Below are 57,671 nucleotides of genomic sequence, written 5' to 3'. Positions count from 1 at the left end.
CGGCCATGAACAGCTTGCGGGCGCCGAGCCGGTCCCCGACCCGGCCGCCGACGATCAGGAAGCCGGCGAAGAACACGGAGTAGGCGCTGACGACCCACTGCATGGCGCTGCCGGACAGCGTCAGGTCGGAGCCGATGTCGGGCAGGGCGACGAAGATGACGGAGAAGTCGAGCGCGATGAGGAACTGGGCCGCGGAGAGGGTGATGAGGCCGCCGACGGGGCTGCGGGACGCCGTCGGCGCGGAGGGTGGGGTCGGAAGAGTCATGGTGGGGTGACCGCCTGGTTCTCTGGTCGTCCTGGACGGGGGTGGGTGGGGCTGCTGTGTTCGGTGAAGCAGCTGGGTCTCAAGTGCGAGGGCGAGGGCGAGTGCAGGTCAGGAAGGGGCCGGGGCCGGAGCCGGGGTGCGGCCGAGCGCCCTTTCCAGCGCGCCGACCGTGTCCGCCACCAGCCCCGCGCCCGCCTGCGTCAACTGCGCCGCCGTGGCGACCCCGTAGGAGACGCCGATGGCGTCCATGCCGGCCGCCGTCGCCATCCGCATGTCGTCCACGGCGTCGCCGACGACCACGCACCGCTCCGGTGCCACGCCGACCGACCGGGCCGCGAGCAGCGCCAGGTCGGGATGGGGCTTGCCGCGCGGGGCCATGCCGTGGCACACGATGGCGTCGAACTCCTCGACGAGACCGGCGGGCCGCAGGAGTTCCAGCGCGCTGTCCCTGATCTTGCTGGTGCAGATCGCGGTCCTCACGCCGTCGTCCCGCAGCCGGCGCAGCAGCTCCGGCACCCCGGGGAAGACCAGGCCGGCGGCCCCGGGCACGACCTCCGCACGGAACCGCTCCCGGAACCGGGCGACCGCGCCGGTCACCTCCGGGTGCTCCTCGGTCAGCCCCGTGAGCTCGGCGAAGACCGCCGTGAGCGGCTTGCCGACGGTGGCGCGCACCCGCTCCGCCGGGACGTCCGGACGGCCCGTGCCCTCCAGCACCCGGTGCAGCACGCCGGCGATGGCCCCCGGAGTGTCCAGCAGCGTGCCGTCGAGATCGAACAGGACGGCGGCGGGCCGCTCGTACGCCGTCATGAGCGCGCCCCGGCGTGCCCGGCGACCTCGGCGGCGAGCTGGAGGGCGAACTCCCCGGCGACAGTCGCGGTGGACAGCAGCACGGACCGGTTGGCGGCCGAGGTGCGTCCCTGGGTCGCCCGGGCTATCGCCTTCAGCAGGTACGGCGTGATCGCGGGACCGGTGACCCCGGCGGCCCGCGCCTGGGCGGTGGCGTCCGCGAGGGCGTCCTCGATGTCGGCGGACGGGATGCCGTCCTCGTCCCGGATCGGATGGGTGACCAGGGCCGCCGTGTCGTTCCCGGCCCGCCAGTGGGCGAGGGTGACGGCGGCGATCTCCCGCAGGTCGTCGAGCCGGTGCGGGTTGCGCACGCCGCTGCTGACGCTCAGGTAGGCGGGGAAGTCGTCGCAGCGGTAGCCGATCACGGGGATGCCCGCCGTCTCCAGCCACTCCACCGTCCAGGCGGGGTGCAGCATCGACTTGGCGCCCGCGCACACCACGGCGACCCGGCTGCGGGTGAACTGCGTCAGGTCGGCGGAGATGTCGAAGGTGTCCGGGGCGTCGCGGTGCACGCCGCCGATGCCCGCGACCGCGAACACCGGGATGCCGGCCAGCTCGGCCGCCACCAGGGAGGAGGAGACGGTGGTGGCGCCGGGGCCGCCGCGCGCCAGGGTGATGCCCATGTCCCGGGTGCTGACCTTGGGCACGTCCGGATCGGTGGCGAAGCGTTCGAGCTGTTCCTTGGTCATGCCGACGCGGATCCGGCCGTCGAGGAGCGCGATCCGGGCGGGGACCGCGCCCGCCGCGCGGACCCCCGCGTCGATGTCGAGCGCCAGGTCGAGGTTGGCCGGGTAGGGCAGTCCGTGCGGGATGGCCGAGGACTCCAGGGCGACGACCGGGCGTCCCTCGTGCAGGGCCTCGCGCACCTCCTCGTCGATGTCCAGCAGAGCGGGGCCGGCGGCGGGCGCCGCGGTGGTGGCGTTCATGGTCGGACTCCTCAGCGATTCAGGGCGGGCGAAAGGTCGGCTACGGACGAGGGACCGGCTACGGACGGAGCGGCCACGGACGGACCGGCCCCGGACGACGGACCGGCTTCCGATGCGAGCGAACCGCCCCGGACGGTGCTGGTCCCTTCCAGGAACCGCGGGTGCGCGGTGCGCATGGACGTCATCACGAACTCGTAGGGCAGGTCGTCGAAGGCGCCGTGGTCCTTGAGGAACTCCATGGCGGCGCCGCTGCCGTGCGGGTGGTACAGGCTGTCGGAGCGCCCGTCGAACTCCAGGGGCGCCATGCCGTACAGCTGGCAGAGCAGTTTGTTGAAGACGGGGGTGGCCTTCACCCAGCGGCCGTCGAGGTGGACTTCGGTCAGGCCGTGGAAGAAGACGTCGCCGCCGATGTGCTCGATCAGGCGGGGTGAGGCCAGGTGGTTGCGGACGTCGCCGTACACCAGCCGGGACGGGATGCCCAGGGCGCGGACGGAGGCGGCGAACAGGGCCGACTTGTGCAGGCAGAAGCCGGACTTCGCGGTGGCGGTGCGGGACGCCCTCAGCCCCTCGCGGGACAGATCGGCGCCGTACACCTCGTAGTGGACGGTGTCGCGGACCGCGTAGTAGAGCTTGACGGCGTTGGCGCGGCGGTCGGCGGAGCGGTCGTCGACGACGCCGTCGATGAAGGTCTGCACCGCCTCGGACTCGTAGTCGAGGAACTCGGTCGGTTCGGTCAGCTCGTCGAGACTGCCGAGACCGCCGAGGCTGCTTTGACTGCTGAGACTGCTGGGCACTTCTGTCATGGGCTCGTTCCCTGGTCAGAGGCCGAGGAGGCCGGCGATCCGGGTGCGCTGGATCTCGCTGGTCCCGGAGTAGATGGTTCCGGCGACGGAGTCGCGCAGTGCGCGCTCGACCCCGTGCGCGGTGAGCACCCCGCGTCCGCCGTGGATGCGGACCGCGTCCAGGGCGTTCTGCACGTTCGCCTCCGAGACGACGGTCTTGGTGGCGGCGAGGTCGACGGCGGCGTCCTGACCGGACTCCACCTTCGTCCCGGTGTCGTGCAGCCACTTCCGGGCGGTCTCGGTGCGGATCTTCATGTCGGCGATCTTGTGGGAGATCGCCTGGTGCTTGCCGATGGGCCGGCCGAACTGGGTCCGGTCCCGGGCGAACCGGATGGTCTCCGTCAGCCGGCGGGTCATCTCGCCGAGCGTGATGGAGAAGGAGAAGAGCACCTCGCGCTTCATGACGTGGTCGAGGACGAGGAACCCGGCGCCCTCCCCGCCGATGCGGTGCGAGACGGGCACCCTCAGCCCCTCGAAGGCGAGGGTGCCGACCGGGCTGGTGCGCAGCCCGATCTTGTCCATCGCCGGCCCGACCTCCAGGCCGGGCGTGCCGGCCTCGACCAGCAGACAGGTGAGGCCGAACGGGCCGGGCTGACCGGTGCGGACGTAGAGCAGGAAGAGGTCCGCGACCGGGGCGTTGGTGATGAACATCTTCCCGCCGTCGACGACGTAGTGATCGCCCTCGCGCACCGCGGTGGTGGAGATGTTCATGGCGTCGGAGCCGCCGGACTCCTCGGTGATGGCGTGCGCGGTGATCAGATCGCCGGAGACGATCTTCGGGAGGTAACGCTCCTTCAGATCGTGGTCGCCGAACTGCTGGAGCGGCACGCCCACGGACACGATCTGGGTCGAGGCCGAGAAGGACAGACCGGAGTCGCGTGAGACGCGGCCCAGTCCTTCCAGGGCCATCATGGTGTCGGTCAGGGACCGGCCGTGCCCGCCGTGGACGGGATCGAAGGGGGTCCGCAGGATCCCGGACTCCTGGACGGCCGACCACTTGCGCCGGGAGAACTCGGCCCTGCCGTCCAGTTCCTCGAGGTCGGCGTTGAGCCGCTCGGCCCAGGGGGTCGTCAGATGCAGGAGGTCGAGCTGCGGTGGCTGGTCGGACATGGCTGTACTCCTCGAAGCGGGGCCGGCGCCGGTCAGTACTGGGAGAAGCCGTCCTCGGACAGGGTGTGCCGCTCGTTGCCGACGATCGGCGGGTTGAAGACCGAGACCAGGTGCAGGTCCTCGTAGTCGGAGGCGATGAGGTAGTGCGGGTCGTGCTGGTCGAGGACGTAGATCGTGCCGGGCATGATCTTGTGCCGGGTGCCGTCCTTCTCGACGACCTCGCCGGAGCCCTCGACGCAGAAGCAGGCCTCCAGGTGGTCGCGGTACTGGAGGGCGCTGGTCGTGCCCCGGCGCACCAGGGTCACGGCGAAGGCGAAGCCCATCCGGTCGGCCTCGACCAGGAGCCGGTGGCTGGTGCCGTTGCCCCACTCGACGGGGACGACGTCGTCGACGCTGCGGGTGAACACAGGAGTACTCCTCAAATGGTGGGAAGGGAGGGAAAGACAGGTGCGGGTGTGGGGGTGGAGATGAGGACGCGTGCGGCGGGGTCCGGCCCTCAGGCCGCGACGGACTCGGAGTGGGCGCCGATCAGTTCGGTGATCGCGGCGATGGTGCGGAAGTCGTCCGGCTTGATCGTGAGGCCGTCCATCGGCACCGAGTAGGCGGTCGCGATGTGCGAGACCAGCCGGACCAGGCCGAGGCTGTCGATCACTCCGGAGGCGACGATGTCGAAGTCGTCGGTGAGGTCCGAGGCGTCCTCACCCGCGAGGAACTCGGCGGCGATGAAGCCGCGGATCTCGTCGGCTGTCTCTTGGGCGGTCATACGGTCGTTGTCTCCTTGATGCGGTCGGTGCGGATCCGGTCGCGGTCGGGCTTGCCCGTGGACGTGCGGGGCAGCGGCTGGTCGGTGATGTGGACGGACGAGGGGATGGCGTGCCGTGGCAGCCGCGCGCCGGCGTGGCTGCGCAGGCCGAGTCCGGTCAGCGCGGCGGCGGGACGCCGGGTCACCCTGGCGTGCAGCCGGACCCCGGCCCGGTCGTCGGGCAGCGCCACGACGACCGCCTCGGCCACGTCGGGGTGGCCGGCGATGACGGCCTCCACCTCCTGGAGGTTCGTGCGGATGCCGCGCACCTTGACCTGCCAGTCGGCGCGCCCCTGGAGGTGGACCAGACCGTCCGGGGACCGGGTGACGAGGTCGCCGGTCCGGTAGTAGGTACGGCCGTCGATATCGGTGAACGCCCTCTCGTTCAGGGACCGTTGGAGATAGCCGTCGGTCTGGAACGGCGTCGACACCAGCAGCTCGCCGCCGCCCGCGCCGTCCAGCGGCGTTCCGTCGGCGCCGGCGACCAGCGCGCGCACCCCGGGCAGGGGGCGGCCGATCGGCAGCCGTTCGGGCGCCTCGGTGCGGGAGACCTCGTGCATGAACGAGTCGTTGGTCTCGGTGCAGCCGAACACGTTGTGCAGCCTCGCCCCGGGGTACGCGGCGAACACCGGGGGCAGCAGGTCGGCGGGCATCGCCTCGCCGGTGAGGACGGCCTGACGGACCGCGGGGTACACCCCGCCGGCGTCCCGGGCGAGCAGCCGGTGGAGCAGGGGAACGCCCTGGACGAAGCTGACGCCCCGCCCGGCCACCAGCTCCCGCAGATGCCGGGCGTCCGCGGCATGCTCCTTGCCGACCAGGACGACATGCGCGCCGAGCCGCAGGAACGTCCATACGTCGAGCAGCGCCAGGTCGAAGTTGAGGGGGGCGTAGGAGAGGGCGACGTCGTCGCCGGTGAGCTGGAAGGCGTCGGCGGCCCAGTCGGCGAACGCGGTGAAGCCGTCGACGGGGACGGGCACGATCTTCGGGGTTCCGGTGGAGCCGGACGTGGTGAGCAGCAGCCGGGTGCGGGCCGGGTCGGGAGGCGCGAACCCCGCCGCCTCGGACTCGTCCGGCGCTGTCGGCTCGGCCGACAGGACGCCCTGTTCGTCCGCGACGAGCAGGTAGGAGGCACGCGCCCGCCGGCTCAGCCGGACTCGCGCCTCGGCCCCGAGGTCGGGCGAGGGGACGAGGGCGACCAGCCCCTCGCGGAACACGGCCAGGAGCAGGGCGACGGTCTCCGGCGTCTTGTGCGCCGGAACGCAGACGGTGGTGCCCGGGGCGATGCCCAGCCGCTCCAGCCGGCCGGCGAACGTCCGCGTGAGGTCGTCCAGTTGCTGGTAGGTGACGCTCCGGTGGCAGCAGGACAGTGCCACCCGGTCGGGGTGTTTCTCTCGGTGCGCGCCGACGGCGTCGGCGAGGTGCGGTGACGGCATGGACTACCCCCGGACAGTGGGACGAGGACTCGGCTCGATGCGGGCGCCCCGCTGTTCGGGGCCCGGTGCCGAGCGCTGATCACGGCACTCACTGTGTGGAGCGGGCCGGGGGCGCCTCAAGCGCTGCCCCGGATCCTCATCAGGTCCGGGAAAGTCCGTCAGGTCGCCCCTTGATGAAGGGGAGGACCCCGCCCGGCGGTGGTGGCCGGACCACCGCCGCGGAGTCGGCTCGGGCCCGGACGGCCGGTGTTCGAGGGCGCCGGTGGTGGTCCGGCCACCACCGCGGCGGCCCGACAGGGTTCCCGCGACACCTCCTCGGGCGGCCGGGCGACTCGGCAGTGTGGGAGGCGTCAGGAGTCAGCGGGCGAGAGGCAGGCGTGACCATGAGCAGAGCCGTCTTCAGCGGACCCTGGACGGACCCCGGGTGGGCGGCCGTCCACCCGCCGGCGGACATCGTCGCGGAGCTGTCCGCCGCCCTGTTCCCCCGGGCGCTGCGCCGGAAGGACCAGCGCTGGTGGGCCGAGCAGTACGTGCGCGGGCTGCTCGCCGCCGACGGCCGCAAGTCGGTGCGCCGGATCGCCTCCGCCGTCGGCGGCGGGGCCGCCGAGCAGAGCCTGCACCACCTCATCGCCTCCTCCACCTGGTCCTGGTCGCCGATGCGGGAGGAGCTGGCCCGCCACCTCCAGGACGCCATGCCGCCGTCGGCCTGGGTGGTCCAGCCGATGGCGATCCCCAAGGTCGGCGAGCACTCGGTGGGCGTCGGCCGCCACCTGGTGCCGCGCCCCGGCCGGCCGGACAACGGGCAGCAGGCGTTCGGCCTGTGGTTCGCCTCCGAGCAGGCGAGCGCCCCCGTCAACTGGCGGCTGCACCTGCCGGGCGGCTGGATCCGCGACCCGGAACGGCGACGGCGGGCCGAGATCCCCGACGGCGTGGTCGAGGAGACGCCCGAGGAGTGCGCGGCGGCGGTCGTGCGGTCCACGCTCAAGTGGCGCGTTCCGCGCCGGCCCGTGGTGCTGGGGGCGGCGGGCCCGGACCTGGCCGCGACGACACGGCGGTACCAGGAGGCCGGGGTGCCGCTGCTGGTGAGGGTCTCCGGCGCCACCGCCGTGACCGTGCGCGAGCCGTCGCTGCCCGGCTTCGGCGCGGGACCGCTGAGCGCGGGGCGCGTCGCCGACTCGGTCAGGGCGCTGCGCCGGCCCGTACGGTGGGCCGATCCGCTGGACGGCCCCACGCTCGTACGGAGTTCGCTGGTGGTGGGCGTCCCGGTGACCCTGCCCCGGGCCGGCGGGGACGACGGGCGGCCGGGGCTGCTGATCGGCGAGTGGAGCGATCCCCGCCGGCCGCCGACTGAGTTCTGGCTGACCGACCTGGACCGCACGCCGGTGCCGGCCCTGCTGCGGCTGACCAAGCTCGCCCGGCGGGTGACCCGGGACTGCGCCACGGCGGGTCAGCAGGCCGGGCTGCGGGACTTCGTGGGCCGGTCGTTCAGGGGCTGGCACCGGCACACCACGCTGGCCTCGGTCGCCTACGCCGCGCGGGCGCTCGCCGACGCGGACTACGGCGTGTTCGACGTCCAGGAGGCCCGCAGCGCCTGACCGGGCGGTCGTCTGCCACCGCCGCCGCCGCTGCCGCCACTTCCGCCGCCGCTGCCGCTGCCGCCGCCGCTGCTATGACCGTCACCGTCGGCGTCCGCCAGGAGGTGCCGGGTGCGGTGCAGCCGGAGCGCCAGTTGCACTTCGAGGGCCTGAGCGGGCTCCTGCCAGTGCGGGCCGAGCAGATCGGTGATCCGCTCCAGCCGCCGCGAGACGGTGTTCGGGTGGACGTGCAGCAGCTCCGCCGCCCTCGTGGGACTGCTGCCGGAGGCGAAGTACGACTCCAGGGTCCGCAGCAGCTCCGTCGACTGCTGGCGGTCGTAGTCCAGCACCGGCCCGATCGCCGAGCCGACGAACCGCGTGACGTCCTGCCTCTCGGACAACAACAGCCCCAGGAAGCCGAGTTCCCTCGGCGACGCCGTGCCGCCCGTGCCGTCCAGCACGGTGAGCGCGTCCAGGCACCGCTGGGCCTCCCGGTAGACGTGCCGGACGTCGTCCGGCGCGCCGGACGGCCCCGCCGCGCCCCCGGTCACCGGGTGCCCGAGCACGGCGGACAGCTCCCGTTGCACCGCGCGGGCGGACCCGGCCGGATCCTCGCCCGGCAGCAGGAGCACGATATGGCCGCCGTCGACGTACTTCAGCCCCGACAGCCGGTGCGCGTACGACGCCGCCCAGGCGTTGGCCCGGCTCTGCGAACCGCCTTCCGGCCGGACGACGACGATGACGTGCGGCTCGCCGAGGTCCACCGCGAGCCGACGGCCCCGGGCCGCGAGCTGCCCCGGCGGCAGCTGGGAGACATGGAGCAGATCGTGCAACAGCTCGTCCCTGACCTGGCCTTCGGCCACCGCCGTGCTGCGCTGCATCAGCAGTTGGACGGCGACGGCCTGGGCGACGAGGCCGAGTAACTGGTCCTGTTCCTCGGAGGGGGCCCGCTCGCCGCTCAGCACCAGGGTGCCCAGACTCTCCGTACCGCCGGTGACCGGGCACGCCGACAGCAGACCGCCCGCGCCGTCGTCGATCTGCACGAGCCCGCCGGCGGCCTGCGCGTCCAGGCAGATCCGGTCGACGAGAGCGCCGTCGATCACCGCGCTGTCTGTGAGATCGCGGCCTGTGAGAGCGCTGTCTACGCGGGTTGAACCGGTGCCCGAAAAAACGGCGGGGAAGTCCTCCGTGTGCGCGAGATCCTTGCTGACGGTGTCGCGCACCAGCAGCGCTCCGCGCAGTTCCGCCGCCGCCCGCTCCACCAGGGCGGTCAGCTCATCGCCGCCGAGCGCCAGGTCGATCAGGCTCCGGTGGACGCTGTGCAGCCTGCGCGCGCTGGCGGAGGAGTCCATGGCCTGCGAGACGTCGCCGGTCAGCTCCGCGACCTCGGTCCGGGTCCGCTCCAGCAGCCGGGTCCGTTCGATGGCGACGGCCGCGAGATCGGCCAGCGAGGTCATCAGCGAGATCTCGTGGGGCAGGAAGTGACGGATGTTGCGGTCCGCGACGTAGAGCACGCCCAGCGTCGAGTGCTCGTGGCGCAGCGGGACGGCCATGATGGCCCGCAGCCCCTCGGAGCGCACCACATGGTCGATGGCCTCGTTGTGGACGAAGGTCTCGTCCCGCATGTAGTCGGACGTCCAGAAGGGCGCGGACCGCTGCTGGGCGTGCCGTCCGACGCCGCCGCCGCTCGGCACCTTGAACCCGACGGTGATCGCCGAGGCGTGGCCGTCCGCGGCCCGGACGCAGGACGTTCCGTCGTCGCCGGGGAGGCTCACCCACGACATGTCCAGGCCCATCAGCAGCCGGGCCCTGCGGGTGATCACGGCCAGCAGGCTGTCCAGGGTGTACGGCTGGGTCAGGTCGCGGGCGGTGTCGACCAGCGCGGACAGCCCGGCCTCGCGCTGCTGGCGGCGGGCGAACAGCTGTCTGACTTCCAGGGAGCGGTTCTTGGCCGCGACGACCCCCGCCAGATCGGCCTCGGAGGCGCCGCCCTCGGCCGCCTGCCGGACCAGTTCCTCGAAGTGCTCGACGGGCGCCTCTCTCGCCAGGAGTTCGAGCATGGCGAGCGCGTATTCCTCGAGCGGTCCTCCACCGGTCGGCACCCTGCGGCTCCCCCCGAGCAAATGTGCAAGATCGATGGAAAGCTAAATCCAATTTTTCCCACTGGTCAACAAGTTCCCGCTCGAGACGCGGTATAAGGCCAGTTCAGCACCCTTGACTGTGACGCGATCACCTCCCCGGCGACCAAGTGCTGTCGTCGGAGCACCTTCCTTCACCTCCTGACCACCCGTCACGCTCGGCACCACGGGCATCGCGCAGTGCGACGCCGCCCAGCCGACCGGAACAGGTGGGGACTCATGTCGGACACATCGCAAGTGCGGGACACCACAAGGGTGCAGGACTACCGGCGTTCGCTGGAACGCAGCCGGCAGTCCCTCGGCCGTGCGGACCGGCCCTCCGTCTTCCGCCTGGCCGGGCGGGAGTGGGATCTGCTCGACGAGGTGTTCGCGCCGGTGTACTCGCCGTCGACCGCCGTCGCCCTGGACTTCCTCGGGCTCACCGGGCCGACCGATCTCACCGGGCCGGCCGATCTCACCGGATCCACCGACCTCGCCGGATCCACCGACCTCGCGGGATCCACCGCGCCCGGTGACGACCGGGCGCACCGGGGATCGTTCCTGGAGATCGGGTGCGGCACGGGCGTCATCGCGGTGACCGCCGCTCTGGCCGGCCACGGCCCGGTCGTCGCCTCGGACATCAACTCCCGGGCGGTGCGCAACGCGGCCGTCAACGCCCGCCGCCACGACGTGACGGACCGGGTCAGAACCGTGCACGGCGACCTGTTCGCCGGACTCGGCGACGACGAGCGCTTCGACACCGTCTTCTGGAGCTCCAACTACGTGCTGGGCCCCGACCACTACCAGTACGAGTCGGACCACGAGCGCGCCTACGTCGACGCCGGATACCAGTCGCACCGCCGCTACCTGGAGCAGGCGCCGCACCGGACGGCGCCCGGCGGGCGGGCCCTGCTGCACTTCAGCAGCCGGGGCGACTACCCGTACCTGAAGCGCATAGCCGCCGAGACCGGCCGCGAGCTGCGCCTGCTGGGCAGCTGCCCGGTCCGGGAGGGGGAGTACGGCGACGACCTCGTCGAGCACCTCCTCCTCCAGATCCTGACCACCGACTGACCGGCCCGTTCTGGCGAGGAGAGACCAGCCGTCATGCGCACACTGCTCGTCGACAACTACGACTCGTTCACCTACAACCTCGTTCACCAGATCGCGCGCGTCACCGGCGAGATGCCGACGGTCGTCCGCAACGACGACCCGGACTGGCGTCCCGCGCTGCTGGCGGACTTCGACAGCGTCGTCGTCTCGCCGGGACCGGGAAATCCCGTGCGCGCCGCGGACTTCGGCATCTGCCGGGAGATCGTCGAGCGCACCGCCCTTCCGCTGCTCGGCATCTGCCTCGGCCACCAGGGCATCGGGCTGGCGCACGGGGCACGCGTCGGCCGCGCCCCGCAGCCCCGGCACGGACAGACCTCGCCCGTGCTGCACGAGGGCGACGGCCTCTTCACCGGGCTGCCGTCACCGTTCGAGGCGGTGCGCTACCACTCACTCGCCGTGACCGGCCTCCCGGAGGACCTGGAGGTCACGGCCTGGACGCCGGACGGCGTGGTCATGGGCCTGCGGCACCGGACGCGACCGCAGTGGGGCGTGCAGTTCCACCCGGAGTCGATCTGCTCCGAGTACGGCGACGAACTGCTGGCCAACTTCTACGAACTGGCCCGCTCGGGGGTGGGCCGCGCCGAGGAGAGGTTGTACGTCGGACCGGCCGCGACGGCTGCCGCCCGTCCGGCTGCCGCAGTCACCTCGGCGGTCACCGCCACCCCAGGCCTCTCAACTGCCGCCCCGGGCCTCTCAACTGCCACTCCGGACTTCTCGACTGCCACTCCGGGCACCTCCGTCGCCCGGCCTGCTCCCCGCACCCCGTCGCTGCGGGTCCTCACCGCCCAAGTCCCCACCCCCTGCGACGACGAGACCCTCTTCGAGCGGCTCTTCTCCGGTGGCGACCACGCGTTCTGGCTGGACAGCAGCCGGCGCGACGAACGGAACCGGTTCTCGGTCATGGGCGACGCCTCGGGGCCGCTGGCCCGGGTGGCGACGGCCGATGTCGCCACCCGCACCGTCACCGTGCGGTCGGCGACGTCCGAGGAGACCGTCGAGGGGCCGTTCCTCGAATGGCTCGACCAGGACCTCGCCTCCCTCGACGTCGAAGTCCCCTCGCTCCCCTGCGACTTCGCCCTCGGCTGGACCGGCTACCTCGGCTACGGACTCAAGGCCGAGTGCGGCGGTCGCACCGGCAGCCGAGCCGACAGCGGGGCGGGCAGCCGGGCGGGCGGTCACGCCGAGGAGCCCGACGCCGTGATGGTCTTCGCGGACCGGGCCCTCGTCCTCGACCACCACACGGGCACCACCCATCTGCTGGCCCTCGCCGAGGCCGACGCGACGCACTCCGCGCGCGACTGGCTCGACCGCACCGCGCGACGGCTCGCCGGACTCACGGGCGCCCCCGCGGCCCTGCCGCCCGAACCGCCCGCCGCCTTGGGCGAGTTGCGGCTGCGCCACGACCGCCCGGCCTACCTCGGCCTCATCGACGAGTGCCAGGAGGAGATCGCCGCCGGGGAGAGCTACGAGATCTGCCTCACCAACATGGCCGAGGTGCGCGGCGACCTGGACCCCTGGCAGGGGTACCGCTTCCTGCGGCACACCAGCCCCGCCCCGTTCGGTGCCCTGCTCCGCTTCGGCGAGCTGTCCGTGCTCTCCACGTCCCCCGAGCGCTTCCTGCGGATCTCGGCCGACGGGATCGTCGAGTCCAAGCCCATCAAGGGCACCCGCCCCCGCGGCTCCACCCCGGCGGAGGACGCCGCCCTCGCCGCCGACCTGCGCACCAACGAGAAGGACCGCGCCGAGAACCTGATGATCGTCGACCTGGTCCGCAACGACCTCGGCCGCTGCGCCGAACCCGGCACCGTGCGCGCCGACCCGGTCTTCGCCGTCGAGAGCTACGCCACCGTGCACCAGCTCGTCAGCACGGTGACCGCCCGGCTGCGCCGCGACAGCAGCCCCGTGAGCTGCCTGCGCGCGGCCTTCCCGCCGGGATCGATGACCGGCGCGCCCAAACTGCGGACCCTGGAGATCATCGACCGCCTGGAGAACGGCCCGCGCGGGGTGTACTCCGGCGCCATCGGCTACCTGTCCCTGTCCGGCGCGGCCGACTTCAGCGTCGTCATCCGCACCGCCGTCGTCACCCCCGGCCGGCTGCGCTACGGGGTGGGCGGCGCGATCGTCGCGCTGTCGGATCCGGCGGCGGAGTTCGAGGAGACCGTCGTCAAGGCGGCCCCGCTGCTCGCGCTGACCGGCGCCGGGTTCCCGGAGCTGCCGGCCCAGGTGCCGGCGGCCACCCGGTGACCCCGCGCCCCCGGCACCGAGGGCCCCTTCCCCGAGGCCCCCTTCCCCGAGGCCCCCTTCCCCGATGTCCCCTCCCCCGGTGACTCCGACACCGCGGGCCCGCCGACGCCGTCAGCCGAATCGGGCCCGCAGCAGTTCCTCCCCGACGGCCTCGGCGTCCACGTCCCGCTCCGCGAGCAGGCGCAGCGCGCGCGTGGCCTGCTCGTGCCGTCCCATCAGCGTGTCGCCCTGAAGCCCGTGCCCGCGGGCCGCCGCCTCCGCCGTCTCCACCGTCAGCACATGCGCGGTGTTCCAGCTGACCAGGGACGGCACCTGCTCGGGCCGCGTCTGCGACCACAGCAGCATCGGCGGACGGGCGCCGCACTCGCGCAGGCTCTGCCAACGCTCGCAGGCCAGCGTCATCTCCCGCGTCCGGTACAGGAGGCGGGCGGTGGCCAGCCCCGCCGTGTCGCGCAGCCCGCTCGCCGCACCGTCGGAGAGCCGGTCCAGGCGGGCGTTCACCTCCGCGTCGAGCGCCCCCAGGTCGCAGGACGTGGCCGCGCCCAGGGCGGCCAGGTCCACGCCGCGCGCCCGGGCCAGCTCCAGGCCCGTGCGCTGGGCGTCCAGCACGGCACGGTACTGCCGTACGGAGAACACGCAGGTGGACTCGACGCCGATGCCCTCGGCGAGGCATCCGGTCACGGCGTCGATCCCGGCCCGGTTCGCCGGCACCCCGACGAGCAGGTTCGGCCGGTCCACGCCGCTGCGCAGCACGCGCGCCGCCGCCACCCAGGCGGCCGGATCGTCCCCGCCGTCGAAAGCCGCCGCGGCGAAGGCCACGAAGCCGCCGCTCTCCCGCAGTGAGTCGCACGCCGCCCGGACCACGCCGTTCGGCGCTCCGAACGGCATCCGGATCCCGCGGAACCCGCACGACACGGCGTCGAGCACCGGTGGCTGCTCCCACGGACCTGCCGCCCACCAGGGCGAAACCCCCTCGGCGGCAAGCTCTTTGAGAAGTCTCATAGCTTCAGCCGTCATCACCCCTCGACGCTAAGCCCGCCCGCGCCGGGCAGTCGACCGCGAGCCCCAGAGGCTGTCAAGTCGCCGTCAATACGGCCCCCTCGGGCACATGGCCCCTCGGCCCCTGCCCGGCCGCCGTCGGCCCAGTGTCCGTGAACTCCCCCGAGATTGTCCGTGATCGGTAACGGACGCATCCCCTCGCAACGGCTCCTCGTCCTGCCAGTTGGTCGCGAACGACCGCGAGCGACGAGGGACTTGGCGAAGGCGGGGCGGGCATGGCACGGCACGGCGGCAGGCGGAACTGGTACGGCAAGCTGATCGGGGCGGCGCTCGGGGTGACGGTGCTCGCCACCGGCGCGTCGGTGTGGACCGCGCAGGCCGGCGGCACGGACACCGCCACCCCGAAGACGACCGCGTCGGCCGAGCCGAGCAACGAGGTCAGGCCGGTCGCGGCGACCATCGTGCACGCCTCCGACAAGGGCCCGCGCGGCGTCAACATCACCATCGACGACGGTCCCGACCCCGTGTGGACGCCGCCCATGCTCGACCTGCTGCGGGAGCACGGGGTGAAGGCCACGTTCTGCATGGTGGGGACGCAGGCGAAGGCCCACCCCGACCTCGTGAAGCAGGTGGTCGCGGCCGGGCACCGGCTGTGCGACCACTCCGTCTCGCACGACACCGCGATGGACAAGAAGTCCGAGGCCTACCAGTCGCAGCAGATACTCGACGCCGAACGCATGATCACCGAGGCCTCCGGGGGCGTACGGCCGATGTACTACCGGGCGCCCGGCGGGGCCTTCACTCCGGCCAGCCGCGCGCTCGCGGCCTCCCGGGGCATGCGCCCGCTGGGCTGGAACGTGGACTCCAAGGATTTCGAGCGCGGGGGCGCGGACGCCATCGTCGCCACCGTGCAGCGGCAGTTGCACAACGGGCCGACGCTCCTCTTCCACGACGCGGGCGGCGACCGCTCCCAGACCGTCGAGGCCCTGCGCCGCATCCTCCCCTGGCTGAAGGAGCAGGGCTGCTCCTTCGGCTTCCCGGTGCGCTGAACCGGGTCGATCCATGGCCGTGGCGGCTTCGAATCCCTGGTGAAGCCGCGTCACTCCGTACCTCCAGGAGCGGTCATGACCACCGTCGTCACGTCCCCCGTTCGTTCCACCCGTGCCAGTCACCGCGTCCGGCCGGCCCGCAGCCGTCACGCCCCCGAGGTGGCACGCAGGATCACTCTCCCCCGAACGACGAGGCCGCCTACGAAGGACATCTGAGCGCGTGCGACGCCTGCCGGCGCGAGGTGGCCGAGCTGACCGAGGCGGCGGCCCGCCTCCCCCTCACCGGCACGGAGACGGCCGCCCCGCCGACCGGTCTGCTCGACCGCGTCCTGCACGAGATCGACCGCACCCCGCAGGAGACAGGCACCCACCGCCTGCCCGGCCGACGGTGGCGCGGACGAGTCCCCTCCTGGGCACTGGCCGCGAGCCTCGCCGCCGCCGCCGCGTTCGGCGGCTTCGCCGCCTGGCAGTACACCCGGGCCGACGACGCCCGCGCCCAGGCGACGACCCTCCAGAGCGGTCAGCACGCGCTGACCCACGTGCTGACCGCACCGGACGCCGCCGTGCACGCCGGGGGCCTCACGGGAGGGGTCTCGGCGGCGGTCGTCGTCTCCCACGACGAGAACCGGGCCGCCTTCGTGGCCACGGACCTGCCGACGCTCGACGACGGCAAGGTCTACGAGCTGTGGTTCGCGGCCCCCTCGGGCCGCCTGAGCCCGGCCGGCCTCCTCCCGGGCGCCGGCGGCCGCCCCGCCCTCGTCCTGGAGCGCCCCCTCGGCAAAACGATCGCGGTCGGCATCACCGTCGAACCGGCCGGCGGATCCGCCCGCCCCACCACCGAGCCGCTCGGCATCATCCCCATCAGCCCATGACGCCACATAAGAAAACATGACTCCTCATATCCGTAGCAGATACGGATGCGGATTGGTCCGGAGAAAAGATTCACCCAATCCGGTATCCGACCAATCCAAGGACCCCCCGGGCCCGGATTCTCCCCGTGAGGGACGAAAAGGGGAAACCGCGGAACGGCCCCGGCCGGACACGGCCGATGCTGGGCGCGCTCAGCGGCGCACTGGCGGCCTTCGCCGCGCTCGCCACGGCCGAGCTGGTGTCGACGCAGGTGAGGCCGCAGTCCAGCCCCGTCGTAGCGGTGGGCGGCGCGACCATCGACCGCACACCCGCCGCGGTGAAGGACTGGGCGATCCTAAATTCGGCACGGACGACAAGCTGGTTCTCCAACTGGGAGTCCTTTCCGCGCTGGCGCTATGCGCCCTCGCTCTGGGAATTTCGGCACTACGATTCCGGCGCACGGCTTCCGCCGGCGTACTGCTGTTCGGAGCCGTGGGAGCACTAGCGGCCACCGGCCGACCGGACGCACACGGCCTCTCCGACGCCGCACCGTCCGTGACGGGCGCGATCGCAGGAGCCGCACTGCTCCACACCTTGGCCGGCCGCCTGACTCCCCGGGGACCGGCACGGACGACGACCACCCCGGAGCCCGCCCCGAAGACTGCCCCGACTCCCGACCCGGAGCCCGCCCCGAAGGCCGACCCGGAAGCCGATCCACTAGCCGGCCCGCTCGCCGACCCGCCATCCGGTCCGCGACTCCGTCCGGGTTGGGATCGCCGTGGTTTCGTGATCGCCGCGACGGCTGCCGCCGCCGCGTCCGCGGGAGCCGGCGCGCTGGGCCGGAGCCTGAACGTCTCGAGCGGACGGGACGCGGTCTCCTCCCGCAAGGCCGAACAGCGCCTTCTACCGCGTCGACACCGCCCTCGTGGTGCCCAAGGTGGACGCGACGAGATGGCGGCTGCGCATCCACGGCGAGGGCGTAAGCCGCCCCTCACCCTCACCTACGACGATCTCCTCCAACGCGAGCCGATCGAGCGCGACATCACCTTGACCTGCGTCTCGAACGAGGTCGGCGGCCCGTACGTCGGCAACGCGCGCTGGATCGGCGTACGCCTCTCCGAACTGCTCGCCGAGTGCGGCGTACGGCCGCCCTTTCAAGGCGGGCCGGCCGACCAACTGGTCGCCCGCTCGGTCGACGGCATGACGATCGGCACCCCGGTGGAGGAGGTGATGGACGGCCGGGACGCCCTCCTCGCCCTGGGCATGAACGGAGAACCGCTCCCCTTCGCCCACGGCTTCCCCGTCCGGATGGTCGTGCCGGGCCTCTACGGCTACGTCTCCGCGTGCAAGTGGATCGAGGACCTCGAACTCACCACCTTCGCCTCCTACGACCCCTACTGGATCAAGCGCGGGTGGGCGCGCAGGGCGCCGATCAAGACCCAGTCGCGGATCGACACCCCGAAGCCGTTCGCCCGCCCGAGGGCCGGCACGGTCATGGTCGCCGGGGTCGCCTGGGCCCAGCACCGCGGCATCGAGAAGGTCGAGGTCCGCGTCGACGACGGCCCCTGGCAGGAGGCCAGGCTCGCAGCCGAGGACACGCGCGACACCTGGCGCCAGTGGTCCTTCCCCTGGCAGGCCACCAAGGGCGGCCACACCCTCACCGTCCGAGCCACCGACCGCACCGGCCGGCCACAGCCCGAAAACCGCACCCGAACCGCACCCGACGGCGCGGCCGGACACCACTCCGTAGTGGTGACCGTCGATTAGCCCCCTCCCCCATGCCGGCACGTCACCCCAACAAACAAACCGGAGAACCCCATGAACCGCATGAACACCCGTATCCGCCGCAAGGCCGTGATCCTCGCCGCGGCAGCCGTACTACCCCTGACACTGAGCGCCTGTTCCGACGACAGCGGGGCAGACTCGGCGTCGTCGACCGACTCCTCCACAAAGGCGTCCGCCTCGAACAACGGGATGGGCGGCTCCGACAACGAAATGAGCGGCTCCGACGCCTCGACGTCCGACCAGCCCTTCGGCCCGGCCTGTTCGACGGTCCCCCAGGACGGCGCGGGTTCCTTCGACGGCATGGCGAAGGAACCTATGGCCACCGCGGCCTCCAACAACCCCGCCCTGTCCACGCTGGTCACGGCCGTTCAGAAGGCCGGCCTGGTCGACACCCTCGACAACGCCCAGAACATCACCGTGTTCGCACCGACCGACGAAGCCTTCGCGAAGATCCCCAAGGCCACCCTGGACAAGGTCCTGAACGACAAGGCACAGCTGACCAAGATCCTCACGTACCACGTCGTAGGCCAGAAGCTGACCCCGACGGACCTGAAGAACGGCTCCTTCGACACCCTGGAGAAGTCAACACTGAAGACCTCCGGCACGGGCGACTCCTACACCGTCAACGACTCCGCCAAGATCACCTGCGCCAACATCAAAACCGCCAACGCCACCGTGTACATCATCGACACAGTCCAGATCCCCACCACCTGACCCCACACGGCCCGGGGGACACGCGCGCGTACCCTGGGCGCGGGTAGTTCACGGGAACAGAAAGGCCCAGGTCAAATGCGACATGACCTGGGCCTCCAATGAGCCGCCTTCAAGACGTGCGGGGCGGCGGCTTCGTGAACCTTCCCCAGTCGGCCCGTACGGCCGAGCTATCGGATCTCCAGCGCCGCGTGCAGACGTCGCCTGTCGGCGGTGTCGTTGAGGGTGGCGCGCCACGCCTCCGCCTGCAGCCCCTCGGATGCGACCCACAGGCGGTGGGTCGGCCGGGGATCGCCGGTCAACACCCCTGCGAAGTCCAGGATGAGTCCGCGCGGGACAGTGGGTTCGGGGGTACCGGCATAGTTGCGGGCGTCCTCTTCGTCGACCTCATAGAGACGCTATCCCGCGCTGAGGGCGCCGAGAGACTCCGTGGAACTGGGCACAGCCGACATTGCTAGCGATGTCAGGGGAGTTGATCGCACGCCCCGGTAGAACGTGCTGATCACCTGCATCAGCTTGCCGCTGCTGTACGGACACCATGAGGTCCCGCCGAGCCGACTCGATAGGTAGCATCCGACAGTTTTACCAACTCACCGACAGACAGTCTGCGAAGTAACTAGAACTAACCGCTAGACACGGCAACTAAGCTTGTGTCAGAGTCAGTTCTGCCGCCATACAAACACGCTGGCATCGCGCACCTTCGGGGAGAGTTCATGACGCAGGAACCACAGACTCAGTTCGTCTCGGTGCCAGTGCCGAGCCAGTACGTCACGCAGGTGTACGCCTATCTCGCCGAGCTGGCTGGAACCACAGCTGCTACTCCCCCCGTCTCCGGGATTCCGCCGGTGGACCCGCCGGCGAACTCGACGGCTGACTCCTCGGACGGCGAATCGCTTCCGGTGGTGGAGTGGACTGTGGAGGACTTCCGTCGGCTGGCGATCGAACCGTTGAGTTCGGTCCAGGCGGTCGTCCGTGTGCTGGACCTTCTGGCAAAGCAGCCCGACACCCGGGTGAGCTACACCTCGATCGCTCGCCACCTGGACATCGAGAAGAAGAGCCTGCAAGGCAACCTCTCGGCATTCACCCGCGCCGTACGCAAGCACTACAAGCGCCGTAACTGGCCCATGACGTGGGCGGAGGCGCTCACCGACGAGCCGGGGCTGAAGTCGGAGTTCTTCTACACGCTGAGCGCACCGGTTGCCGAGCGGTGGCTCAGGGCCCGCGCACAGAGCTGACCTGCCGGACAGAGTGGGGACGTGTGTTCGACGCACGCCCCCGCTCTCTTGTCTTCACACCCGCTGGCGGCGCGGTCGTCGATGCTGTTCGTCCCTGGTGTCACCCGCGTCGGGTAGGGCTCACCGGCGCGGCTGGTTGGGCAGGCACACGGGGGCGGTTGACGGCTGGGGCAACGTACAGAAATCGGCCCACTCCCTGCGCGGTGGTGCTCCATAGGCGGGCCGCTCCAGCTCGCCGGTTGGGGGCAGGGTTGCGGCCGGTGTGCTGCATACGAGTGAGGAGGACGCGGGCCGGTCGGCAGACCGTGGTGAGTTCGCGTTGGGCCGCTGCTTCCGTCAGGAGCTGGTGCGGTTAGTGGCCGCGTGCTTCGCTGTCGGAGAGAAGTGCCGCGAGGGCGGACCAGCCGGTGTCGGGGACCATGCGGACCGCGTCGTCAGAAGAGCCGCCCGTACGTCGTGAGCAAGCGTGCGCCGGGCGGTCTCGTCGGTTCGGCAGGGCGAGAGTTCAGTGAGTACAGGGGCGAGGGTCTGATCGGCCGCCGCCTGCAGGGACCGCAAGGACGGCAACCGGGGGTGAGGGCGGGTGCCAGCTCTCGCTGCGGGCGAGGCCGAGGCCGACAGCGACCGTGTGGACGGTCGGGCAGTAGTGGCGCCACGCGTCGAGGAACTTGTTGCGCATGTACGGCGCTGAGTGCCGTCGACGAGGCGGACGTTGCCGGGCCTTGTGTCGAAGTCATCCAGCAGCGCGCCGAGCTCACGCGGGCTCAGCCCGTTGCGCCCTCACTCCGCCCAAGGACCTTTTAGGTGCTGGCGCAGGTGGTGCAGGCGTTTGTCCGTGGAGAGGCTGTCGACCTGTCGCTGGGCGACGAAGACCCGCCGGATGGCGGCCAGGATCCGCGCTGAACTGGGGTGGTCCTCCTCGACTGCCGCTTCGGCTGTGACGATCTGCGCGCACGCCGCGCGGGCGAGGTGGGATTGGCGTCCGGCGGCAAGGTCGGCGACGATCACCAGAGGCTTCCAGGTGTCGGCGGCGCGGACCTCCACCGGCATGGCTGGTTCCCGGTCCACGGCCTCGTCGAGGAGCGGCCGTGTCCATGCGGCAATCCGGTCGCGCAGGTCGTGAAGGGCCGGGGTGTCGCGGCGGGAGCGGAAGGGCTTGACGCTCTCGCCCTCGGCCCGGCGGCGCATGCGGATCACCACCGACCGGTCCATAATCGTGTCGGACCGATATCCGGTTCCATCTGAAGCCTCGCATCGGCCACCACCGAGCTGGACCGACTCCGCGTGAGCCATCTCAGCGAGATGTTCACCGCCGTCGCCGACGGCAACGGCGAGATTCTGGAGCAGGACGCCCAGCGTCGGGCCCCGGTGGAGGAGTTGGCCACCATGCCGAGGAAGGGCACGGACTACCGCGCCCGCCACAAGGTGATGAAGACGGCGATCGGTGCCATGCCCCCGTTCCGGCGGGTGACCGGTGCGGCTGCCCGCCTGCGCGTATCAAGCCCACGTCGAACTCGATCCCGCGCGCAGCCGAAGGCTCTGGTACGGGCGGACACGCGGGTCGCCAAGCGGGAGCAGACGGGTTGGAAGCCCTCGCCCGTGATGGTCTGGACGCCCGACCAGACCGGCGCGTTCCTCGACTTCGTCGCTGGGGGCCGGCCGCACGCGATGTGGCACCTGATCGCCTTCCGCGGCCTGCGCCTCGTAGCCGCCTCCGGTCTCCCGCCGATCCGGATGCACGACCTCCGGCAAGGGGCGGCCACGCTCATGCTCGCCGCCGGCATCGACATGAAGATCGTGTCGGACCCGCTCGGGCACAGCGACACCGGGATCACGCGGGACACCTACCAGAGCGTCCTGCCGCAGGTCGGCAAGAACGCGGCCGAGGCCACCGCCAAGCTGCTCCCGCTTCAGCGGAAGACCGAGGCGGAGGAGGCCGCACGTAAGGCCGCCAAGAACAAGCAGCGCGCCGGACAGCTCCGCTCACGCAAGCCTCACCGCACTCCGGTCGGGTGATACGTCGTGCCCCGAACAGAAAAAACCCCAGGTCACGGCGAGTGAGTCCTGGGGTTGATCCGAGCCGCCTTCGGGATTCGAACCCGAGACCTACGCATTACGAGTGCGTTGCTCTGGCCATCTGAGCTAAGGCGGCGCGCTGTCCGCACCATGGTGCGATCAGCAACGTCGGTAAGTCTACACAGTTTCCGGGGGTGCTCCGAACCACCCCCGGAGGGGGGTGACGCAGGGGCTACGAGCAGCGCTTTCCGTTGGTCGGCGGGGTTCCGCGGAGCAGGTACGCGTTGATCGTGGCGTCGATGCAGACGCTGCCCCGGCCGTACGCGGTGTGGCCGTCGCCGTCGTAGGTGAGGAGGCGGGCCGAGGAGAGCTGGCGGGAGAGTGAGCGGGCCCAGCGGTAGGGGGTCGCCGGGTCCCGGGTGGTGCCGACGACCACGATCGGGGCCGCGCCCCTCGCCTCGATGCGGCGCGCCTCGCCCGTGGGCGCGACCGGCCAGTACGCGCAGTTCAGGGAGGACCAGGCGAGGCCCTCGCCGAAGACCGGGGACGCCTTGCGGAAGGCGGGCAGCGCCTCGCGCACCTGATCGGGGCCGTCGAAGGCGGCCGGCAGGTCGAGGCAGTTCACCGCCGCGTTGGCGAACATCAGGTTGGCGTAGCCGCCCCCGGCGTCCCGCTCGTAGTAGCTGTCGGCGAGCGCGAGCAGCCCGGCGCCGTCCCGCTTCTCGATCGCCGAGGTCAGCGCCTCCCGCAGCCGCTCCCACGTGCTCTCGTCGTACATCGCCGCGATCACGCCGGTGGTGGCGAGCGACTCCCCGAGCCGGCGGCCGTCCCCGTCACCCGCGGGGATCGGCCGCGCGTCGAGCTTCTTGAAGAAGGCCTTGAGGTTCGTCCCGACCTCGCCCGCCTCGTTGCCCAGCGGACAGCCGGGCCGGCGTACGCAGTCCTTCGCGAACGACCGGAACGCCGTCTCGAACCCGGCCGTCTGGTCCAGGTTCAGCCGCCGGGCGGGCAGCGAGGGGTCCATCGCCCCGTCCAGGACGAGCCGCCCGACCCGGTCCGGGAACAGTCCCGCGTACGTCGCCCCGAGGAACGTGCCGTACGACGCCCCCACGTACGTCAGCCTCCGGTCCCCCAGGACCGCGCGCAGGACGTCCATGTCGCGGGCCGTCTCCACGGTGGACAGGTGCCTCAGCAACCGGGGCGACCGGGAGCCGCAGCCCTCCGCGAACTTCTTGTAGGCGGCGACCAGTTGGCCCGTCTCCCGCTGGTCGTCGGGTGTGACGTCCGTCTGCGTGTACGCGTCCATGTCGCGTCCGTCGAGGCAGCGCACGGGCTCGCTGCGGGCGACGCCGCGCGGGTCGACGGCGACCATGTCGTAGCGGGCGCGGACCTCGGCCGGGTAGCCGATCCCCGCGTACTGCTGGAGGTAGCCGACGGCGGAGCCGCCCGGTCCGCCCGGGTTCACGAGGAGCGAGCCGAGCCGCTTCCCCGGGCCCGTCGCCTTCTTGCGGGCGACGGCGAGACGGATGTCGCCCTCGCCGGGGTGGGCGTAGTCGAGCGGCGCCTTCAGCGTGGCGCACTCGAAGCCGGGGACACCGCACTCGCGCCAGCCCAACTTCTGCCCGTAGTACGGCGCGAGCGCGGACGGCGTCGCCTGCGGCAGCGCGGCCAGCGCCGCCTGCGCCACGGCCGGGCTGGCGGTGGTCGCCGCCCCTCCGGAAGAGCACGCGGGGACGAGCAGGACGGCGAGGGAGACGAGCGTGACGCCGATGCGGGACCTTCGGGGAGAGCGCCTTGTGTGCATCCAGCGAGACTAACCGTGAGTGATCGGCAGGAATCGCTCCGTGTGCAATCCGCCACGGACGAGTGATGCCAGTCAACCAACGGCTGGTCTCACCCCGCGCTCGGCCCCCGCTCGACCCAGCTCTCAGCCCGCTCTCAGAGCCATCGTCATCGCCTCCACCGCCAGCAGCGGAGCCACATTGCGGTCGAGGGCCTCTCTGCACGCGGCGATGGCTTCGATGCGGCGGAGGGTGGACTCGGGGGTGCTGCCGCGGGCGAGCCGTTCGAGGGCGTCCTCGGCGTCCACGTTGGCGAGGGCGATGCGGGAGCCGAGCTGGAGCGCGAGGACGTCGCGGTAGAAGGCGGTGAGGTCGGTCAGCGCGAGGTCGAGGCTGTCGCGCTGCGTCCGCGTTCTGCGGCGCTTCTGCCGATCCTCCAGATCCTTCATCACGCCCGCCGTGCCGCGCGGCATCCGACCGCCCTGGACCGCGCCCAGCGCCGCCTTCAGCTCCTCCGTCTCCTTGCCGTCCCGCTCCTCGGCGAGTTGTCTGGCGTCCTCGGTGGCCGCGTCGACCAGTTCCTGCGCGGCCTTGAGGCAGCCGCCGACGTCCTCGACGCGCAGCGGCAGCTTCAGCACGGCGGCGCGGCGCTCGCGCGCGGCGGGGTCGGTGGCCAGGCGGCGGGCCCGGTCCACGTGCCCCTGCGTGGCACTGGCGGCCGCCGCGGCGACGGCCGGTTCGATGCCCTCACGGCGTACGAGCATGTCGGCGACGGCGGCGACGGAGGGCGTGCGCAGGTTCAGGTGCCGGCAGCGGGAGCGGATGGTGGGCAGCACGTCCTCCAGGGACGGGGCGCAGAGCAGCCACACCGTGCGGGGCGCGGGCTCCTCGACCGCCTTCAGGACGGCGTTGGCGGACTTCTCGTTCAGCCGCTCGGCGTCCTCGACGAGGATCACCTGCCATCGGCCGGTCGCCGGCGAGGTGAAGGACTTGCGGACCGTGTCGCGCATGTCCTCGGCCAGGATCTGCGTGCCCACGGCGGCGACGGTCGTGACGTCGGCGTGCGTGCCGATGAGCGCCGTGTGGCAGCCGTCGCAGAAGCCGCACCCCGGCACCCCGCCGAGCGCCCGGTCTGGGCTCACGCACTGGAGCGCCGCGGCGAAGGCACGGGCCGTCTGGGCGCGGCCCGCACCGGGCGGGCCGGTGAACAGCCAGGCGTGCGTCATCTTGGACGCCTCGGGCGGCGGCGCGTCGGTGGCGGCCGCGGTGACGAACGCGTCGGCGTCCCGGGCGGCGGCGGCGAGCTGCTCGCTCACCTTCTCCTGCCCGACGAGGTCGTCCCACACGGCCATCGATCCCGCCGCCTTTCTTCCTGACCCGCGTCGCCGGATGCGCTGCGGGGTGCGTCGCGTAGTCGCGCCGCGGATCATGTTCGCGGCGCGGATCCGTCCCGTCGCGGATCACGTTCCCGTTCCACGTCGCGGCTTCCATTGTGCGGGGAGCCACTGACAACGGGGCCCGAACGGCGAGCGGCGGCAAGGACGGCGACCCCGCGCCACGCCGTTGACGTGCGACGGAAGCCTTCGCGGCTGGCTTCTGCTCGCGACGCGCGGTGAGCAGGGCGAGCGGATCCCGCTGGCGCCAGCCCGCCGAGCCCCGCCGTCGCCCCGAACCGAACGACGACGAACCTCGGCCCTCTACCGGCGAACCCTCACCGCCGTCGGCCGCGCCCCCGACCGCTGCCCCGGCCGCCGAAACCGTCCGCGTCGTCACCGCTTCCGCCCTGGCCCTGGCCCCGGCCCTCGCCGAACCTCTCGCCGAATCCCTCGTCGTCCCCGCGCGGGCCCAGCAGTTCGTCCGCCAGCGACGGCAGGTCGTCCAGCGGTGTCTCCTCGGCCCAGTCAGAACGCTTGCGCTGACGCGGGGTGCCCTGGTCGTCGACCTGCGGCAGCTCGCGCGTGCGGTCGTCGGAGCCGTCCGGCCCGGCGGCCGTCGACTCGTCGCGGAAGTACCCCGGAGGCACCCGGTCCGCGGGGCTGTCTCCGCGCACGGGCGGCAGCACGGCCGTCTCGGCGGCGGGGTCCTCGTCCCGCACCGGAGGCAGCACGGCCGTCTCGTCGGCGGCCCCGGCCGGAGGCACCGGCGGCAGCACAGCCGTCTCATCAGCCGCGCCCGCACCACCGGCCGGCGGCTGCGGCAGCTCGGCCGTCACCTCGGCGTCGGACGCCGCCGCCTGAGCGGACCGAGGCGACCGCGCGGACCTCCCCGAAGGCGCTCCGGACGACCGCCCGCCGGCCGAGCCCCGCGCCGACTCCGCCCCAGACCCCGACTCGGACTCCGACCCCGACTCCGGCTCCTTGTCCATCCGCACCCGAGGCAGCACCGCCGTCTCGTCCACCGGCCCGCCCGAAGCGTTCGTCGGCGTCACGACCGGCGTCGGCACGGTCGCCGCCTCCGGACCGACCCCAGTGACGCCGGCCGCCCCGGAGGACGCCGACACCGCGGAAGCCGCAGCCGTCCCGGAACCCGCCGTCGGCGCCGCCGGCTTCTTCGGGCCGGCCTGCGCAGCGGCAGCGGCCTGCTCGGCCGCCCGCCGGGCCGCCTCGGCGCGCAGCAGCGCCTCCTCGGCCTTGCGCTGCTTCTCCAGCCGCCGTGCCTCGGCCTCGGCGCGCAGCCGGGCCTCCTCCTCGGCCTGCCTGCGGCGGCGCTCATCCTCCGCCTTGCGGCGGGCCTCCTCCTCCGCGCGGGCCTTCTCCTCGGCGAGGAGCCGCACTCGCTCCTCCTCGGCGCGCCGGGCGGCCTCTTCGGCGCGCTGCCGGGCCTCCTCGGCCTGCCGTTCGGCCTCGCGCCGCTGCGCCTCCTCCAGCTCGCGCCGCTTGCGCTCCTCCTCCTCGGCGCGCAGCCGGGCGAGCTGCTCCTGGCGCTCACGCTCCAGGCGCTCTTCCTCGGCCTTGCGGGCGGCCTCCTCCTCGGCCTTCCTGCGCGCCTCTTCCTCGGCCTTCTTCCGCGCCTCCTCCTGGGCCTTGATCTCGGCTTCGGACAGCGGCAGCATCCGGTCGAGCCGGGCCCGGACGGTGGAGGTCACGGCCTCCGGTTCCTGACCGGCGTCGACGACGAGGTAGCGGCCGGGGTCGGCGGCGGCCAGCGTGAGGAAGCCGGAGCGCACACGCGTGTGGAACTCCGCCGGCTCCGACTCCAGCCGGTCCGGGGCCTCCGTGAAGCGCTCGCGGGCGGCCTCCGGGGAGACGTCCAGCAGCACCGTCAGCTGCGGAACCAGCCCGTCCGTCGCCCACCGCGAGATCCGGGCGATCTCCGTCGGCGAGAGGTCGCGGCCCGCGCCCTGGTAGGCGACGGAGGAGTCGATGTACCGGTCGGTGATCACCACCGCGCCGCGCTCCAGGGCGGGCCGTACGACGGCGTCGACGTGCTCCGCGCGGTCGGCCGCGTACAGCAGCGCCTCCGCGCGGTGGGACAGGCCGGCGCTCGACACGTCGAGCAGGATCGACCGCAGCCGCTTGCCGACGGGCGTGGCCCCCGGCTCGCGCGTGAGGACGACCTCGTGGCCCTTGCCCCTGATCCACTCGGCGAGCGCCTCGGCCTGCGTGGACTTGCCCGCCCCGTCGCCGCCCTCCAGAGCGATGAAGAAACCGTTCGCGGCCGGCGTCTGCACCGGGTCGTCGCCGCCGAGCAGCGCGTCCCGCAGGTCGTGCCGCAGGGGCACGCCGGAGCGGTCGTCGACCTTGGCCAGGACGAGCGCGGCCACCGGCAGCAGCAGCGCGCCCACCAGCATCAGCGTGAACGCGGCCCCGCCGTGCGCGAAGACGAACCTGCCGTTCTCCAGCCGGTGCGGCCCGATCAGCGCGGCCACCACCGGGGCGATCAGCGCGCCCAGCGCGACGAGGACCCGTACGACGGCGTGCAGGTGTTCCGTGATGCGTGTGCGGCGGTGGTCCTCGGTCTCCTGGTCGAGCAGCGCGTGCCCGGTGTTGGCGGCCACGCCCGCGCCGACGCCGGCCAGCGCGTCGATCAGCAGCACGCTGGTGACGTCGGGGACCAGCCCGGCCGCCAGCAGCGCCACTCCGGTGAAGGCGATCGCGAGGGCGAGCAGCCGCCGCCGCGACAGCGACACCAGCACCTTCGGCGCCGTACGGACGCCGACGACGACGCCTCCGGTCAGCGCGAGGACGAACAGCCCGTACAGCACCGGGCCGCCGCCCAGGTCCTTGGCGTGCAGGACCGCCACGGCGACGGCGGCGGCGATCGCCCCGGCCACGGCCGCGCAGGCGAGGACCAGCAGCGGGATGACGCCCGTGCGGCCGGCGTCGACGCCGGTGGCCGTCCGGGGCCGGCGCAGTCCTTCGAGCGGCGACCGCGCGCGCGGGGTGCGCGTGCCGGGCAGCTCCAGGAAAACCACGACGGACAGGGACCCGGCGAACAGACCGCCCGCGACGTACGAGGCGAGGGCCGCCTGGTGCTGGTCGAACCAGGCGATGCCGGCACCCAGCAGATTGTTGATCAGGGACGCCAGGAACAGCGCGACCGCGCCCAGCGGGACCGCCACGAAGCCCGTGCGCAGCGACAGCCGGCGCAGCGCCTCCATGTGGTCGGGCAACGGGCGTACCGTCGCGCCCTCCAGGGGCGGGGCGGGCAGCAGCGCGGGGGCGGCGCTCTCGCGGGCGACCGTCCAGAAACGCTCGGCGACCCCGGTCACGAACACGGTGACGAGCAGCAGCGCCAGGGCGTCGTCCGGCACCCAGTCGATCCACAGCGGCGCCACGAGCAGCAGCACGGCGCGCAGGCCGTCCGCGCCGACCATGGTCCAGCGGCGGTCGAGCGGGCCGTCCGGTGAGGTCAGCGACGTCAGCGGGCCGAGGAGGACCGCGCCGAAGAGGAGGGTGGCGAGGATCCGCACCCCGAAGACCGTCGCCACCGCGAGCGCCACGCCGCGGTAGCCGCCTCCGAAGGAGCCCTCGGCGACGGCCGCCTGGAGGGCGAGGAGGACGAGGACCAGAAGGGCGAGGGCGTCACCGACGCCGCTCACCAACTGCGCGCTCCACAACCGCTTCAGCTGCGGCTGGCGCAACAGCGCGCGAACGGCGCGCTCGCGGGAGTCCGCCACCAGGGCGTCGTCCGGGGCCGGGTGGTGGGCCGTTGGCTGCTCGGCTCGCGTCATGCGTTCAGCCTATCGGCAGCGACTGACAGGCCGACGGACCCGTCCACAGCCGGGCACGCCCCGACACCAAAGTGATGCCGGGGTGTGCTTTTCGTGAAGCCTCGTCCGCGAGAACCCCACCTCGGGGTGACGCCGGCTCGGCTCCGTCCTGTGGCTCAGTCCTCCGAAGTCGCCTTCGACGCCGTGGCCTTCGCGGCCGTCGCCTTCTTGGCGGCCGTGGTCTTCGCCGTCGTCGTCTTCTTCGCCGCGGTCTTCTTGGCGGCCGTCTTCTTCGCCGGGGCCGCCTTCTTCGCGGTCGCCTTCTTCGCCGGGGCCTTCTTCGCCGTCTTCTTGGCGGGTCCCTTGGCGCGCTTCTCGGCGAGCAGCTCGAAGCCGCGCTCCGGGGTGATCGTCTCGACGCTGTCGCCGGAGCGCAGGGTCGCGTTGGTCTCCCCGTCGGTGACGTACGGCCCGAAGCGACCGTCCTTGACGACGACCGGCTTGGCGCTGACCGGGTCCTCGCCGAGTTCCTTCAGCGGCGGCTTGGCGGCGGCCCGGCCCCGCTGCTTGGGCTGGGAGTAGATCTCCAGCGCCTCTTCGAGGGTGATCGTGAAGAGCTGCTCCTCGGCCTGGAGCGAACGCGAGTCCGTGCCCTTCTTCAGGTAGGGGCCGTAGCGTCCGTTCTGCGCGGTGATCTCCTGGCCCTCGGCGTCGGTGCCGACGACACGCGGCAGCGACATCAGCTTGAGGGCCTCTGCCAGCGTGACCGTGTCCGGGGACATCGACTTGAAAAGCGAGGCCGTGCGCGGCTTGACGGCGTTCTTGCCGGTCTTCGGGGTGCCCTCGGGGAGCACCTCGGTGACGTACGGGCCGTAGCGGCCGTCCTTGGCGATGATCTGGTGGCCGGTCTGCGGGTCGGCGCCCAGCTCGAAGTCGCCGCTCGGCTTGGCGAGCAGCTCCTCCGCCAGCTCGACGGACAGCTCGTCGGGCGCGAGGTCGTCCGGGATGTCCGCCCTCTGGTGGCCCTCGGAGTCCTTCTCGCCGCGCTCGATGTAGGGGCCGTAGCGGCCGACCCGCAGGACGATGTCGTTGCCCACGGGGAACGACGACACCTCGCGCGCGTCGATCGCGCCCAGGTCGGTCACCAGCTCCTTGAGGCCGCCGAGGTGGTCCCCGTCGCCGTTGCCGGCGTCCGCGGCCACGCCCTCGACCGTGCCCTCGCCGAAGTAGAACCGCTTCAGCCACGGCACGGCACGCGCCTCTCCGCGCGCGATGCGGTCGAGGTCGTCCTCCATCTTGGCGGTGAAGTCGTAGTCGACGAGCCGCCCGAAGTGCTTCTCCAGGAGGTTGACCACGGCGAAGGAGAGGAAGGACGGCACCAGGGCCGTGCCCTTCTTGAACACGTATCCGCGGTCGAGGATCGTGCCGATGATCGACGCGTACGTCGACGGGCGGCCGATCTCGCGCTCTTCGAGCTCCTTGACCAGGCTGGCCTCGGTGTAGCGGGCCGGGGGCTTGGTGGCGTGCCCGTCGACCGTGATCTCCTCGGCGCTGAGGGCGTCGCCCTCGCCGACCTGGGGCAGCCGGCGCTCGCGGTCGTCCAGCTCGGCGTTCGGGTCGTCCGCGCCCTCGACGTACGCCTTCAGGAAGCCGTGGAAGGTGATCGTCTTGCCGGAGGCACTGAACTCGACGTCCCGCCCGTCGGCAGCGGTGCCGCCGATCTTCACCGTGACGCTGTTGCCGGTCGCGTCCTTCATCTGGGAGGCGACGGTCCGCTTCCAGATCAGCTCGTAGAGCTTGAACTGGTCGCCGGTCAGGCCGGTCTCGGCGGGAGTGCGGAAACGATCACCCGACGGGCGGATCGCCTCGTGCGCCTCCTGCGCGTTCTTGACCTTCCCGGCGTACGTCCGCGGCTGCGCCGGCAGGTAGTCGGCGCCGTACAGCTGCGTGACCTGGGCGCGGGCGGCCGTCACGGCGGTGTCGCTCAGCGTCGTGGAGTCCGTACGCATGTACGTGATGTAGCCGTTCTCGTACAGCTTCTGCGCGACCTGCATGGTGGCCTTCGCGCCGAAGCCGAGCTTGCGGCTCGCCTCCTGCTGGAGCGTCGTCGTACGGAAGGGGGCGTACGGCGAGCGGCGGTAGGGCTTGGACTCGACGGACCGCACGGAGAAGCGGGTGCTCTCCAGGGCGGCGGCGAGGGCGCGGGCGTTCGCCTCGTCGAGGTGGAGGGTGTTCGCGCTCTTGAGTTGTCCGAGGGAGTCGAAGTCGCGACCCTGCGCGACCCGCCTGCCGTCGACGGTCTGGAGGCGGGCGACCAGCGACGACGGGTCCGACGAGTCGCCCGCGCGGCCGGTCGCGAAGGTGCCCGTCAGGTCCCAGTACTCAGCAGAACGAAAGGCGATGCGCTCGCGTTCCCGCTCGACGACGAGCCGGGTGGCGACGGACTGGACACGGCCGGCCGACAGGCGCGGCATGACCTTCTTCCACAGGACCGGCGAGACCTCGTAGCCGTAGAGGCGGTCGAGGATGCGGCGGGTCTCCTGGGCGTCGACCAGCCGCTGGTTGAGCTGGCGCGGGTTGGCGACGGCCGCCCTGATCGCGTCCTTGGTGATCTCGTGGAAGACCATCCGCTTGACGGGGATCGTCGGCTTGAGGACCTCTTGCAGATGCCAGGCGATGGCCTCGCCCTCGCGGTCCTCATCGGTGGCGAGGAAGAGCTCGTCGGATTCCTTCAGGAGGTCCTTGAGCTTCTTGACCTGCGCTCTCTTGTCGGCGTTGATCACATAGATCGGCTGGAAGTCGTGTTCGACGTCCACACCGAGGCGGCGGACCTCGCCGGTGTACTTGTCCGGCACCTCCGCGGCGCCGTTGGGGAGGTCGCGGATGTGCCCGACGCTCGCCTCGACAACGTATCCAGGGCCGAGATAGCCCTTGATCGTCTTCGCCTTGGCAGGCGACTCGACGATGACGAGTCGGCGGCCGCCCTTCGCGGTCTCGCTGGTCGGGGACAACTTGGCTCTTCTCTCCGGTCGACGCTGGGCCTCCCCAGGCCTTGTTCCCGGGGTCGGGGCCACCCTTTCGTGGCTCGCTGGTGACGCTGCGGAGTGTGACGGTACATCCCGCCCCCGTGTCAAACGGGAAAAGCCCGCAACGGCCACTCGAACGGTAACCCGACTACCGCCATTCCTGCCGCCCGGAGTGCCGACCGGCACTTTTCCGCCGGACCGGAGGTCGACCTCTCAATTGTCCGTGGAGCCGCCCTTACGCGGTTCTCACATCGGCTCCCGCAGGATCTTCCATGGTGCGTCAAAGGCGGCTGAAGCACCATGCCCCGAGGGCCAGCGCGATCACCGCGACGAGCGTGGCGAGGGTGGCCGATGCGACGGGGTTCACACCGTGGGCGACGGGTTGCCGCTGCCGCAGGCGGACCGCCGTCCACGCCAGCAGACAGCCTCCGAACAGGGCGAACACCACTCCCGTGAAGATCGCCGGCCCGCTCTCCGTCATCCTCCGCGCCCCTCTTCTCCCACCCGCGCGTGTCCCCGCCCCGGGAGGCTGACACGCGCGGACGGCGGCGGGGCGAACCCGAGGTGAACACCGGGTCGACGACCGGGGGCGGTGGGCCGCCCCCGGTCGCTCGCCGTGCACGTGATCTTGCCGATTCGGCATACCGCGGGGTGTCGGAACCGACTCGAATTTGTCGGCGCGGACCTTGATCGCGTTGTCGATGGCGTTCCGGTAACCGATTTCGACGCGGTCCTGAACGGATTCGATCACCTGGTCACGGCGTCAGGCGGGCTCCAGGAACCCCTGCTCCACCAGCAGCCGGATCTGCGCCGGCGTGCGGTCGCGCAGCAGCACGGGGTCCTCGCCGACGAGCTGCGCGATGGCGTCCAGGATGCGGCCCGCGCTCAGCGAGCCGTCGCACACGCCCGCGAAGCCCGCGCCGACCGTGTCCACCTTGGTGGCGCGGCGCATGCCCCGGTTCTGGCGCAGCACGACGTGCTCCGGGTCCTCGGCGCCGGGCAGGCCGACCTGCTCCTGCATGACCTCCGGGGCCAGCTTGAAGTGCCCGGCGAGCAGGGCCGCGTCGTCGTGCTCGCGCAGGTAGTCGATGCGGTCGAAGTGCGCCCGGACCGTGTCGCCGAGGGGCTGCTCGACCGGGTGCGGCCACTCCTCGACGGTGACGGTGGGCTCGGCGGACGCCGTCCTGCGCAGCGTGATCCAGCCGAAGCCGACGGCCCTCACCTTGCGCGCCTCGAACTCGTCCAGCCAGGCGTCGTAGCGCGCCTGGTACTCCTCCGGGTCGCCCCGGTGGTCGCCGGCGTCCCTGAGCCACAGCTCGGCGTACTGCGTGACGTCCTGCACCTCGCGCTGCACGATCCACGCGTCGCAGCCGCGCGGTACCCACGACCTGAGCCTGTCCTGCCAGTCCTCCCCTTCCTCGTGCTGCCAGTTGGCGAGGAACTGCGCGAACCCGCCCACGTTCAGCCGTTCCCCCGCCTGCTGAACGAGCGACCGGCACAGATCGTCCCCGCCCATCCCGCCGTCGCGGTACGTCAGGCGCGCGCCCGGCGAGATCACGAAGGGCGGGTTGGACACGATCAGGTCGAACGTCTCGTCGTCCCGGACGGGCTCGAACAGCGAGCCCTGCCGCGGATCGGCCGCCGGGGCGCCGGACAGGGCGAGCGTGAGCGCGGTGATGTGCAGCGCGCGCGGGTTGAGGTCGGTCGCCGTCACGCGCGTGGCGTGCTGGGCGGCGTGCAGCGCCTGGATGCCGGACCCCGCGCCGAGGTCGAGGGCGGAGGCGACGGGCGTGCGGACGGTGATCCCGGCGAGGGTCGTGGACGCCCCGCCGACGCCGAGGACGACGTTCTCGTCCCGGCTGCCGATCCCGCCGGCCCCGCCGACGGCGCACCCGAGGTCGGACACGATGAACCAGTCCTCGCCGCCGGGCCCGCCGTACGGCCGCACGTCGACGGTCGCGGCGACATCGCCGTCGCCGTCCCCCACGCGCGTCAGCCAGCCGCTCTCCACGCACGCGTGGACGGGCAGGACGTCCTCCACGCGCGCGTGGGGCACGGGCTGCTGGAGCAGGAAGAGGCGTACGAGCGTCTCGAGCGGCGTGTCGCCGCGGGTCGCGCGCAGCGCGGGCACGGTCTCGCTGCGGGCCAGCGCCGCGTACGCGGGCGCGCCCAGCAGCTCGAGCAGGCCGTCCGCGGTGAAGGAGGCCGCGAGCAGGGCCTCACGCAGCCGGGCGGCGACGTCGGGGCGGTCGGCGGAGGGCAGCGGGGGCAGGGTGGCTTCACTCACGCCCCCATTGTGTCCCGCCCGCCGCCCGCGCGGGTTCCGGCCCACGCCGCCCGCACGGCGTCTTCAGGCCACGCCCACGGACCTCCACGCCGTCGAGCGCATGCCGTCCCGCACGGACGCGCCCCGGATCAGCTGGTCGCGGCGCTGCCCGAGGACGAGGTCGCCACCTTCTGGCAGCTCTCCTGCTGGGCCATGGCGTTCTTCACGTCGCCCTGCTCCAGGTTCTTCAGCGCGGCGTTCCCGCTCTGGCTGAGCTTGCCGAGCTGGGTGGCGATGTCCTGGAGGCCGTCGGCGAACTTCGCCTGGTCCTTGGTGTCGAGGGTGTCGACCTGCTTCTTGAGGCCGGCGTAGGACGTGGAGAGGCCGTTGAGGGCCGTGACGGCGTCCTGCTGCTTCTTCTCGCCGTCGTCGACGCCGGGCGGCGCGCCCGCCGTCTGGACCGCCTGTGCGAGCGCCTTGTAGGCGTCGGACATGTCCTGGAAGGCCTTGGAGTCGGTCTTCTGGACGTTCGCCGGGGCGTTGTCGTCCGTGGCGGCCTTCTTGATCGCGTCGTTGGCCGCGTCGACCTTGGCGTCCTGGGCCGGCAGCGCGTCGCAGACCAGCTTGGCCCAGTCGTCGAGCTCCTTGTTGCCGTCGTCACTGCTGCATCCCGACAGCGCCAGTACCAGTACCGCACCGCCGGACATTGCGGCCGCGAGCTTCTTGTTCACCGGTTTGGTCCCTTCCATGGCTCTCGGCCCCGGAACATACACGGCAACCGGGCGACAACCCCAGAACGAATGTCCGTTATATGGACCGATAGATCCATTCGCACCATGCGAGAGAAGCCTCACGGGCCCGGCGCGCGCACCACGAAGCGGGCGGACGACGCGTCAGCACGCGCCGTCCGCCCGCCCCTTGAGCTGGGAACCGCGGCGGTCCCTAAGAAACCACCGCCGGGTCGGCCGACTTGGAAGGCCTCTCGGCGTTGTCTTCGTCACCCACGGCGATCCCGCGCCGCTTGGAGACGTACACCGCGACGACGATCACGAGCAGCGAGAGGACCGCGACCGTGATCCGCACGCCGACGTTCGCGTCGTCGCCGTAGCTGAACTTGATCACCGCGGGCGCGATGAGCAGCGCCACCAGGTTCATGACCTTCAGCAGCGGGTTGATCGCGGGCCCCGCGGTGTCCTTGAAGGGGTCGCCGACCGTGTCGCCGATCACCGTCGCGGCGTGGGCCTCGCTGCCCTTGCCGCCGTGATGACCGTCCTCGACGAGCTTCTTGGCGTTGTCCCAGGCGCCGCCGGAGTTGGCGAGGAAGACCGCCATCAGGGTGCCCGTCCCGATCGCGCCCGCCAGGTACGCGCCGAGCGCGCCGACGCCGAGCGTGAACCCGATGAAGATCGGGGCCATGACGGCGAGGAGACCGGGCGTGGCGAGTTCGCGCAGGGCGTCCCTGGTGCAGATGTCGACGACCTTGCCGTACTCCGGTTTCTCGCTGTAGTCCATGATCCCGGGCTTCTCCCGGAACTGCCGCCGCACCTCGTACACCACGGAACCCGCCGACCGCGACACCGCGTTGATCGCCAGTCCGGAGAAGAGGAAGACGACCGCCGCGCCCGCGATCAGGCCGACCAGGTTGTTCGGCTGCGAGATGTCCATCATCAGCGTCATCGGCGCGCCGTCCCCGCTGAGCTTCTCGCCGACGTCCCGCGCGCCGGTCGTGATCGCGTCGCGGTACGACCCGAAGAGCGCCGCCGCCGCGAGGACGGCCGTGGCGATGGCGATGCCCTTGGTGATGGCCTTGGTGGTGTTGCCGACGGCGTCGAGGTTGGTGAGCACCTGCGCGCCCGCGCCCTCGACGTCGCCGGACATCTCGGCGATGCCCTGCGCGTTGTCGGAGACCGGGCCGAAGGTGTCCATCGCGACGATCACGCCGACCGTGGTGAGCAGCCCGGTGCCCGCCAGGGCCACCGCGAACAGCGCCAGCATGATCGACGTGCCGCCCAGCAGGAACGCCCCGTACACGCCCAGACCGATCAGCAGAGCGGTGTAGACGGCCGACTCCAGGCCGACGGAGATGCCGGCGAGGACGACCGTGGCGGGTCCGGTCAGCGACGTCTTGCCGATGTCCTTGACCGGGCGGCGGGTGGTCTCGGTGAAGTAGCCGGTCAGCTGCTGGATGACGGCGGCCAGGAGGATGCCGATCCCCACCGCGACGAGGGCGAGGATCCGCGGGTCGCCGTCCTTGCCCAGGATCGCGGTGTCGGTGACTCCGTCGAGCTCCGCGTACGTGCCCGGGAGGTAGACGAAGACGGCCACGGCGACGAGCGCGAGCGAGATCACCGCGGAGATGAAGAAGCCGCGGTTGATCGCGGACATGCCGCTGCGGTCCGTGCGCCGCGGGGCCACGGCGAAGATGCCGATCATCGCGGTGAGCACGCCGATCGCGGGCACCAGCAGCGGGAAGGCGAGCCCGGCGTCGCCGAAGGCCGCCGTGCCGAGGATGAGCGCGGCCACCAGGGTCACGGCGTACGACTCGAACAGGTCGGCCGCCATGCCCGCGCAGTCGCCGACGTTGTCGCCCACGTTGTCGGCGATGGTCGCGGCATTGCGCGGGTCGTCCTCCGGAATGCCCTGTTCGACCTTGCCGACCAGGTCGGCGCCGACGTCGGCGGCCTTGGTGAAGATGCCGCCGCCGACCCTCATGAACATCGCGATGAGCGCCGCGCCGAGACCGAAGCCCTCCAGGACCTTCGGCGCGTCGGCCGTGTACACCAGCACCACGCAGGAGGCGCCGAGCAGGCCGAGCCCCACCGTGAACATGCCGACGACGCCGCCCGTACGGAATGCGATCTTCATCGCTTTGTGCGAGACGGCGGTGAGATCCTTTTCCGGTTCGCCCGGGGCCGGAGTGGCTTCCCGGGCCGCGGCGGCGACGCGCACATTGCTGCGCACGGCGAGCCACATGCCGATATAGCCGGTGGCCGCCGAGAACCCGGCGCCGATCAAGAAGAACGCCGATCTTCCGGCGCGCTGATTCCAGTCGTCCGCGGGCAGCAGCATGAGCAGGAAAAACACCACGACGGCGAATACGCCGAGTGTGCGCAGCTGCCGGGCCAGATAGGCGTTGGCGCCTTCCTGAACCGCCGCCGCGATCTCCTTCATGCTGTCGGTGCCCTCGCCGGCCGCGAGCACCTGGCGCAGAAGTACGCCCGCGACCACGAGCGCAGCCAGCGCGACGAGCCCGATGACCACCACGAGCAGGCGGTTGCCGTCGGTCAGCGCTGCGGCTGCGAAGGTTGTGGGGTGGTCCAACCGATGAGGGGTAGAAAGCCCCGCCATTCGTCCTCCTTGACGCTTGGGCTGAGCTCAAGATGTGGACGGATTGTAGGTACCGGAACCTGATCAAAACAGTGCGCGGCAAACGGAATTCACACGCGAATACACCCGCCAAATGATCGCCGATGATCGTGAACTGCTTCACGAAATTCACGGGCAAGATTCACTTCCCAAGATTCACTTCGGCGGAAATGAATCTTGGGTCCACTGTAAGCGCCGGTGAAGGGGTCCGCACATGCCGAAGGGCCCTACGGGGTAGGGCCCTTCGATACGGGATGCGACGGAGCGCTTCGGGTCGCTCAGACGGAACGCGTCGGGTCGCTCAGGGGAGCGGCGCGGCCGGCGGCAACGCGGACGGCCACGTCATGCGGATCAGTCCGCCGTGCTCGCCGGCAGAGACCTCCACGTCGTCGACGAGGCCGCTGATGACCGCGAGGCCCATCTCGTCCTCCTCGGCCTCCGCTTCGGCGTTCGCGCCGGAACCAGGCGCCAGATCACCTGGGACCGCGTGCGGGGCCTCGTCGCCCACCTCGATGGAGAACTGCTTCTCCTCCTCGATGAGCGACACCTTCACCGGCGCGGTGATGCCGCCGTTCTGATGCAGTCCGACGGCACGGGAGCAGGCCTCGCCGACGGCGAGCCTGACCTCGTCCAGGACGGCCTCGTCCACTCCGGCCCTGCGCGCCACCGCCGCCGCCACCAGCCGGGCGGTCCTGACGTGCTCGGGCAGCGCACTGAAACGGAGTTCAACGGTGGCCATGCGTCCCCCTCGGAACTACGGGCGTGCTGTCGGGGGGCCGGGCTGCCTGAAGCCCGGTCCCCCGGAGTACAACTGAGCCGAACGGGGCACGCCTGCCGGCATGCCCCGGACCGGCTGGTCAGTCGGTGGCCGCCACCGCTTCGTCGACCGAGGTGTGGATCGGGAACACCTTGGTCAGACCGGTGATGCGGAAGATCTTCAAAATGCGCTCCTGGTTGCACACCAGGCGCAGCGAGCCCTCATGGGCGCGCACGCGCTTCAGACCGCCGACCAGCACGCCGAGCCCGGTGGAGTCGAGGAAGTCCACGCCCTCCATGTCGACGACGAGGTGGAAATTCCCGTCGTTCACCAGCTCGACCAGCTGCTCGCGCAGCTTGGGCGCGGTATATACGTCGATTTCGCCACCGACCTCGACGACCGTACGATCGCCGACGGTACGGGTCGACAGAGACAGGTCCACGGATCCTCCAGCACCTTGCTATCGAGCGGTCGCCCCTCGGAACACCTGGACAGGAGCCCCCGGGACGGTTCGCCAGCCGCGATGGCATTCAATCACTTACCGGCAGGCGTGCACGACGCCTTGGCTCCATTGTCCGTCACGCCAGTGACACACTCGGTGCCGATGGCCAAGAATCACCGATCCGATCGACCCCCGGCACAGACCGCGCCCCGCCTGTCGCCGGGCACGGTCCTGGACCGGCTCGCCCCGGGACCGAGCCGGGCGTCGCGCATCACTCATACGGAGCACTTGCCCCCGCGCGAGGGTCGCCATGCCGTCTGGCCTGACCGGATTCGCTCCGAGGTGATCGCGGCCGTCCGGGCGTGCGGCGTCGAACACCCCTGGGCGCACCAGGCCCAGGCCGCCGAACACGCCCTCGACGGGCACTCGGTGGTCGTCGCGACGGGCACCGCGTCCGGCAAGTCCCTGGCGTACCTCGCGCCCGTCCTGTCGACGCTCCTGGACGGCTCCGAGGCCCCCAACGGGCGCGGTGCCACCGCCCTGTACCTGGCGCCCACCAAAGCCCTCGCGGCGGACCAGTGCCGATCCGTGAAAAAACTTTCACAACCGCTCGGCAGCGCGGTGCGCCCGGCCGTCTACGACGGCGATACTCCGTTCGAGGAACGCGAGTGGGTCCGCCAGTACGCCAACTACGTGCTCACCAACCCGGACATGCTCCACCGCGGGATCCTCCCGTCCCACCCCCGCTGGTCCTCCTTCCTGAAGTCGCTCCGGTACGTCGTCATCGACGAGTGCCACACCTACCGCGGCGTCTTCGGCTCCCATGTCGCCCAGGTGCTGCGCCGGCTGCGCCGCCTGTGCACCCGCTACGGCGCCTCCCCCGTCTTCCTGCTGGCCTCCGCGACGGTTGCCGAGCCCGCGGTCGCCGCCGGCCGTCTGACCGGCCTCCCGGTGGTCGAGGTGGCCGACGACGCCTCGCCCCGCGGTGAACTGGTGTTCGCCCTCTGGGAGCCACCGCTCACCGAGATGCAGGGCGAGAAGGGCGCGCCCGTCCGCCGCACCGCCACCGCCGAGACCGCCGACCTCCTCACCGACCTCGCCGTCCAGGGCGTCCGCACGGTCGCCTTCGTCCGCTCCCGGCGCGGCGCCGAGCTGATCTCGGTGATCGCCCAGGAGCGCCTCGCCGAGGTCGACCGCTCCCTGGCCCGGCGTGTCGCGGCCTACCGCGGCGGCTACCTCCCCGAGGAACGCCGCGCCCTCGAACAGGCCCTCCACTCCGGCGAACTCCTTGGCCTCGCCGCCACCACCGCCCTGGAACTCGGCATCGACGTCTCCGGCCTGGACGCCGTCCTCATCGCCGGCTACCCCGGCACCCGCGCCTCCCTGTGGCAGCAGGCCGGCCGCGCGGGCCGGGCCGGACAGGGCGCACTGGCCGTGCTGGTCGCCCGGGACGACCCGCTGGACACCTTCCTCGTCCACCATCCGGAGGCGCTGTTCGACCGCCCGGTCGAATCGACGGTCCTCGACCCCGACAACCCCTACGTGCTCGCCCCGCACCTGTGCGCAGCCGCCGCGGAAATCCCCCTGACGGAGGACGACCTGGAGCTGTTCGGCCCCGAGACCGAGGCGCTGCTCCCGCAGCTGGAGGCCGCGAAGCTGCTGCGCCGCCGGACGAAGGCCTGGCACTGGACGCGCCGGGAACGGGCCGCCGACCTCACCGACATCCGCGGCGGGGGCGGCCGGCCGGTCCAGATCGTCGAAGAGGGGACGGGCCGCCTGCTCGGCACGGTCGACGAGGGCGCCGCCCACTCGACCGTCCACGAGGGCGCCGTCCACCTGCACCAGGGCCGCACCTACCTGGTCCGGTCACTGGACCTGGAGGACTCGGTGGCCCTCGTCGAGGAGGCCGGCCCGCCGTATTCGACGGTCGCCCGCGACACGACGTCGATCTCCGTCCTGGAGACGGACGTCGCGATCCCCTGGGGCGACGGCCGCCTGTGCTACGGCTCCGTCGAGGTCACCAACCAAGTGGTCTCCTTCCTGCGTCGGCGTCTCATCACCGGTGAAGTGCTGGGCGAGTCGAAGCTCGACCTCCCTCCTCGTACGTTGCGCACGCGTGCGGTGTGGTGGACGGTCACCGAGGGCCAGCTGGACGCCGCCCGGATAAACCCGGAGATCCTCGGCGGGGCCCTGCACGCCGCCGAGCACGCGTCCATCGGCATGCTGCCCCTCTTCGCGACCTGCGACCGCTGGGACATCGGCGGCGTCTCGGTCCCGCTCCACCCCGACACCCTCCTCCCCACGGTCTTCGTCTACGACGGCCACCCCGGCGGCGCGGGCTTCGCCGAGCGGGCCTTCCACACGGCCCGCGCCTGGCTGACCGCCACCCGCCAGGCCATCGCCTCCTGCGAGTGCGAGGCCGGCTGCCCGTCCTGCATCCAGTCCCCCAAGTGCGGCAACGGCAACGACCCGCTCCACAAGAGAGGCGCGGTACGCCTGCTTACGGAACTGCTGCGGGCGGCACCGGAGGAGAAGCCGGTGGACTAGTGGGGTCGGTCGGGGGCAGGGGCGGCTGGTTCGAGGCCAGGGGCGGCTTGCTCGGCGGCAGGGGTGCCTGGTGCGGAGGCAGGGGCGGCTTGCGCGGGAGCAGGGGTGCCAGGCGCGGCAGGTTTGGAGGACGTCGCGGCAGGGGTGCCCGGGGCGGAAGCAGGCGGGGCTGGTTCGGAAGCTGGGGTGAGCGGGGACGCCGACGGCAGCGGCCCGGGCACCGGACCCGGCGTGTCCGCCTCCGGAGGGCCCGCCCGTGCCCTGACCTCGGCCGTGAACGGCCCCCGTCCGGACGCCGCCGTCACGTCCGACACCTCCCCCGCCAGCGCGCACCGCACCAGCCGCGCGCCCTGCGCCCGAGCCACCCGCTCCGCCCGGGCGCACGCCGCCTCGACGCCGTGCGCCCAGTGGTCCGCGGCGGCGAGGGCCGCGAGGTCCGCCCCGCCGGCGGCACGGTGCCGGGTCACGACGGCCTGCCCCAGGGCGAGCACGACGCCGAACACCACGCACAGCACCGCGATCGCACCGAGGCTCCAGACGGTCGCGGAACCCCGATCACCCCCGCGTCGGCCGCGCCCGCATCCGGGGGCGTGGAGACCTCGCCTCGTCCGCCCTCGCCGCACTCTCATGGCTCCGTCACCTCCCCGCCGGGCCCGGTTTCCCCGCCCTCCGCCACCGCCGCGTCCGGCCCCGCCCCGGCGCCCTCCGCCATCTCGTCGTCCACCCCTGCCTCCTCGTCCGCCCCAGCCCGCACGTCCGGCCCCGCCTCCGTGTCGTCCACCACCTCCATCTCTGATCCCGCCCGCACCGCCTCCGTCACCGCCACGGCCTCCTCCCGTACCTCGAAGGGCAGCCCCCTCAGCACCGGCGGTTCCGCCACGACCACCACCCGGACCTGGTCGCCCTCCCTGCTGACTGTCACCCGCGCCCCGCTCGGCGCGAGCTCGCGGGCCATCGCGACGACCGCGCTCTCGGGATCCTGGCGGGCGGCCGCCCGGGCGCCGGCCCTGGCGGCGTCCACGCACTGGATCTGAGCCGCCATGACGAGCAGCCCCCACACCAGCGCCATCGTGAACGCCACCAGAACCGGCAGCACCACCGCCGATTCCGCCGTCACGAACCCCCGGTCCGCGCCACGGATCCGCCCGCACTCACGTCTGCGCACTGAGCGCCCGCTTCACGAGTGCCTGCAACTCCTCGGCGACGGTCCCGCTCGTCACCACCTGGTAGAGGATCACCGCGAACGCCACCGCCGCGACGATTCCCATCGCGTACTCGGACGTCACCATGCCCGCGTCCTTGCGCGCCCTACGCGTCCTGCCCGCCAGGGCACGCAACCGCGCCCGTACCGCCTTGCTCATCTCAACCCCCGTGAGGCTCGGTCCTGTGTCTCCGGTCGATGTGTCGTTCTGCTCTTGCTTCTCGTCGTGTTGCTTTGCGCGTCGCGTTGCTCGCTCGTCGCTGCTCGGCCCGCCGGTGACGCTCGTTCAGCCGGCTCATGCGGCGCTGCCGGGTCCGTCACCGTCTCGTCATGGCCCACCTCCTCCCAGCGCCCCGCCCGCCAGGCCGATCACGACGGGCGCGATGCCCACGGCGATGAAAGCGGGGAGGAAGCACAGCCCCACCGGCGCCGTGACCATGACGGCCGCCCGTCTGGCCCGAGCCGTCCCGACGCGCGCCCAGTCGGCACGGGCGTCGGCGGCGAGCCGGGCGACCGGCCCCGCCGCCGGAAGCCCCGACTCGTCGGCCCGCTCCAGCAGTCGGGCCAGGGCGGCCGCGCCCGGAAGGGCGGCCAATCTCCGCCACGCGGTGGCGGGTTCGCCGCCGAGTCTCACCTCGGCGGCACCGCGCGCCAGCCCTTCCCCCACCGGGCCGCCGAGCGCCTCTCCCACCGCCTGCGCGGCGATCACCGGCCCGGCGCCGGCCGCGATACAGGCGGCCAACAAGTCGGCGGCGAGCGGTAGTTGCCTGGCAGCGATCCGCGCATCGGCTTCGCTGACGGCAGTGGTCTCCTGTCGTCGGCGACGCCAGCGCCACAGGCCGACCGCGCCGATCATCCCGAGGGCGAAACCGCCGACGCCTCCGACCACCACCCATCCGGCGCACGCCACCGCCGCCAGGGGCAGCCACCGCCGCACCGCCTCCCCCACTCCGTGGCGCGAGGCCGCCCGCGCCGCGGGCAGGGCGAGCAGTTCCGCGAGCCGCTGCCGCGCCCGCCTCGCCCGGCGCACGGTGTCGAACCATCGCGCCAGCCAGGCCAGCGCCAGCGCTACGCACGCGGCCGTCCCCACAGCCACCCCCAGCCTGTGGACAACTTCCTCACCCATCGCTCCTCCTCCCCTCCTCGGGCCGCACCCGGTTCACCCGAACGGCCCCCGTTCCTCTCCTCACAGCCCTTCTCCTCACAGCCCCTCCGCCCCGCGCACGATCCGCACCGCCCACCACATCCCCACCCCCTCCAGCACCCCGCCGACGACCAGGCACCCCAGCCCCGCCCCCGTGTGCAGCAGGACATGCAGCGGGTCGGCGCCGAGCGCGGTACCGAGGAGGAGACCGAGGGCCGGCAGAGCGGCCAGCATCAGCGCCGTCGAGCGGGCGCCCGCCAACTGCGCCCGCAGGTCGGCCCGTTGGTCCCGTTCGGCACGCAGCGCCCCTTCGAGCCGGTCGAGCCCGGAGGCGAGACCCGCGCCCTGGTCCACGGCCACCCGCCAGCACGCCGCCAAGCCCAGCAGTCCGTCGGCTCCCGGTCGCTTCGACGCGGTCGAGAGCGCGTCGGGCACATCGCCGCCGAACCGTGCGGCCGCCAGCACCGCCGCCTGGGCCTCGCCCAGTCCTCCGGAGTCACGGGCGGCCCGCTGCAACGCCTCGCCGGGCTGCCGTCCCGCGCGCACCTCCCCGGCGAGCGCCGCGCACAGCGCGATCACGGAGTCCGCCCGGCGCTCCCCGGCCCGCCGTGCCTCATGGGCCCGCCGCAACCTGCGCAGCAGCGGCACTCCCGCCGCCCCCGCGACGACCGGCAGCACCGAACCGCCCAGCAAAGCCAGGGCCATTGCGGCGACCGGCGCCCACCACTCGGGCCGCCACCGCCCGCGCACCCGGCGCAGTTCGTCGGCGAGCTCCCGCCAGGACGGGGGCCCAGCGCCGACCGCACCACCCCCCGCCAGCAGCGACTGCGCCCTTCTGGCCGCCGGATACGGCCCTCCCCACAACCAGATCGCCGCCCCCGCGCAGACCAGTGCCGCGGCCACCGGCCCCTCACGCACCACGCTCACGGATCCGTCCCCCTCCCTCGCCCGGCCTGTCCCACTCGCCCCGCAACAGCTCCCACAGCCGCTCCCAGCCCCGCTCGCAGGCGAAGCCCTCCGCCTGCCATCGCAGTGCCGGCACCGTCCGCACCAGTCCCGAAGGCTCCCGTTCCAGGACGTGCACCTCGGCGATCCGTCGCCGTCCGGCCGGGTCGCGCACCAGATGCAGGACCACCGACAGCGCGGCCGCCACCTGGCTGTGCAGCGCGGCCCGGTCGAGCCCGGCCGCCGTGCCGAGCGCCTCCAGACGCGCCGGTACATCCGCCGCGGCGTTGGCATGGACCGTCCCGCACCCGCCTTCGTGGCCCGTGTTGAGCGCGGCCAGCAGATCCACGACCTCACGCCCTCGGACCTCGCCCACCACCAGCCGGTCGGGCCGCATCCGCAGGGCCTGCCGGACGAGGTCCTCGAGCGTGACGAGTCCGGCTCCCTCCTGATTGGCGGGCCTGGTCTCCAACCGGACGACGTGCGGGTGATCGGGCCGCAGCTCCGCCGAGTCCTCAGCGAGCACGATCCGCTCTCCAGGCCCGACCAGCCCCAGCAGGGCGCTGAGCAGGGTCGTCTTGCCGCTCCCGGTGCCCCCGCTGACAAGGAACGACAGCCGGGCCCGCAGCATGGCCCGCAGCACCTTGTCCCCGCCCGGCGGCACCGTGCCGGCGGCCACCAGTTCGTCGAGCGTGAACGCCCGTGGCCGGACGACTCGCAGCGAGAGGCAGGTGCAGCCGACGGCTACCGGGGGCAGCACCGCGTGCAGCCGGGTGCCGTCGGGCAGTCGCGCGTCGGCCCAGGGCCGGGCGTCGTCGAGACGCCGTCCGGCCACCGCGGCCAGTCGCTGCGCGAGGCGTCGCACGGCCGCCGCGTCCGGGAAGGAGACGGCGGCGAGTTCCAGGCCGCCGCCGCGGTCCACCCAGACCCGGTCCGGGGCCGACACCAGCACGTCCGTGACCGACGGATCGGTGAGCAGGGGCTCCAGGGGTCCGCTGCCGACCAGCTCGGAGCGCAGTTGCTCGGCCGCGCCCAGGACCTCCGCGTCGCCGAGGACCCTCCCCTGTTCCCGCAGGGCCTGCGCCACGCGCGCGGGCGTCGGTTCGGCCCCGCTCTCGGCGAGCCACTGCCGCACACCGTCGAGCAGCGTCCCCGCGCCCTTCGGCCGATCGAGCCCAGGTGCCGTGCTCATACGCCACCCGCTTCGGTCAGCGCCCGCTCCCAGAACTCCTTGCAGAACCGGGCGAGGGGCCCGCGCGCGGCGGCTCCGGGCGGTGCTTTCCCGCCGTCCGGGCGCAGCAGGGTCGACTCGACCGGCACCTCCCCGGCCAGCGGCAGCTTGAGCAGCCGCGCCACCTCGCGGTCGTCGAGTCCGGGGGCGTACGGGCCGCGTACCGCCACCCTCAGGTCGCGCAGGACCATGCCGACGGCGGAGGCCACCCGTCCGGCCGCCGCGACGGCGCGCAGTTCGGCGGGGACCACGAGCAACCCGACGTCGAGTTGAGCGAGGGCCTCGGCGACGCCGTCGTCGACTCGGCGCGGCAGGTCGACGACGACCGTGCCGCCCCGGCGCCGGGCCGCAGCGAGCACCGCGCGCACGGCCTGGGGAGGGATGGCGACGCAGTCGCCGCGGTCCCAGCTGAGCACGCGCAACTGGTGCAGCCTGGGCAGCGACTCCTCCAGGGCGCCTCCGCCGACCCGCCCGCGTGAGGCGGCGAACGCGGGCCAGCGCAGGCCGTCGGCGGTCTCGCCGCCGAGGAGTACGTCGAGTCCGCCGCCGAGCGGATCGGCGTCCACGAGGAGGGTGCGCACCCCCTCCCGCGCGGAGGTGACGGCGAGGGCGCAGGCAAGCGTGGACGCTCCGGCCCCGCCGCGCCCGCCGACGACCCCGACGGTGAGGGCGGGGCGGCCGACGCCTTCGGCGACGTCGGCGATGCGGTCGACCAGCCACTGCTCGCCGTCGGGCAGCACCAGGACGTGGTCGGCGCCGATCTCGACGGCCCTGCGCCACACCCCGGAGTCGTCCTGGTCCCGTCCGACGAGGACCACTCCGCGCCTGCGTGCGGCCCCGCGAACGCGGGGTGCGGCGTCGTCCCCGACCAGGACGAGCGGTGCGGACTCCCAGCCGCCCCGCTGCTCCGGCACTGACGGATACACCTCGGGTGTGGCGCCGGCCGCGGCGCACAGCCGCAGCAGATCGTCCAGGAGTGCCGCGTCCTCGGTGACGATCAGCGGCCTGCCCTGCCGCCCTCCGGCGGCGGGCGTCGATTCGTGTGTGACGGCTCCGGTCACGATCCCATCCCCCTTCGCCGCGTGGCCCACAGTCCCTGCGGCCCCGCGATTCCCATGCGTGGTGGAGAACCGGCACCCGGTCCCCATATGAACGGCCGACGGAAACCGGCCTACGTGTCCGGCAAACGGAACCGGCCATGAACTCGGCCCGAGCGAACGCGTCGGAATCACGGTGCGGCGAACCCGGAAATCGTGTGGATCTTGGTGGAAAACTGTGGACGTGCGGAGCGTTGTGAATATCGCCGTCACCCATACCGGTGACCGCTGACACATCCCCTGGACGGCTTCCGCAGAGCAGCCCGACACTTACACACAGTGACGGAGTGCGGGCATGCGAAAGGGGCGGCCTCAGCCGCCTCGGAGCGGCATGTCAGCCGCGAAGAAAGAGGAAAACCCACCCGGACATGCGACGACCCCCGCCGGGGGGGAGAGCGGGGGTCGTCTCCACGGCCGACTCGGGGGGGGAGGAGCCGGACCGGGTTAGCACGGTCGCGAACGATCCGTGACTTCCATGGTGTACCCGAGAGCCCTCTCAGGCAAACCCACACGCCCACCTTACGCCGAATGGGCTGCCCCTATGCTCTGGGGTGTGGAAAACCACTCCTTGCCCCGCACAGCGGCCTTCTTTGACCTGGACAAGACGGTCATTGCGAAGTCGAGCACGCTCACCTTCAGCAAGTCCTTCTACCAAGGCGGACTGATCAACCGCAGGGCGGCCTTGCGTACCGCATACGCCCAGTTCGTCTTCCTCGTGGGCGGTATGGACCACGACCAGATGGAGCGGACGCGCGAGTACCTGTCGGCGCTCGTGCGCGGCTGGAACGTCCAGCAGGTGAAGGAGATCGTGGCCGAGACCCTCCACGATCTGATCGACCCGCTCATCTACGACGAGGCCGCCTCCCTCATCGAGGAGCACCACACCTCCGGCCACGACGTCGTGATCGTTTCCACGTCGGGCGCGGAGGTGGTCGAGCCGATCGGCGAGTTGCTCGGCGCCGACCGCGTGGTGGCGACCCGCATGGTCGTGGGCGAGGACGGCTGCTTCACCGGCGAGGTGGAGTACTACGCGTACGGCCCGACCAAGGCGGAGGCCGTCAAGGAGCTGGCCGAGTCCGAGGGGTACGACCTCTCCCGCTGCTACGCCTACAGCGACTCGGCGACCGACCTGCCGATGCTGGAGGCGGTGGGCCACCCCCACGCCGTGAACCCGGACCGCGCCCTGCGCCGGGAGGCCGTCGCCCGCGGGTGGCCGATCCTCGACTTCCACCGTCCGGTGCGGCTCAAGCAGCGCATCCCGTCCCTCTCGGTCCCGCCCCGCCCGGTGCTGGTCGCCGCGGCCGCCATAGGGGCCGCGGCCGCCACCGCCGGCCTCGTCTGGTACGCCAGCCGACGCCGGACGGCGACCGCCTGAGACATTCGCACACGAGTCGCCCGCACGCGTGTCCGATTGCCGCCTGTTTGAGAGCAAAAGTAAAGAACCGCAGCTAGGGGTTCCGCTTACCCGGGTCCTGGAGTAGAAAGGACTCAACGGCCCGCGAGACCAAGGACATCCGAAAGGATCACCTTAATAACGCATTTGGCCCCACGGACCGGTGCATGAACATTGGGCACCCACGCGACGTCGACCCGTCGATTACGGGCCAGCCGCACCAGGTGACGGGCAAAGTTCCCGACCTGATGGGCGACATATCGAGGACGCCTGGTAACCCGGTGAGCATGCCAGCGGCGGTACGAATCCTCGTACCGCCGCAACCCTTTTCAGGCCCCTCTCACGGGGCCTGTCTTCATGTCCGCCTCCGCCGCTACGCCGCCCCGCGCTGAAGCGCCTCGCACACCGCGGTCGACTCACGGGCGCCCAACTCGATCGCCCTTCCGCAGTGCGCGATCCAGGCCGCCATGCCCGCCGGCGTTCCGGAGACGTATCCGTCGAGAGCCGCGAGGTAGGCCGCCCGGCCCAGCTCGGCGTGGCCCACCTCAGCCGGGCAGACCGACTTGGGGTCGAGGCCGCTGCCGATCAGGACGACGCGCTCGGCCGCGCGCGCGACCAGACCGTTGTGCGAGGTGAAGGGGCGCAGGGCGAGGAGTTCGCCGTGCACGACGGCCGCCGTGACGAGGGCGGGCGCGGAGCTGCCCGCCACGATCAGCTGAGACAGCCCCTCCAGACGCCCCGCGACCTCGTCCGCGGTAGGCAGGTCCAGCTCGATCAGCGGCTCGTCGACGGGCTCGCCGGCCTGCCGCGGCCGGCCGACCTCGTCGCCCTTGTCCGCGGCGGCCACCAGGTGCAGCCGCGCCAGCACCCGCAGGGGTGACTGCCGCCAGATGGACAGCAGCTGGCCCGCCTCCGCGGTCAGCCGCAGGGCCGCTCCCACGGCGAGGGCCTGGTCGTCGGCGCCGAAGTCGCTGCGCCGGCGCACCTCCTCCAGGGCCCAGTCCGCGCCGGACAGCGCCGCCGAGCCGCGGGCGCCGCGCAGGGCGGCCTCGGAGGTGATCGCGGTGCTGCGGCGGCGCATGACGCGGTGCCCGTAGACCCGGTCCACGGCCTTGCGCACGGTTTCCACGGACTCCGCCACCCCGGGCAGCGAGCCCAGGGCCGCGAGCGGATCGGCGGTCGCGCCTGTCGTACTCATGGGTACGACCCTACGCAACCGGGGCGTGCGTCCCACGAAGGAGTGGTCTTCTTCACCCATCCCTGCCGCGTACAGCTATCGTCGCACTACCTTTGGTGAACATGAAAATTGCTTTCGTTGGGAAGGGCGGCAGCGGCAAGACGACCCTGTCCTCCCTGTTCATCCGGTGCCTCGCGGCTGCGGGCGCCCCGGTGATCGCGTTCGACGCGGACATCAACCAGCACCTCGGGACGGCTCTCGGCCTCGACGAGGCGGAGGCCGCCGCGCTGCCCGCGATGGGCGACCGGCTGCCGCTGATCAAGGACCACCTGCGGGGCTCCAATCCCCGAATCGCCTCGGCCGAGACGATGATCAAGACGACGCCGCCCGGCGATGGCTCCCGGCTGCTGCGGGTGCGCGAGAGCAACCCCGTCTACGACGCCTGTGCCCGGACGCTGGAACTCGACGGCGGGGCCGTCCGTTTGATGGTCACCGGCCCCTTCTCCGACGCCGACCTGGGGGTGGCCTGCTACCACTCCAAGACGGGAGCGGTGGAGCTGTGCCTGAACCACCTGGTGGACGGCCGTGACGAGTACGTCGTGGTCGACATGACGGCTGGCTCGGACTCCTTCGCCTCCGGCATGTTCACCCGCTTCGACATCACGTTCCTCGTCGCCGAGCCGACCCGGAGGGGGGTCTCCGTCTATCGCCAGTACAAGGAGTACGCCCGCGACTTCGGCGTCGAGCTGAAGGTCGTCGGCAACAAGGTGCAGGGTCAGGACGACCTCGACTTCCTCCGCGCCGAGGTCGGGGACGACCTGCTCGTGACGGTCGGGCACTCGGACTGGGTGCGCGCCATGGAGAAGGGCCGGCCGCCGCGGTTCGACCTCCTGGAGGAGCCCAACCGCCACGCCCTGGACCAGCTGCGGACGGTCGCCGACTCGGCGTACGAGCGGCGCGACACGGAGCGCTACACGCGCCAGATGGTGCACTTCCACCTGAAGAACGCCCAGTCGTGGGGCAACGAGCGCACCGGGGTCGACCTGGCCGCGCAGGTCGACCCCGATTTCGTGCTCGGCGGAAGCGCCACCGCCCCCGTGTGACGGCCCACGCCTTCATCGCCTCGCGACGCGGGGCGCGCAGACCGCTCACGACGTCTCGGCCCGACGCCTACCGCTCACGGTCCTCGCGGGACGCCTTCCGCTCGGCCGCGGGTGCGCCGGGCGCGCCCTTCGGGGCCGGGGCAGGCGCGCCGGAGAGGAAGGAGTCCCACCCCTGCTCCGGGGCCTCGCCGACGTCGAGCGTGCGCAGCTTGGCCAGGACCTGCGGGTCCTGGGCGTCCAGCCAGTCGGCGAGCTGACGGAAGGACACGCAGCGCACCTCTTCCTTGGTGCAGACGCGTTCCACGACCTCCTCGACGGCGCGCATGTACGTGCCGCCGTTCCAGGACTCGAAGTGGTTGCCGATGATCAACGGCGCACGGTTGCCGTCGTAGGCGCGCCGGAAGCCGCCGATCAGGCCGTCACGCATCTGGTCGCCCCAGTGCTCGTGCTTGTCGGGGTCTCCCTGGGTCGTGGCGCCGGACTGGTTGACCATGAAGTTGTAGTCCATGGTGAGCTGCTCGTAGGTGTGGCCGGGGAAGGGCACGAGCTGCATGGACAGGTCCCACAGGCCCTCCTTCTTGCCGGGCCAGACCTGGTTGTTGACGCCGCTGGTGTCGTAGCGGAAGCCCAGGTCGCGGGCCGCCGCCATGAAGTTCTCGCGGCCTTCGAGGCAGGGGGTGCGGGCGCCGATGAGTTCCTTGTCGTAGTCGAAGGGCAGGGGGGCCGTCTTCGTCAGTCCGGCGTTGGTCTTCCAGGACTTCACGAACTGCTTGGCCTGGGCGATCTCGGACTTCCACTCCTTGACCGACCACTCGCCTACGCCGCCGCCCTTGCCGCAGAAGTGGCCGTTGAAGTGGGTGCCGATCTCGTTGCCCTCCAGCCACGCCAGCCGCAGCTGTTTCACGGTGTCGGCGATCCCCCGCTCGTCGTTGAAGCCGATGTCGGAGCGGCCCGGGGAGTGCTGAGGCGGCCTGTAGAGGTCCCGCTTGTCCTCCGGCAGCAGGTACACGCCGCTGAGGAAGTACGTCATGGTGGCGTTGTTGTCCCTGGACACCTTGCGGAAGTGAGAGAACAGCCGCTGGCTGTCCTCGCCGGCGCCGTCCCAGGAGAAGACGACGAACTGCGGCGGCTTCTGCCCCGGCTTCAGGCGTTCGGGGCGGGGCAGGTGCGGCTGCGCCCCCGTGAACGCGGTCGAGCCGTCGCCGATCAGCCGGTACGCGCTCCTGGGAGCGGGGGCCGGCTGCGCCTTCTGCGGGCCCGGCGCCCCCTCCCCGGAACCGTGGGAGCCGCCGGCTCCCGTCGTGCAACCGGTGAGCGACGCGGCGACGGCCGCGGCGGCCAAGGCGCCCGCGGCAATCCTCTGGGTGGCGGCCATCTCCGCCCACCTTCTTCCTTCTCTAGGGCCAACGCCGGGTGGGGCGTTCTCGGATGACGTGCCGGGACGAGCCGACAGCGCCGCCAAGGTCGCACGGGGTCGAGAAGGAATTAGTACGACAAGCCGACAAAAGGCTCACGTCACTCTTAGGGGTGATCAATTAACCCATTTGCCGGGATTATCCATGCTTGGCCTTTACTCTGCATTACGATCTGTTTACTGAGCGTTGATTTCATCCCGCTGCTGCACGCCGTGACCCACGGCCGCGACCGCTCCCCGTCGTCGACGGGGGCCCACCTGTCCCGCGACCGCGCTGCCCCGGAGGAGACGGGAAACATGTCAGCCTGCGTCCCCACCCGCACACTCGACTCGACGCACACCGAGCGCGTCCACCCGCCCCACAGCCCCCCACCGCCCCGGCACCGCCGCTTCCGCATCGCGGGCGCCGACGTGTCCGCCTCGATCGCCGTCTTCCTGATCGCCCTGCCGCTGTCCCTCGGCATCGCCCTCGCCACCGGCGCACCCCTCCAGGCCGGTCTCGTGGCCGCCGCCGTCGGCGGACTCGTGGCCGGATGGCTCGGCGGCGCGCCGCTCCAGGTCAGCGGCCCCGCGGCGGGGCTCACCGTGGTCACCGCCGACCTCATCCACCGCTTCGGCTGGCGGACGACCTGCGCCATCACCGTCCTCGCCGGGCTCGCCCAACTCGGCCTCGGCTGCCTGCGTGTGGCGCGCAGCGCGCTCGCCGTCAGCCCGGCCATCGTGCACGGCATGCTCGCCGGCATCGGCGTCACCATCGCCGTCGCCCAGCTGCACATCGTCCTCGGCGGCAATCCGCAGAGCTCCGTCCTCGACAACCTCCGCGCACTGCCCGCCCAGTTGGCCTCCCTACAGCCCGCCGCCGTCGCCGTGAGCGTGCTGACCCTGGCCCTGCTGCTGCTCTGGCCCCGGCTGCCCGGGCGGGTGGGACGACTGCTGCGCACCGTTCCCGCGGCGCTCGTCGCCGTCGCCGGCGCCACCGCGACCGCGGCACTCGCCGGGCTGACCCAGCCCAGAGTCGAGCTGCCGTCCTGGCACAGTCACGCCCTGGTCGGGCTGCCCGAAGGGCCCGCGCTCGGGCTCGCCGCCGCCGTGCTGACCATCACGCTGGTGTGCAGCGTGCAGTCACTGCTCGGCGCGGTCGCCGTGGACAAGCTGATCGCCTCCCGGCCCGGACTGCCCGCCCGCGTCGGCCGCTCCGACCTGGACCGCGAACTGCTCGGGCAGGGCGCCGCCAACATCGTCTCCGGCTCGCTCGGCGGACTGCCCATCGCGGGAGTGGCCGTGCGCAGTTCGGCGAATGTGCAATCCGGCGCCGTCAGCCGGAACTCCACGATGCTGCACGGCGTTCTCGTAGTAGTCGCCGCGCTGCTGATGGTCCCGATCCTGGAGCTCATCCCGCTCGCCTCGCTAGCCGCCCTGGTCATGGCCGTCGGCATCCAGATGGTGTCCCTGCACCACATTCGCACGGTGACGCGCCACCGAGAGGTGCTGGTGTACGCCGTCACCACCCTCGGCGTGGTCTTCCTGGGCGTGCTGGAGGGCGTGGCGCTCGGCATCGCCGTGGCCGTCGCCGTCTCCATGCACCGCCTCGCCCGCACCCGCATCACCCACGACGAGAAGGAAGGAGTCCATCACGTACACGTAAGAGGACAGTTGACGTTCCTGGCGGTCCCGCGGCTCAGCCGTGCCCTGCACCTCGTGCCCCAAGGCACCCATGTCGTCGTCGAGTTGGACGGCTCCTTCATGGACCATGCGGCGTACGAGTCCCTACAGGACTGGCAGAAGACGCACACCGCGCAGGGCGGTTCGGTCCAGCTGACCGGCCGCCGCGCCGGCACCGGGACGCAGCACACCGAGCCCACGTTCGCCCAGACGCTGACCCTGGCCGCGACGAGCAGCACGACCCCGGCCTCGGCGTCCGCACCCGACTCCACCGCCACGTCCCGGCCCGATTCAGCGCCCAGCCAGATCGCCGACTGCCGCTGTCGTCCCTGGACCCCCTGGCGCAACCACCAGTGCGAGGGACCCAGATCCGAGCCGCGGCCGGACGACGGTCCCGAACCGGGCTCCGCCGGATCCGCCGGCGATCCGGAGTCCGCTGCCGAAGCCGCGGTGCCCACCGAGGCTTCGGTGGGAAACACCGGTACGGCAGCGGAGGCCACCGGGGTCTCCGGAAGCTCCGAATCCGTCTATGCATCCCCGTCCCAGTCCCTGCCTTCATCCACATCCACATGCACATCCACGTCCCTGTCCCCGTCCCCCGAGTCGGCCGAGCTCGTCGTCGCTGCCGAGCTCTCCGCAGCCGCCGGCTCACCCACGGCGTCCGCGTCCGTGCCCCCGGTTTCCACGGGCCGGGTGTCCGGCCGATCCACTGACCCCGGCGGCTCGGTGTCCCGTGGAGCCGAGCCCAGTGCGCAGCAACTGGTGCGTGGCATCAGCGCGTTCCAGCGCAACACCGCGCCGCTGGTGCGGGGGGAGCTGGCGCGGCTGGCCCGGGAGGGGCAGCGGCCGTCCCAGCTCTTCCTGACCTGCGCCGACTCACGGCTGGTCACCTCGATGATCACCTCCAGTGGTCCGGGCGACCTGTTCGTGGTGCGCAATGTGGGCAACCTCGTGCCGCCGCCCGGCGAGGAGAGCGGGGACGACTCGGTGGCGGCCGCCATCGAGTACGCGGTGGACGTGCTGGAGGTGCGGTCCATCACCGTGTGCGGGCACTCCGGGTGCGGGGCGATGCAGGCGCTGATGAACGCCGAACCCGGCGGTGTGCAGACCCCGCTCAAGCGGTGGCTGCGACACGGGCTGCCGAGCCTGGAGCGGATGGCCGACGAGGGCCGCCCGTGGACGCGGCTGGCCGGACGCGCGCCCGCCGACGCGGTCGAGCAGCTCTGTCTGACCAATGTGGTGCAGCAGTTGGACCATCTGCGCGCCCATGAGTCGGTGGCCCGGGCGCTGCGGGCCGGGGTGCTGGAGCTGCAAGGGATGTACTTCCACGTGGGGGAGGCCCAGGCGTATCTGCTCGCCGGGGCAGGTACGGAGCGGGAGGGGGTGTTCTCCCACGTAGGGGTGCCGGACGTGTCGGCCTGAACGCGGCGCCGGTGCGCGGTCCCGTCGGGGCGGGGTCGCGCACCGGTGTCGTCACGGGCTGAACTCGGCTCCCTCGGCGTCCGTGGGTACGGGTGACGTCGGTCCGCGGAAGCGGGCCGGAACGCGACCCGGACAGGTCTAAACCAATTTTCCGGCGGCCCTTGTCACCGGGCCCTCGGGTCTGATGAGCTGTGGCCTGGGACACAACGGACACCCTTCGAAAGGGAGATGTCGTGAGCAACGAGAGCCTGGCCAACCTGCTGAGGGGGGAGAGCCGATGACCGACGAGCGTGCTTCACTCTCCAACCTGCTCAAGGAAGAGCGCAGGTTCGCGCCCCCCGCCGAGCTGGCCGCGAACGCCAACGTCACGGCGGAGGCGTACGAGCAGGCCAAGGCTGACCGGCTCGGCTTCTGGGCCGAGCAGGCCCGCCGACTGACCTGGGCCAAGGAGCCGACGGAGACGCTGGACTGGTCGAACCCGCCGTTCGCGAAGTGGTTCAAGGACGGCGAACTCAACGTCGCGTACAACTGCGTCGACCGGCATGTCGAAGCCGGGCACGGCGACCGGGTCGCGATCCACTTCGAGGGCGAGCCCGGCGACAGCCGCGCCCTCACCTACGCCGAGCTGAAGGACGAGGTCTCCAAGGCCGCCAACGCCCTGCTGGAGCTCGGGGTTCGCAAGGGCGACCGGGTCGCGATCTACATGCCGATGATCCCGGAGACGGCGATCGCGATGCTGGCCTCGGCCCGCGTCGGCGCCGCGCACTCCGTCGTCTTCGGCGGCTTCTCCGCGGACGCGCTGGCCACCCGTATCCAGGACGCCGACGCGAAGATCGTCATCACGTCCGACGGCGGCTACCGGCGCGGCAAGCCGTCGGCGCTGAAGCCGGCCGTGGACGAGGCGGTCACCAAGGTCGACAACGTGGAGCACGTGCTCGTGGTCCGCCGCACCGGCCAGGACGTCGCGTGGACGGACAGCCGTGACGTGTGGTGGCACGAGATCGTGGAGCGGCAGCCGGCCGAGCACACGCCCGAGGGGTTCGAGGCCGAGCACCCGCTGTTCATCCTCTACACCTCCGGCACCACGGGGAAGCCGAAGGGTATCCTGCACACCTCCGGCGGATACCTCACGCAGGCCGCGTACACCCACCAGGCCGTCTTCGACCTGAAGCCGGAGACGGACGTCTACTGGTGCACCGCCGACGTCGGGTGGGTCACCGGGCACTCCTACATCGTGTACGGGCCGCTGGCGAACGGCGCGACGCAGGTCATGTACGAGGGCACGCCCGACACCCCGCACCAGGGACGGTTCTGGGAGATCGTGCAGAAGTACGGGGTGACGATCCTGTACACGGCGCCGACCGCGATCCGTACGTTCATGAAGTGGGGCGACGACATCCCCGCGAAGTTCGACCTCTCCAGTCTGCGGGTGCTGGGCTCCGTGGGTGAGCCGATCAACCCCGAGGCCTGGATCTGGTACCGCAAGCACATCGGTGGGGACCGGACGCCGATCGTCGACACGTGGTGGCAGACCGAGACCGGCGCGATGATGATCTCGCCGCTGCCCGGCGTCACCGCGACCAAGCCCGGCTCCGCGCAGACGCCGCTGCCCGGCATCTCCGCGACCGTCGTCGACGACGAGGCGAACGAGGTGCCCGACGGCGGGGGCGGCTACCTGGTCCTCACCGAGCCGTGGCCGTCGATGCTGCGCACCATCTGGGGCGACGACCAGCGGTTCCTCGACACGTACTGGTCGCGCTTCGAGGGCAAGTACTTCGCCGGCGACGGTGCGAAGAAGGACGACGACGGTGACATCTGGCTGCTGGGCCGGGTCGACGACGTGATGCTCGTGTCGGGGCACAACATCTCCACCACGGAGGTCGAGTCGGCGCTCGTGTCGCACCCGTCGGTCGCCGAGGCGGCCGTGGTAGGCGCGGCGGACGAGACGACCGGGCAGGCGATCGTCGCGTTCGTCATTCTGCGCGGTACGGCGTCGGAGACGGAGGGCCTCGTCGACGAGCTGCGCGGCCACGTGGGCACCACGCTCGGGCCGATCGCCAAGCCGAAGCGGATCCTGCCGGTGGCGGAGCTGCCGAAGACGCGCTCCGGCAAGATCATGCGCCGGCTGCTGCGGGACGTCGCGGAGAACCGCCAGCTCGGCGATGTGACGACGCTGACGGACTCGACGGTCATGGACCTCATCCAAACGAAGCTGCCTGCGGCACCGAACGAGGACTGAGCGACACCTGGGTCTCCGGGGCGCTTCCTCCCCGGGGAGCCCAGGACCCGGCACTCCCATCCCAAGGGCCCCAGGACAGCGCGGGGCTCCGGGGGGAGTCCCGCGCGTTCTCCGGGGCTCCCGCGGAGTTCACGCGGGACTGCCCCGCAGCTCACCCGGGGAATCCCCCGGGTGCCCCGGGGCTGCCTGGTCTCCCCCGGGATCTCCGGCGCTCCCCTGAGACGCCCCGGAACTCTCTGGGGACCTCCGGCGCTTTCCGAAGACCCCGGCACTCCCCTCAGGGCTCCCTCGTAGCTTGCCCCCGTTATGTTTTCCGCGGTCCTGCAAGAGGGCCGCTGGCCTCCGGGCCCGGCATGACTGTGTCCCCCTGTCGAACGGATGACCTGGGGGGTG

The 57,671-nt window shown here is 72.0% G+C and carries 39 protein-coding genes, 1 tRNA gene and 5 pseudogenes (1 of these 45 running past the window's edge); 14 read left to right on the top strand and 31 right to left on the bottom strand.

Annotation, left to right across the window (positions count from 1 at the left end):
- From ACFYX4_RS33620 to ACFYX4_RS33585, 8 genes are all read right to left on the bottom strand, one after another.
- Positions 1–265 carry the start of an MFS transporter gene (locus ACFYX4_RS33620; protein WP_389341437.1) on the bottom strand. 1,199 nt of this gene lie to the left of the window's left edge, so only the first 265 of its 1,464 coding nucleotides appear in the window; it begins with the start codon at positions 263–265; its stop codon lies off the left edge, out of view.
- A gap of 108 nt (positions 266–373) precedes the next feature.
- Positions 374–1,072 (bottom strand): HAD family hydrolase, encoded by a 699-nt coding sequence (locus ACFYX4_RS33615; RefSeq protein ID WP_389341434.1) that lies wholly within the window; start codon positions 1,070–1,072, stop codon positions 374–376.
- Positions 1,069–2,037, bottom strand: a complete 969-nt coding sequence (locus ACFYX4_RS33610; RefSeq protein WP_389341431.1) for a pseudouridine-5'-phosphate glycosidase — start codon at positions 2,035–2,037, stop codon at positions 1,069–1,071. Before ACFYX4_RS33610 ends, ACFYX4_RS33615 begins: the two co-directional genes overlap by 4 nt.
- An 11-nt stretch (positions 2,038–2,048) precedes the next feature.
- Complete coding sequence (locus tag ACFYX4_RS33605; RefSeq protein ID WP_389341428.1) at positions 2,049–2,840, bottom strand: transglutaminase family protein; 792 nt, start codon at positions 2,838–2,840, stop codon at positions 2,049–2,051.
- Positions 2,841–2,855: 15 nt separating this feature from the next.
- The gene (locus tag ACFYX4_RS33600) at positions 2,856–3,989 is read right to left on the bottom strand and encodes an acyl-CoA dehydrogenase family protein (RefSeq protein ID WP_389341425.1); all 1,134 of its coding nucleotides are present in this window, start codon (positions 3,987–3,989) and stop codon (positions 2,856–2,858) included.
- Positions 3,990–4,021: 32 nt separating this feature from the next.
- Complete coding sequence (locus tag ACFYX4_RS33595; protein ID WP_389341422.1) at positions 4,022–4,396, bottom strand: ectoine synthase; 375 nt, start codon at positions 4,394–4,396, stop codon at positions 4,022–4,024.
- A gap of 89 nt (positions 4,397–4,485) precedes the next feature.
- On the bottom strand, positions 4,486–4,752 hold the full coding sequence (locus ACFYX4_RS33590) for an acyl carrier protein (RefSeq protein WP_389341419.1): 267 nt from the start codon (positions 4,750–4,752) through the stop codon (positions 4,486–4,488).
- Positions 4,749–6,224: an AMP-binding protein gene (locus ACFYX4_RS33585; RefSeq protein WP_389341416.1), complete on the bottom strand. Its 1,476-nt coding sequence runs from the start codon at positions 6,222–6,224 to the stop codon at positions 4,749–4,751. The genes ACFYX4_RS33590 and ACFYX4_RS33585 overlap by 4 nt, the downstream gene beginning before the upstream one ends.
- A 383-nt stretch (positions 6,225–6,607) precedes the next feature.
- Between ACFYX4_RS33585 and ACFYX4_RS33580 the strand changes: the two genes are divergently transcribed.
- On the top strand, positions 6,608–7,819 hold the full coding sequence (locus ACFYX4_RS33580; RefSeq protein WP_389341413.1) for an IS701 family transposase: 1,212 nt from the start codon (positions 6,608–6,610) through the stop codon (positions 7,817–7,819).
- Here the strand turns inward: ACFYX4_RS33580 and ACFYX4_RS33575 are convergent.
- The gene (locus ACFYX4_RS33575; protein ID WP_389341410.1) at positions 7,780–9,900 is read right to left on the bottom strand and encodes a helix-turn-helix domain-containing protein; all 2,121 of its coding nucleotides are present in this window, start codon (positions 9,898–9,900) and stop codon (positions 7,780–7,782) included. The genes ACFYX4_RS33580 and ACFYX4_RS33575 overlap by 40 nt on opposite strands.
- Before the next feature lie 255 nt (positions 9,901–10,155).
- Here ACFYX4_RS33575 and ACFYX4_RS33570 point away from each other — a divergent pair, with 255 nt between their 5' ends.
- A complete protein-coding gene (locus ACFYX4_RS33570; RefSeq protein WP_389341407.1) occupies positions 10,156–10,986 on the top strand; it encodes a methyltransferase domain-containing protein in 831 nt (276 codons plus the stop codon).
- A 33-nt stretch (positions 10,987–11,019) separates the two neighbouring features.
- The gene (gene pabB, locus ACFYX4_RS33565) at positions 11,020–13,269 is read left to right on the top strand and encodes an aminodeoxychorismate synthase component I (RefSeq protein WP_389341404.1); all 2,250 of its coding nucleotides are present in this window, start codon (positions 11,020–11,022) and stop codon (positions 13,267–13,269) included.
- Positions 13,270–13,380: 111 nt separating this feature from the next.
- On the opposite strand, the gene ACFYX4_RS33560 is transcribed toward pabB, so the two are convergent.
- Positions 13,381–14,271: a transaldolase family protein gene (locus ACFYX4_RS33560; protein WP_389341401.1), complete on the bottom strand. Its 891-nt coding sequence runs from the start codon at positions 14,269–14,271 to the stop codon at positions 13,381–13,383.
- Between the two features lie 272 nt (positions 14,272–14,543).
- On the opposite strand from ACFYX4_RS33560, the gene ACFYX4_RS33555 reads away from it, so the two are divergent.
- The 5 genes and pseudogenes from ACFYX4_RS33555 (at position 14,544) to ACFYX4_RS33535 (ending at position 19,897) form a co-directional block, all read left to right on the top strand.
- Complete coding sequence (locus ACFYX4_RS33555) at positions 14,544–15,317, top strand: polysaccharide deacetylase family protein (RefSeq protein ID WP_389341398.1); 774 nt, start codon at positions 14,544–14,546, stop codon at positions 15,315–15,317.
- 242 nt (positions 15,318–15,559) lie between these two features.
- Complete coding sequence (locus ACFYX4_RS33550; protein WP_389341395.1) at positions 15,560–16,189, top strand: anti-sigma factor; 630 nt, start codon at positions 15,560–15,562, stop codon at positions 16,187–16,189.
- A 176-nt stretch (positions 16,190–16,365) separates the two neighbouring features.
- A pseudogene (locus ACFYX4_RS33545) lies at positions 16,366–17,933 on the top strand (molybdopterin-dependent oxidoreductase).
- Between the two features lie 60 nt (positions 17,934–17,993).
- Complete coding sequence (locus ACFYX4_RS33540) at positions 17,994–18,665, top strand: fasciclin domain-containing protein (RefSeq protein WP_389341706.1); 672 nt, start codon at positions 17,994–17,996, stop codon at positions 18,663–18,665.
- 710 nt (positions 18,666–19,375) lie between these two features.
- A complete protein-coding gene (locus ACFYX4_RS33535) occupies positions 19,376–19,897 on the top strand; it encodes a hypothetical protein (RefSeq protein ID WP_389341391.1) in 522 nt (173 codons plus the stop codon).
- 622 nt (positions 19,898–20,519) lie between these two features.
- Here the strand turns inward: ACFYX4_RS33535 and ACFYX4_RS33530 are convergent.
- Positions 20,520–21,136: pseudogene (locus ACFYX4_RS33530) on the bottom strand (DUF3631 domain-containing protein); the annotation flags it as partial.
- On the opposite strand from ACFYX4_RS33530, the pseudogene ACFYX4_RS33525 reads away from it, so the two are divergent.
- Positions 21,121–21,913, top strand: a pseudogene (locus ACFYX4_RS33525) (tyrosine-type recombinase/integrase); the annotation flags it as partial. The pseudogenes ACFYX4_RS33530 and ACFYX4_RS33525 sit on opposite strands and share 16 nt — an antisense overlap.
- Positions 21,914–21,975: 62 nt before the next feature.
- Here ACFYX4_RS33525 and ACFYX4_RS33520 read toward each other — a convergent pair.
- The 11 genes from ACFYX4_RS33520 to bldG form a co-directional block, all read right to left on the bottom strand.
- Positions 21,976–22,049 (bottom strand) — tRNA-Thr (locus tag ACFYX4_RS33520).
- 96 nt (positions 22,050–22,145) lie between these two features.
- Positions 22,146–23,717, bottom strand: a complete 1,572-nt coding sequence (locus ACFYX4_RS33515; RefSeq protein WP_389341388.1) for an alpha/beta hydrolase — start codon at positions 23,715–23,717, stop codon at positions 22,146–22,148.
- A 123-nt stretch (positions 23,718–23,840) separates the two neighbouring features.
- Positions 23,841–25,046, bottom strand: a complete 1,206-nt coding sequence (locus tag ACFYX4_RS33510) for a DNA polymerase III subunit delta' (RefSeq protein WP_389341385.1) — start codon at positions 25,044–25,046, stop codon at positions 23,841–23,843.
- 359 nt (positions 25,047–25,405) lie between these two features.
- Positions 25,406–28,867: a dTMP kinase gene (tmk, locus tag ACFYX4_RS33505; protein ID WP_389341382.1), complete on the bottom strand. Its 3,462-nt coding sequence runs from the start codon at positions 28,865–28,867 to the stop codon at positions 25,406–25,408.
- Between the two features lie 155 nt (positions 28,868–29,022).
- Positions 29,023–31,857, bottom strand: a complete 2,835-nt coding sequence (gene topA / locus ACFYX4_RS33500) for a type I DNA topoisomerase (protein WP_389341379.1) — start codon at positions 31,855–31,857, stop codon at positions 29,023–29,025.
- Between the two features lie 295 nt (positions 31,858–32,152).
- On the bottom strand, positions 32,153–32,353 hold the full coding sequence (locus ACFYX4_RS33495) for a hypothetical protein (protein ID WP_389341376.1): 201 nt from the start codon (positions 32,351–32,353) through the stop codon (positions 32,153–32,155).
- A gap of 282 nt (positions 32,354–32,635) precedes the next feature.
- Positions 32,636–34,159 carry a methyltransferase gene (locus tag ACFYX4_RS33490; protein WP_389341373.1) on the bottom strand — a complete coding sequence of 508 codons (1,524 nt, stop codon included), beginning with the start codon at positions 34,157–34,159 and terminating at the stop codon, positions 32,636–32,638.
- Between the two features lie 128 nt (positions 34,160–34,287).
- Entirely contained in the window at positions 34,288–34,887 is a 600-nt protein-coding gene (locus tag ACFYX4_RS33485) for a small secreted protein (RefSeq protein ID WP_389341370.1), read from the bottom strand.
- Positions 34,888–35,080: 193 nt separating this feature from the next.
- Positions 35,081–37,486: a sodium-translocating pyrophosphatase gene (locus ACFYX4_RS33480; protein ID WP_389341367.1), complete on the bottom strand. Its 2,406-nt coding sequence runs from the start codon at positions 37,484–37,486 to the stop codon at positions 35,081–35,083.
- Positions 37,487–37,805: 319 nt separating this feature from the next.
- Positions 37,806–38,243 carry an ATP-binding protein gene (locus ACFYX4_RS33475; RefSeq protein WP_389341364.1) on the bottom strand — a complete coding sequence of 146 codons (438 nt, stop codon included), beginning with the start codon at positions 38,241–38,243 and terminating at the stop codon, positions 37,806–37,808.
- A gap of 118 nt (positions 38,244–38,361) precedes the next feature.
- A complete protein-coding gene (gene bldG, locus ACFYX4_RS33470) occupies positions 38,362–38,703 on the bottom strand; it encodes an anti-sigma factor antagonist BldG (protein WP_009189842.1) in 342 nt (113 codons plus the stop codon).
- An 81-nt stretch (positions 38,704–38,784) separates the two neighbouring features.
- On the opposite strand from bldG, the gene ACFYX4_RS33465 reads away from it, so the two are divergent.
- Positions 38,785–41,250: a DEAD/DEAH box helicase gene (locus ACFYX4_RS33465; protein ID WP_389341361.1), complete on the top strand. Its 2,466-nt coding sequence runs from the start codon at positions 38,785–38,787 to the stop codon at positions 41,248–41,250.
- A 212-nt stretch (positions 41,251–41,462) separates the two neighbouring features.
- On the opposite strand, the pseudogene ACFYX4_RS33460 reads toward ACFYX4_RS33465, so the two are convergent.
- From ACFYX4_RS33460 to ssd, 7 genes and pseudogenes are all read right to left on the bottom strand, one after another.
- Positions 41,463–41,879: pseudogene (locus ACFYX4_RS33460) on the bottom strand (Rv3654c family TadE-like protein); the annotation flags it as partial.
- A gap of 179 nt (positions 41,880–42,058) precedes the next feature.
- Positions 42,059–42,415, bottom strand: a pseudogene (locus ACFYX4_RS33455) (TadE family type IV pilus minor pilin); the annotation flags it as partial.
- Positions 42,402–42,611 carry a DUF4244 domain-containing protein gene (locus tag ACFYX4_RS33450; protein WP_389341358.1) on the bottom strand — a complete coding sequence of 70 codons (210 nt, stop codon included), beginning with the start codon at positions 42,609–42,611 and terminating at the stop codon, positions 42,402–42,404. The gene ACFYX4_RS33450 and the pseudogene ACFYX4_RS33455, both read right to left, overlap by 14 nt.
- Positions 42,612–42,779: 168 nt before the next feature.
- Positions 42,780–43,577, bottom strand: a complete 798-nt coding sequence (locus ACFYX4_RS33445) for a type II secretion system F family protein (RefSeq protein ID WP_389341355.1) — start codon at positions 43,575–43,577, stop codon at positions 42,780–42,782.
- 75 nt (positions 43,578–43,652) lie between these two features.
- Complete coding sequence (locus tag ACFYX4_RS33440) at positions 43,653–44,522, bottom strand: type II secretion system F family protein (protein ID WP_389341352.1); 870 nt, start codon at positions 44,520–44,522, stop codon at positions 43,653–43,655.
- A complete protein-coding gene (locus ACFYX4_RS33435) occupies positions 44,506–45,732 on the bottom strand; it encodes a TadA family conjugal transfer-associated ATPase (RefSeq protein WP_389341349.1) in 1,227 nt (408 codons plus the stop codon). Before ACFYX4_RS33435 ends, ACFYX4_RS33440 begins: the two co-directional genes overlap by 17 nt.
- Positions 45,729–46,832, bottom strand: a complete 1,104-nt coding sequence (gene ssd, locus ACFYX4_RS33430) for a septum site-determining protein Ssd (RefSeq protein WP_389341346.1) — start codon at positions 46,830–46,832, stop codon at positions 45,729–45,731. Before ssd ends, ACFYX4_RS33435 begins: the two co-directional genes overlap by 4 nt.
- Positions 46,833–47,409: 577 nt before the next feature.
- Between ssd and ACFYX4_RS33425 the strand changes: the two genes are divergently transcribed.
- Complete coding sequence (locus ACFYX4_RS33425; protein WP_389341343.1) at positions 47,410–48,243, top strand: HAD family hydrolase; 834 nt, start codon at positions 47,410–47,412, stop codon at positions 48,241–48,243.
- Between the two features lie 391 nt (positions 48,244–48,634).
- On the opposite strand, the gene ACFYX4_RS33420 is transcribed toward ACFYX4_RS33425, so the two are convergent.
- Positions 48,635–49,459 (bottom strand): oxidoreductase, encoded by an 825-nt coding sequence (locus ACFYX4_RS33420; RefSeq protein WP_389341340.1) that lies wholly within the window; start codon positions 49,457–49,459, stop codon positions 48,635–48,637.
- Between the two features lie 101 nt (positions 49,460–49,560).
- Between ACFYX4_RS33420 and ACFYX4_RS33415 the strand changes: the two genes are divergently transcribed.
- Complete coding sequence (locus tag ACFYX4_RS33415) at positions 49,561–50,541, top strand: ATP-binding protein (RefSeq protein ID WP_389341337.1); 981 nt, start codon at positions 49,561–49,563, stop codon at positions 50,539–50,541.
- Between the two features lie 67 nt (positions 50,542–50,608).
- On the opposite strand, the gene ACFYX4_RS33410 is transcribed toward ACFYX4_RS33415, so the two are convergent.
- Positions 50,609–51,916: a hypothetical protein gene (locus tag ACFYX4_RS33410; RefSeq protein WP_389341334.1), complete on the bottom strand. Its 1,308-nt coding sequence runs from the start codon at positions 51,914–51,916 to the stop codon at positions 50,609–50,611.
- Between the two features lie 336 nt (positions 51,917–52,252).
- On the opposite strand from ACFYX4_RS33410, the gene ACFYX4_RS33405 reads away from it, so the two are divergent.
- Both ACFYX4_RS33405 and acs read left to right on the top strand, forming a co-directional pair.
- Complete coding sequence (locus tag ACFYX4_RS33405) at positions 52,253–55,039, top strand: SulP family inorganic anion transporter (RefSeq protein WP_389341331.1); 2,787 nt, start codon at positions 52,253–52,255, stop codon at positions 55,037–55,039.
- A 277-nt stretch (positions 55,040–55,316) separates the two neighbouring features.
- On the top strand, positions 55,317–57,278 hold the full coding sequence (gene acs / locus ACFYX4_RS33400) for an acetate--CoA ligase (RefSeq protein ID WP_389341328.1): 1,962 nt from the start codon (positions 55,317–55,319) through the stop codon (positions 57,276–57,278).
- The last annotated feature ends 393 nt before the right edge of the window (positions 57,279–57,671 follow it).

It is taken from the genome of Streptomyces sp. NPDC002328 (assembly GCF_042890065.1).
Lineage (GTDB): Bacteria > Actinomycetota > Actinomycetes > Streptomycetales > Streptomycetaceae > Streptomyces.
The sequence above is the reverse complement of the archived record's forward strand: the minus strand, read 5'-3'. Positions and strand labels throughout refer to the sequence as shown.

Coding starts and splice junctions, on each gene's coding strand:
- ACFYX4_RS33615 (WP_389341434.1), bottom strand. CDS start 1,072: ATGACGGCGTACGAGCGGCCCGCCGCCGTCCTGTTCGATCTCGACGGC.
- ACFYX4_RS33610 (WP_389341431.1), bottom strand. CDS start 2,037: ATGAACGCCACCACCGCGGCGCCCGCCGCCGGCCCCGCTCTGCTGGAC.
- ACFYX4_RS33605 (WP_389341428.1), bottom strand. CDS start 2,840: ATGACAGAAGTGCCCAGCAGTCTCAGCAGTCAAAGCAGCCTCGGCGGT.
- ACFYX4_RS33600 (WP_389341425.1), bottom strand. CDS start 3,989: ATGTCCGACCAGCCACCGCAGCTCGACCTCCTGCATCTGACGACCCCC.
- ACFYX4_RS33590 (WP_389341419.1), bottom strand. CDS start 4,752: ATGACCGCCCAAGAGACAGCCGACGAGATCCGCGGCTTCATCGCCGCC.
- ACFYX4_RS33585 (WP_389341416.1), bottom strand. CDS start 6,224: ATGCCGTCACCGCACCTCGCCGACGCCGTCGGCGCGCACCGAGAGAAA.
- ACFYX4_RS33580 (WP_389341413.1), top strand. CDS start 6,608: ATGAGCAGAGCCGTCTTCAGCGGACCCTGGACGGACCCCGGGTGGGCG.
- ACFYX4_RS33570 (WP_389341407.1), top strand. CDS start 10,156: ATGTCGGACACATCGCAAGTGCGGGACACCACAAGGGTGCAGGACTAC.
- pabB (WP_389341404.1), top strand. CDS start 11,020: ATGCGCACACTGCTCGTCGACAACTACGACTCGTTCACCTACAACCTC.
- ACFYX4_RS33560 (WP_389341401.1), bottom strand. CDS start 14,271: ATGAGACTTCTCAAAGAGCTTGCCGCCGAGGGGGTTTCGCCCTGGTGG.
- ACFYX4_RS33555 (WP_389341398.1), top strand. CDS start 14,544: ATGGCACGGCACGGCGGCAGGCGGAACTGGTACGGCAAGCTGATCGGG.
- ACFYX4_RS33540 (WP_389341706.1), top strand. CDS start 17,994: ATGAACACCCGTATCCGCCGCAAGGCCGTGATCCTCGCCGCGGCAGCC.
- ACFYX4_RS33535 (WP_389341391.1), top strand. CDS start 19,376: ATGACGCAGGAACCACAGACTCAGTTCGTCTCGGTGCCAGTGCCGAGC.
- ACFYX4_RS33515 (WP_389341388.1), bottom strand. CDS start 23,717: ATGCACACAAGGCGCTCTCCCCGAAGGTCCCGCATCGGCGTCACGCTC.
- ACFYX4_RS33510 (WP_389341385.1), bottom strand. CDS start 25,046: ATGGCCGTGTGGGACGACCTCGTCGGGCAGGAGAAGGTGAGCGAGCAG.
- tmk (WP_389341382.1), bottom strand. CDS start 28,867: ATGACGCGAGCCGAGCAGCCAACGGCCCACCACCCGGCCCCGGACGAC.
- ACFYX4_RS33495 (WP_389341376.1), bottom strand. CDS start 32,353: ATGACGGAGAGCGGGCCGGCGATCTTCACGGGAGTGGTGTTCGCCCTG.
- ACFYX4_RS33485 (WP_389341370.1), bottom strand. CDS start 34,887: ATGGAAGGGACCAAACCGGTGAACAAGAAGCTCGCGGCCGCAATGTCC.
- ACFYX4_RS33480 (WP_389341367.1), bottom strand. CDS start 37,486: ATGGCGGGGCTTTCTACCCCTCATCGGTTGGACCACCCCACAACCTTC.
- ACFYX4_RS33475 (WP_389341364.1), bottom strand. CDS start 38,243: ATGGCCACCGTTGAACTCCGTTTCAGTGCGCTGCCCGAGCACGTCAGG.
- ACFYX4_RS33465 (WP_389341361.1), top strand. CDS start 38,785: ATGGCATTCAATCACTTACCGGCAGGCGTGCACGACGCCTTGGCTCCA.
- ACFYX4_RS33450 (WP_389341358.1), bottom strand. CDS start 42,611: ATGAGCAAGGCGGTACGGGCGCGGTTGCGTGCCCTGGCGGGCAGGACG.
- ACFYX4_RS33445 (WP_389341355.1), bottom strand. CDS start 43,577: ATGGGTGAGGAAGTTGTCCACAGGCTGGGGGTGGCTGTGGGGACGGCC.
- ACFYX4_RS33435 (WP_389341349.1), bottom strand. CDS start 45,732: ATGAGCACGGCACCTGGGCTCGATCGGCCGAAGGGCGCGGGGACGCTG.
- ACFYX4_RS33425 (WP_389341343.1), top strand. CDS start 47,410: ATGCTCTGGGGTGTGGAAAACCACTCCTTGCCCCGCACAGCGGCCTTC.
- ACFYX4_RS33420 (WP_389341340.1), bottom strand. CDS start 49,459: ATGAGTACGACAGGCGCGACCGCCGATCCGCTCGCGGCCCTGGGCTCG.
- ACFYX4_RS33415 (WP_389341337.1), top strand. CDS start 49,561: ATGAAAATTGCTTTCGTTGGGAAGGGCGGCAGCGGCAAGACGACCCTG.
- ACFYX4_RS33410 (WP_389341334.1), bottom strand. CDS start 51,916: ATGGCCGCCACCCAGAGGATTGCCGCGGGCGCCTTGGCCGCCGCGGCC.
- ACFYX4_RS33405 (WP_389341331.1), top strand. CDS start 52,253: ATGTCAGCCTGCGTCCCCACCCGCACACTCGACTCGACGCACACCGAG.
- acs (WP_389341328.1), top strand. CDS start 55,317: ATGACCGACGAGCGTGCTTCACTCTCCAACCTGCTCAAGGAAGAGCGC.